This window comes from Komagataeibacter sp. FXV3 (genome assembly GCF_015155755.1).
Taxonomy (GTDB): Bacteria; Pseudomonadota; Alphaproteobacteria; order Acetobacterales; family Acetobacteraceae; genus Komagataeibacter.
Genome location: NZ_VWPI01000049.1, coordinates 1 through 42,539, shown reverse-complemented (window position 1 = coordinate 42,539; position 42,539 = coordinate 1). Strand labels below are relative to the sequence as shown.

Sequence of the window (42,539 nt, the reverse complement as noted above, 5' to 3'; positions counted from 1 at the left end):
GTGCAGTTCCGCGCGTAGCATGAATACGCCCATGATGATGGTGCCCAGCACGGTAATGCCGATCCAGACCAGCTTGCTGATCTGCTCGCGCTTTTCTTCGTCATCCACCACTGTTCTGTCAGGCTTTTTTGCCATAGAGCGCCTCCGCCGCTATTTCCGGTTGGGTTATTTCCACGATCCCTTCGGGGCGCAGTGCATTGTAGAAACAGCTGCGCCGTCCGGTGTGGCAGGCAACACCCTTCTGGTCCACCAGCAGCAGAACGGCGTCACGGTCACAGTCCAGGCGGGCGTCAAGCAGCGTCTGCACCTGTCCCGATGTTTCGCCCTTGCGCCACAGGTCACGGCGGCTGCGTGAATAATAGCATACACGACCGGTGCGCAGCGTTTCATCCAGTGCTTCGGCATTCATCCATGCCAGCATCAGCACCTCGCCACTGTCATGCTGCTGGGCGATGGCCGCGATCAGGCCGTCTTCATTGAACTTGACCCGGTCGATCATGGCCGCACGAACGGCCTGGTCCGGGGGAGTATAGGGCATGTCTCTCTAACCTTGAAAAAAGCAGGGTGGACGTATTGCTATTCCGCCCTGGCGGGCAGGGCAAACCACTGGGGCATATGCACGTGCAGCGCGTGCCCTTCCGTGGTCAGGTCCGTATCGTTGATGTGTTCGTTGCGGATCATCGCCATGCCGACCTTGTCGCGGGAGGAACGCATTTCCCCCACCGTGGCCGTGCCGGACAGGATGGGCGTGCCGGGGGCGGGCAGTTCATGGTGGGACGTTACCGGCAGCAGGTGACGGCGCACCAGCCCACGATACCGGGTGCGCGCGGTCAGTTCCTGACCCATGTAACAACCCTTGGTCCATGAAATGCCATTCAGCTGGTCGAAATTGGCTTCCAGCAGCAGGGTCTTGCCACTTTCGCAGTCCCGCACGCCATCAGGCAGGCCAAGCGACAGGCGCAGGTGGTCATAATCGACATCATCCGCCGAGGGGCTGGCAACGGGGTGACCCAGCAGGAACCGCCACCCTGCCTGTGGCAGGCGCGGGTCAGGGGCTGCGGGATAGCCCCCGGGTGCGGTAAAGTCTTCTCCCCATGCGGCGTGGACGGCGTATCCCGTCTCGCTGATCTCCACATCCGCGCGCAGGCGGTAGCGCGACAGGCGCTGGCGCAGCATGGCGGCCTGTGTCGCGTCACAATCGACCAGCAGGCGCACGCCCTCGGGGTCGGCAAAGACAAAGAAATCGGCCAGCCATTTGCCCTGTGCCGACAGGAAGGCGGTCCACACGGCACGGCCGGGTGCGACCGTTGTCATGTCGTTGGACACCAGCCCCTGCAGGAAGGAGACGCGATCCGCGCCCGAAATGCTGAGCACGGCGCGATCAGGAAGATGAGCAATTCTGGCCATATGCGCAATCTGGCCATGCCCGTGCCCGCAGGCAAGGGGTAAAGAGAGGTTGGCACATAAGCAAAACCTGACTAGCACCACGAAAATGCATATCCTGTTCATCACATCCACCCGACTGGGGGATGCCATCCTGTCCACCGGGCTGCTGGACACGCTGCTGCGGCGTTATCCGCAGGCGGATTTCACCATTGCCTGCGGGCCGGTGGCGGCCGGGCTGTTCGCGCATATGCCACGCCGCGTGCGCACCATCGAAATGGTCAAGCAGCCATGGGACCGCCACTGGCTGGAACTGTGGCTGCAGTGCCGGGGGATGAAATGGGACCTGTGCGTGGACCTGCGCGGGTCGATTGTCAGCTATTTCTTGCGCGTCGGCACGCGCCATGTCATGCGCGGCGGGCGCAGGCCGGGGCGGCGCATTACCCATATCGGCAACCTGCTGGGTCTTGACCCGGCACCCCTGCCGGTTGTGTGGACCAGTGTGGCGGAACGTGCGCAGGCTGCCGAAATGCTGCCCGACGGGCCGCGCTGGATCGCCCTGGGCCCCACTGCCAACTGGGATGGCAAGATCTGGCCTGCCGAACGGTTTGTCGCGGTGTTCAGGGCGCTTCATGAAGATGATCCATCCCTGCGGCCGGTGATCCTGTACGGACCGGGGCAGGGCGAACGCGCGCGCGCGCAGGCCGTACTGGATCAGTTGCCGGATGCGCTGGATACGGGGGGCAACCTGTCGGTGACACAGGTGGCGGCGCTGCTGGGACGCTGCACGCTGTTCATCGGCAATGATTCGGGATTGATGCACCTGGCGGCGGCGTGCGGGATTCCCACGCTGGGCCTGTTCGGGCGCAGCCGGGCGTCGGAATATGCGCCATCCGGCCCGTGGGCACGCGTGGCCATGGCCCCCGGCCCGGTGGGCAATGCCCCGATGGAAGGCCTGGCTGTTGCGCAGGTCGTGACCACCGCCCGGGCGCTGCTGCGTGACAGATGGGGACGGAAACGGTGAAAAACCCGAACTTTTTGCATTTCCACCATCCTTACGGCTGGCGGTGGAAAACGGGTCGGTCTATGTGATCGGACAGGCAGGGTGGCCCATGATGGCGCATCCATCCTGACATGGTGGTTTGCCGTGCCGTTTCAGGCCGGATATGGTGGGGCCGACAATTACGACGCGCCGTGCGCATGGCGCCGCGCAAGCGAGCAGGGAACGACAGGAACGTGGCTGACGACATCTTCACGGAAGTCGATGAGGAAATCCGTGCCGAACGCATCCGGGCGCTGGCGCGCCGCTATCTGGTTGTCGCGGGCGCCGTGGTCGCGGTGGTATGCATCGGGGCCGGGGGGTGGCAGTATTCCGTCTCCCGCGCACACAAGGCGGATGCGGCGGTCTCGGCAGCCTATTTCACCGCAATGCAGGATACCGCCCGCGCGCCCGACAACGGGGGGATCGATGGCCCGCTGACCGCACGCCAGAAAACCGGGCTGCAGGAACTTGAGGCGCTGGATGGCAGGGCGCGGCCACCGCTGCGCATCCTTGCGCGGATGGAACGCGCGGCCCTGCTGGCCAACAGCGGCAGCCTGCCTGCCGCCCTGTCCCTGTGGGATGGCGTGGCGCAGGAACATGCCACCGACCCGGTCATCGCCTCGCTCGCCAGCCTGCTGTGGGTCCAGCACCAGATCGACAGCGGCGATCCCGCCACCCTGCGTTCACGCCTTGCGGTGCTTGATGGCGCGGGCCAGCCATGGCGCGCCCAGGCCATCGAGGCCGAGGCCATGCTTGACCTGCGCACCGGAAAGGAAGCGGATGCCCGCGCCAGGCTGGAACGCCTGACCATGGACATGTCCGTAACCGATGGCGTGCGCAACCGTGCCGAAGCCATGCTGCAGACCATGGGGGCGGACGCAGGTGGCTAGCCCGACCCATGACACCCCCATGCCCACAGACAGGAAGACCATGAAACCAGCCCTGAGCCGCCGCCACGCGTTACTTGGTGCCGGGGCTGCGCTGCTGCCCGCCCTGGCGGCCTGTTCCAGTGCACAGAAAAAGAAGCCGTTGCTGATCGGCCACCGTTCCGACGTGCTGCAGACCAAGGCCGGCCTGACGGTTGACCCCGATGAAACGCAGGCCGTGACCGTGCCCGCCCCCACGGCGCTGAACGCGTGGCCGCAATCGGGCGTCAATCCCGACCATGTGGGCATGGACATCGCCTGGCGCGGGACCATGCAGCATGAATGGACGCATGACATCGGTGCCGGCATTTCCGAACCGGAGCCCCTGTATTACGTCGCCCTGGGTACGAGCGGGCGCGGCATCATCCAGGCGCCGCCGGTGGTCCAGAACGGCCGTATTTTCGTCATGGATGCACAGGGCGTGATCCGGGCCTACCGCTGGCCCGCCATGCACAAGCTGTGGGAATACAACCCCAAGCCGCGCAAGATGCGTTCGGACAACCTGGGCGGCGGGATCAGTGTCGATGGCGATACGCTGTATGTCGTTGACGGCATAGGTCAGGCGCTGGCGCTGGATGCCGCGACGGGCAAGCTGAAATGGCGGGTCAACATCCAGACCCCCGGCCGGTCGGCGCCCACCGTCGTCAATGGCCGCCTGTTCCTTGGCACCATTGACGAACACCTGTACTGCCTTGATGCCGAAAACGGCAACGTGCTGTGGACATACGCGGCAACCGCCGCCGATACCATCATATATGGCCAGCCCGCCCCGGCCGTGGCGGATGGTGTCGTGCTGGCCGGTTTCGGCTCGGGCGACCTGGTGGCGCTGCGTGCCGAAGGTGGCGAAGTGGTGTGGGCCGACACGCTGGGCAGCACCAACGGGCAGCAGGCGCTGATCGATTTTTCGTGCGTGCATGGCATGCCGGTCATTGCCGATGGCACGGCCTATGCCATAAGCACCGGCGCGGTGCTGGTGGCCATTGACATGCGTTCGGGCCGCAGGCTGTGGGAACGCGGCATTTCGGGGCAGAACACGCCGCTGGTGATCGGGGACTGGATCTTCCTTATCTCCATGGACCAGCAGGTGGCCTGCCTTGACCGGCTTTCGGGCCATGTCCGCTGGATCACGCAGTTGCGCCAGTACGAAAATTCCGACAAGCAGAAGCGTGGTATCGTGTGGAATGGCCCGCTGCTGGCGGGGGGCAAGCTGGTGTTCATTTCCAGCTTCCCCGAAAACGGGGTCGCCATCATTGATCCGGCGCAGGGGCATATCGAATCCCTGCACAAATTGCCCGGTCAGGTGACGACCGCGCCCATCGTGGTGGATAATCTGCTGTTACTGCTGGACAATAACGGCTACCTTATCGCCTATAGTTAAAAAGAAAGTTGCCGCAGTGAGTTCATCTTTTCCATCCGCGCCAGTGGATGCGCTGCCGGTTGTCGTGATCGCGGGCAGGCCAAATGTCGGTAAGTCGACCATTTTCAACCGACTGGTCGGTCGCAGGCAGGCGCTTGTGGCCGATACCCCCGGCGTAACCCGCGACCGCAAGGAAGGGCAGGCCGTCGTGCGTGGCCGCGCCATTCGCATCATCGATACGGCGGGGCTGGAAGAAGCGGCCCCCGATACGCTGTATGGCCGTATGCGGGCATCTTCCGAATCCGCGGTGGCGGATGCGGACCTTGTGCTGTTCTGCATTGATGCGCGCAGTGGCCTGACACCGGCGGATGAGCATTTCGCCAACTGGCTGCGCCGGCAGGGCCGGCCCGTGCTGCTGATCGCCAACAAGGCGGAGGGCCGGCAGGGCGCCGCCGCGGCCATGGAGGCATTTTCGCTGGGCCTTGGCGCGCCGCTGGCCATTTCGGCCGAGCATGGGGAAGGTGTTGCCGACCTCATGTCCGAAATCGCCGACCGCCTGCCGCCTACCGATCTGCCGCCGGTGCAGAAAGCCAACCGCCGCACCCGCCGCGAACAGGCGGAAGGTGAGGAAGATGAGGATATCCGTCCCCCCGGTCCGCTGCGTCTTGCCATTGTCGGCCGCCCCAATGCGGGCAAGTCCACGCTGCTGAACCGCCTGCTGGGTGAGGAACGGATGATTACCGGTCCGGAGCCGGGACTTACGCGCGATTCCATTGCCGTCATGCTGCATGATGACCAGGGGCCGATCCAGCTGGTTGACACCGCCGGCCTGCGCCGCAAGGCACGGATTGACGAGACGCTGGAGAAGATGTCCGTCTCCGCCTCGATCGAGGCGCTGAAAATGGCGGAGGTCGTCATCCTTGTGCTTGATGCGACGTTGGGGGTGCATGAACAGGACCTGCAGATCGCCCGCCTGATCGAACGTGAAGGCCGGTGCTGCGTGCTGGCGCTGAACAAATGGGACGCGGTGGAGGACCGCGCCGCGACCCGGCAGGCCATCAAGGACCGTATCGAGACGTCGCTGGCGCAGATGCGCGGCATACCCGTCGTCGCGTTTTCCGCCATGACGGGGGCGGGGATCAACAAACTGCTGCCGACCGTGCGTCGCGCCTATGACATCTGGAACCGCCGTGTCGCGACCGGTGCGCTGAACCGGTGGTTCGAGATGATGATTGAACGCCATCCGCCGCCGCTGGTCGATGGCCGCAGGCTCAAGCTGCGCTACATCACGCAGGCCAAGGCCCGCCCGCCCACGTTTATCGTGTTCGGCACCCGTACGGACCAGTTGCCCGAGGATTACCAGCGTTATCTGGTCAACGGCCTGCGTGAGACCTTCGACCTGCCCGGCACGCCAATCCGGCTGCTGCTGCGCGCGTCAAGCAATCCCTACGCCAGAAGCTAGGCTCAGGCCCTGTTAATTTATTGAATGGGAGGCGATTGGTGATTTACAGGTTTGCATGGTGGCAAGCCTGTGAGTGATCTGTTTTGATGACCTGAAAATCAGATAACACGGATTTTTACAGCCCTGATGGAAAAGGCTGGCCCGTTGAAGAATCTGATGATTGATGTGACACACCTGCAAACGCACCGGACAGCGGCCTCGCCGCTTAAAAAAGGGCTTTTCCCGCCCTGTCGGGCTGACAAAAGGCGGTCTCTTGTTTTAAGAGACTGTTTGAAAACAACGCATTGGTAAAAGACAATAAAAGTTCTTTCGGGGTGCCTTTTCCCAAAAAGCTTTACTAAAAATGTCTTTTAGTTTTCAGGTGCCTGTCATGAACTGAGTTTCCAAACGGTCTCTAACGAAATATCACCTGCTGCATTCCACCAAAGAAGAACCGGAAATCAAAATCACCTTGCAACCGGTATCTCTATAAAAGCGCCATCTGATGCGAAAGCATGTTCGCAAAGCTGAAAAACTGGCAGCTTATCGCAACCGGCTACGACCGGTGCATGCATACATTCATGTCCGCAATCCACATTGCTGCAAGTTTCATCTCTATCTCAAAAAATGACTTCTGAGCCAGGTTCAATGGGTCAAGAAGCATTGATCCGGGCATGGTTGGTCAATGCCAGCCTCTTGCCCGCCAATAGGCTGGCAAGAGTTTTATTGTGTTATTTTGATAACTTAATTTACTTATTTGTAAATTAGTTTAATTATTTAAATCTATACTATAAAAAGGCAATATTATTTCTCTTTACATATAAATGTAATATTTGTAAGGTCATTAAAGTTAATCAGGCCGTCTATTGATCTATCTGGTGGAAGCATAATGGAAAGTTCGTTACTGACAGGAAAGAAAATAGATATATTTACGTATGTCATATTATCTATCTTGATTGTCGCTACTGTATTTTCAGTGATCTTCCCATTTTCCGAGATTTTCAATCACATCCCTCTTGCGCAGAATGAAGGATGGAACGCCTATCAGATTGATCGGGTTATTAACCCGGCATTGGGACCCCTTTATCCAGACCCTGAAAACGGCCTGATTTTCAATAATTATCCACCGCTGTCATTCTACCTGGTTGGCTATTTCAGTAAATACGTAACGCACGATGTTATGGTCGCTGGAAGGATAGTCAGTGTCACCTTTCAGCTTTTGTCATGTATTGTATGTAGCTTATGCGTCAGATCGTTGGGAGCAAAACCCATTGGGATGATACTGGCATTTTTCATACCATTTCTTTATACAGTAGCATATTTCGGCTGGTGGTTTGCCACGAATGATCCGCAATGGGTCAGCATATTTTTTGTTTTATTGTCACTGCTCCTGGCGATAGACTGTCTTTGGAATGACAGGAAAAGTAATTATTTTATAATATGCCTGGCGGCGTTCCTCTCCGTACTGGCCGGCACTGCAAAACATAATGAAATTTCCATCCCGCTTGTCATAACCATTGTATTGTTTTTCAATAACAAAAAATTATTTTATACGTGGTGTGTGTCTGGTATATTATTTTCAGTCATGGCCTTCGTTTACCTGAAGCTAATGTTTGGTAGCGATATAATATCCGATGTATTTTTTCATCCGCGCGTCATTTCTACATCATTACTATTCAATACGGATTTTTCCATTAAGCATACCCTGACGCTTTATATCGCTGCCATTCCTTGCCTTATTGGAATAAAAGATAAAAAACTAAGGCAATTCCTGATAATTATTTTTTTGGTATGTTTTACGTTGGGCGTCTCCCAGAAAGTAGGAGATGGCGTGTCTGAAAATGCCCATATCGATACCGTCCTTGCCCTGGGCATTGTCATTGCCATGGGTGCATCTGTCTTCCCACAGAAATGGCAGGGATACAGAAAGCCGAGCATGATATTATTGACGATACTGGCCATCACGCCTCCCGTCATTAAAAGCATTACACACTTGCCCGGAAGCATTAATGACATACGCCGCATACCGGAGGAACAGGAGAAATGGAACGCTGTTTATAGTTTATTAAGATCAAACAGTCGGCCTGCTGCGTGCCGTATGCTGTCAATCTGTTATTGGGCAGGTGAACCTTATACGGTAGATATGTTTAATCTTGGTCAATATCTACAAATGAATGGAAACAAAAAAATATTCAATGATATGGTTAGGAATAAAGAATTTGGTATTATTGAATATCCTTTTCAGGTAGGAGATTTATATAAAAGGGAGGAAGGGAAACTTCTTCCTGATTTTATGAAAAACTATCATCTATATAAAATAATTTATATAGATGATTCATTTTATAGATTTGATGAATCCATGGCATTTTATGCCCCCAACAGTTAGGGGCCGTCAGGTCCTGTTATTTGGTTGCGGCGATGTCGGGAATGGAGAAAAAATAGGTGGCTGTTTTCCATGCGTGTCGCGATAACCGCCATACTCCGACCCCTGTTCATAGATTTTCGATCAGGTTCTGGTGACAAAGGATCTGGTCCAAAAATCTTGCGGCGGCGAAATTGAGGAGACTCAGGAAGGGCAGGGCGCTCCTGTCGTAACGGGTTGCAATGCGCCGCATCTGTTTGGGGTGGTTGAGCAAGGCTGGCATCCAAATTATCAAAAGCTTCGGCAAACGTCGCCTTTTAAAAAAACTATACTCCCAAACTTTTATTTTGAAATAGTTTTCAAGCGGATGCCATGTTGTCCCGACGGGCGATAAGGAAAGACAGATCATGTCCCTGCGCATAAATGCCACCGATGCCCTGCTGATTATCGACATGCAGGCCGATTTCATGCCCGGTGGTCCCCTAGGCGTGCCGGGGGCGGACAGGCTGCCCACCCTTATCAATCCACTATGCGACCTGCCGTTTGGCGTGATTGTCGCAACGCAGGACTGGCACCCGGCGGGGCATATCTCCTTTGTCGGGCAGGGTGGTCCGTGGCCCGTGCATTGCGTGGCGGGCACGCCGGGTGCCGGTCTTTCGCCCGCGCTGGCGCAGACGCATGTCGGGGTGGTGCTGCGCAAGGGACTGCATCCCGATATCGACAGCTATTCTGCATTTGAAGACAACGATCATGTCAGCCGGACAGGGCTGGATGGCCTGCTGAAGGGCAGGGGAATTATCCGCGTATTCGTGGTGGGTGTCGCATTGGATTACTGCGTGGCAGCGACCGCACGCGATGCGGTCCGGGCAGGGTTTGCAACCTTCGTCCTGCCCGATGCCTGCCGTGGCGTGCGGCAGACCCCTGCGTCAGTACTGGACGCGCTGGGCATGGAAGGGGTCAGTCAGGCGGATGCCGTGGATGTGCTGTCATATAACCGCAAGTGAATGATATTTTGAAAATCAAAAGTTTTTGGTGAAGCATTTTTCAAAAAGCTTCGAAGAACGCTGCCTTTGAAAAAAGGTAGTTCCGGAAATGCCCACGGTTTTTTCAACTGGTTATGTCGCAATAATTCCTCATTTATCCGACCACCAGCGAGATCATCATCGCGAATGCCAGACCAAGCACGGCAATCAGCGTTTCAATCGCCGACCATGTCTTTATGGTCTGCCCAACCGACAGGCCAAGGTATTCCTTGATCTGCCAGAAACCCGCGTCATTCAGTGGCCCCAGCGCCACGGACCCGGCCCCGGTCACGATCACCATCAGTTCGGGTGATGCCGCATGGGTGCGCAGCAGGATCGGCCCGACAATACCGGCCGCCGTGCTCATGGCCACGGTGGCGGACCCGGTGGCCACACGCACCACCACCGCCAGCAGCCACGCCAGCACCAGCAGCGGCACATGCGCCCCCACCGCCAGGTCGGTAATGGCCGATGACACGCCGCTATCAACCAGTTCCTGCCCGAAACCACCGCCCGCGCCAACCAGCAGCATGATCAGCGCGGTAGGAGCCAGGCAGTCATTGGTGAATTTCAGGATGGTTTCACGGCTGAACCCGCGTGCGGTGCCAAAGACCTGAAACGACAGCAGCGTCGCCAGCGCCAGGGCGATGTCGGTATTGCCGATAAAGTGCAGCGCATTGTTCAGCGGCGTATGCGCCCTCGCCACCAGATCCGCCATCGATCCCACCAGCATCAGGATGACAGGGGAAAGAATCGTCATGACCGTAATGCCGAAGCCGGGCATGTTTTCGGGCACGTCATGGTTGACGAACTGTGCCTCCAGCGCGGACGGCAGCACCGGCCCGATCCGACTGGCGATGAAGCGTGCGTAAACCGGCCCGGCAAGGGCCGCCACCGGCGTGCCGATCACGATCCCCCACAGGATCGTCCGCCCGATATCCGCATGATAGGCCGACAGCGCCAGCAATGTTGCCGGATGGGGCGGGATCATGGCGTGGGTGACCGACAGCGCCGCCCCCATGGGCAGCGCCAGCAGCAGCAGCGGCGTGTTGGTCCGCCGCGCCAGCGTGAAGGCCAGCGGGATCAGCAGGACGAATCCAACCTCAAAAAACACCGGCAGCCCCACCAGCAGGCCGATCACCATCATGGCCCAGCTGACACGCTTCGTACCCGCAAGGCTGGTGATCGTGACCGCGATCCGGTCGGCGCCGCCCGATTCCGCCAGCATCTTGCCCAGCATGGTACCCAGCGCGATAACGGTCGCGACATGTCCCAGCACGCGCCCCGCGCCAGCTTCGAACGATGCAATGGCCTTCTGCGGCGGCATGCCCGCCCCCAGCGCCAGCGCCAGCGAAACCGCGAACAGCACGATGAAGGGATTGATCTTGAAACGCGCGATCAGAACCACGACGGCCAAGATCGCCAGTGATGCGAGGGAGAGTGCGAACAGGGATGACATTATGTTTTCTGTAACGAATTCATGCCCCATACAGGCCGGGGATGAGATTGAATGTCAACGCTGGAAGCCTTTTTTGCGCAATATTTGAACAAAAACACCTAATTTTCCTGCTACGATATTACACAGATGACAGGATGCCCTACCCCTCGGTGGGGGATGCGTATGCTGCTATCATGGCCCATTGTCCTATGGAGCGCGCGTATTGCCATGATTATCCTTTCAGACGAAACGGCTGACATTCCAACGCCATCAGGCATGATGCGGATGCATGTTTTCCGTCCGGCCATTGCGGGACGCTTCCCCGGAATTGTCCTTTTTTCGGAGATCTATCAGGTGACGGCCCCCATCCGCCGGCTTGCGGCCATGATGGCGGGCCTGGGGCATGTGGTCTGCGTGCCTGAAGTCTATCATGAATACGAACCGGCCGGGACCGTCCTGGCCTATGACAGACCGGGCACCGACCGAGGTAATTTCCTGAAACACGAAAAACCGCTTGCGGCCTATGACCATGATGCGCGCGCGGCGCTGGACTGGCTGGAATCCTGCCCGCACTGCACTGGCGCGCTGGCGACGATGGGCGTGTGCCTTGGTGGCCATCTGGCCTTTCGCGCGGCCCTTGACCCGCGCGTGCGGGCGACGGTGTGTTTCTATGCTACCGATATCCATGCCCACAGCCTTGGCCATGGCAGATGCGACGATACGCTGGCCCGGGTTGGTGAAATGAAGGGGGAGGCGTTCCTTGTCTGGGGGCGGCAGGACCCGCATGTGCCCTTTGCCGGTCGGCAGATGATCCGCGACGCGCTGGAACAGGCGGGTACCCGGTACGAATGGCATGAATTCAATGCCCAGCACGCCTTCCTGCGTGACGAGGGCCATCGCTACGATTCCGCCCTGTTCCTGCAGTGCATGGACATGGCCCGGGCCTTTCTGGGCCGTATCATGCATCTCAGCGCGTAAGCATGCCCGCCAGTATGGCCAGGGCGATGACAAGGCCGGTTTCGCGGTTGAAGCGGAACAGGCGCAGGCACCCGGCTGGATCCCGCGCGTCCAGTCGGCTGACCTGCCATGCCAGCAGCACGGCGGGCAGGGGCAGCGCCAGCCAGAACCCGTAACCTGTATGGGCAAGCCACCCCGCCGCCCCCAGTCCCGCAACCGTCAGCGCATAGCATATGCCCACGAACAGCCGCGCATGCCCGGCCATGAGGCGCGACGTGGACCGCACGCCAATGCGGGCGTCATCCTCCATGTCCTGAAAGCCATAGATCGTATCGAAGCCAAGCTGCCACACGATGGTTGCGGCATACAGCGCGAACAGGGCGGGGGCGATCCGGTCCGCTGCCGCCGTATAGCCCAGCGGCGCGCCAAAGCCGAACGTGAAACCCATGACCAGCTGTGGCCACCACGTTACCCGCTTGGCCAGCGGGTAAAGCCCGACAAGGATGAGCGAGGACGCGCCCAGCACCTGCGACAGGGTATTGAGGTTCATGAGGATGTTGAACCCGATCAGCAGCAGCGCCGCGAGGAACAGCGCCGCCTCGCGCATTGACAGCGCGCCCGATGCAAGCGGTCGGCCCGCCGTGCGCGCCACCTGCCGGTCAATGTCGCGGTCCCACATGTCATTGACCACGCAGCCTGCGCCACGCATCACGACACTGCCGATACCGAACAGCACGATCAGGAAAATACGCTGCGACACCGGCACATCCGCAGGCAGCAGGATGCCCCATATACCCGGCAGGAACAGCAGCCACGTGCCAATCGGCCGGTCCAGTCGCGCCAGCAGCGCATAGGGGCGCAGGCGCACGGGCAGGCGGCCGATCCAGCCATCCACCCTGATATCCGTATGGGGTACAGGCTGGTCCACGGTGCAACTCCTTCGGGCTTGATGGCGGCAGGGAACAGGGTTTGCCGATGACGGATCGCCCCATGGCTGCTAATGGCGAAACAGATGGGCCGGAAGACCCCGCCGGGTCAAGACCGGCCCCGGTGCCATGCAAGTAAGAAAGGTGACCACCCGGCATGAGGGACTGCCCCCGACTGTTCATTTCCCCCGAAACGATTGCCCCGATGGGGGCCGGCGCCATGCTGGATCTGGAACCGGGACAGGCCCATTACCTTGGCACCGTCCTGCGCCAGCAGGCGGGGGCGGCGATCGCCCTGTTCAATGCGCGCGATGGGGAATGGCAGGGCGTCATCGACCACCTGCGCCGGGACCGCTGCCGCATCCGGCTGGTGGAACAGACTCGCGCGCCCGTGACGACACGGGGTGTGTGCCTGCTGTTTGCGCCGCTCAAGCGTGATGCGACCGAAACGGTCATCCGCATGGGCACTGAACTGGGGGTGACGCGTTTCCGCCCGGTGGTAAGTGAACGCACCAATACCCATCGAATCAATGCGGCCCGCCTGCAAAGTATAGCGGTTGAAGCCGCCGAACAGTGCGAGCGGCTGGATGTACCCACCATCGACCCGCTGGCGGACCTGCCGGTCGTACTGTCCCAATGGCCTGAAGACATAAGTCTTTTTGCCGCCCTTGAACGGAGCAATGCCCCGGCCGTTCCCGTCATGGCGCGGCCGGGGGACTGTGTGCTGATTGGTCCAGAAGGCGGTTTTTCCCCGCGTGAACACGACATGCTGCGCGCGCGTCCGTTCGTGCGCCCGTTGTCACTGGGGGATCTTGTGCTGCGGGCGGATACGGCGGCGGCGGCGGCGCTGGCTCTTGTCGGGGCTGGCCTCAAGGCCTTATGAGGGATGGGTCAATAAACACCTGCCCCCTCCGGCATGCGCGTTCAGCCTGTCGCCGGCGTTAATCTGACTGTCATTTGAGGATATTGCCCCCGCCATGTCGAATCCCGGCGCGCATAATTCAACCGTAATCGAATCATTTGACCAGATGGTCGCAATTCTGGCGGCAGGTGCCCGGCCCCGGTCCGAATGGCGGATCGGCACGGAACATGAAAAATTCGGCTTTGTGCGGCCCGACGCCGCAACACCCCAGCGCAGGGCCTGGTCCTCGCCCCCCTATGCCCCGCAGGGGATCGAGGCGCTGCTGCGCGGACTGGCGGCGGAAGATGGCGGCAGGCGGTGGGAAGAAATCATCGATCGTGGAGCGCTGATCGGCCTGAAGGGGCAGGCGGATGCAAAAGGCGGTTCGATTTCGCTGGAACCGGGGGGGCAGTTTGAACTGTCCGGCGCGCCGCTGGTCTCCCTGCATGATACCGAATCCGAAATGGATCGCCATTTTGCCGCCATCCGCCCGATCTGCGACCGGCTGGGCATCGGTTTCGCCCCGCTGGGCTTCCACCCCACCGCACGGCGGTCGGATATTCCGTGGATGCCCAAAAGCCGTTACGCCATCATGCGCGACTACATGCCCAAGGTGGGTACGCTTGGGCTGGACATGATGCTGCGGACCTGCACGGTGCAGGTCAATCTTGATTTCGGGTCCGAAGCGGACATGGCGCGCAAGATGCGGGTCTCGCTGGCGTTACAGCCGGTGGCGACGGCGCTGTTCGCCAGTTCCCCGTTCTATGAAGGCCACCCTAACGGCTATCTGTCCAATCGCGGGCGTGTGTGGACCGATACCGATAATGCACGCGCGGGCATGCCGCGTCGTTTCATGGAAGATGGTTTCAGTTTTGCGACTTATGTGGACTGGCTGCTGGATGTGCCGATGTATTTCGTCACCCGCGATGACCGGCTGATTGATGTCGCGGGCTGTTCGTTCCGGGACTGGCTGGCGGGACGCTGCCCGCCGGGGCTGGAGGGCACGCGCCCGACCATAGGCGATTTCGAGGACCATATGACCACCGCGTTCCCTGATGTGCGCCTGAAGCAGTTTCTGGAAATGCGGGGCGCGGATGCCGGGTCGCCCGCCATGATGCTGGCGCAGTCAGCGCTATGGACCGGCCTGCTGTATGATGACGCCACCGTGCATGCCGCTGAAAAGCTGGTGCTGGAACATGGGTGGGACGACTATATCGCCATTCGTGGCGCGGTGCCGCGCACTGGTCTGGACACGCCATGGGGGCAGGGCACGCTGCGCCCGCTTGCCGCGCGCATGATCGAACTGGCGACCGACGGATTGCGCGCGCGCGGTCTGCGCGATGCGCAGGGACGTGACGAGACCCGGCACCTTGCCCCCCTGCATGAAATCGCGGCCGGTGGCCCCACGCAGGCGGAAGCGTGGCTTGCGGCCTATCATGGCCGGTGGAAGGGCGACGTGACCCATATCTTTGCCGAGGCCGCTGTCTGAGACGGCAGGGGTGGCCGGATGTGTTTTCAGTAAATGTAATCGAGAAGCATAATCACTTTCGGCCATTACTTTAAAAATACAAATGATAATGATTTTTAAATTGACAATATTCTTGAGGTGACGCAAAAATTTATGCATAGACTGGATAATGCGTAAATTTTCGTCCCTGACCGATCAGGAAATCCTCGCGCTGGCCATCTCCAATGAGGAGGAAGACGGGCGCATCTATTCTGATTTTGCTTACGCATTGCGCGAAAAATATCCCGATACGTCCAAGATATTTACCGACATGTCGGTAGAAGAGGACAGCCATCGCCGCGACCTGATCGACCTGTACGCCAGCCGGTTTGGCCCCCACATCCCGCTGATCCGTCGGCAGGATATTGCGGATTTCATCGTGCGCAAGCCCGCATGGCAGGTCCAGACACAGGGGATCGAGGCCGTGCGCCAGCATGCCCGGCAGATGGAAATGGATGCCGCGCGCTTCTACCGTCAGGCCGCGCTGCGCACCACAGATGCCGCCACGCGCAGGCTGCTGGGCGATCTGGCCCATGCCGAGGACCAGCACGAACAGGCCGCCAACGCCATAGAACTGGACCGCCTGCCAACCAGCAAACGCGAAAGCGAGGACGAGGACGCGCGCCGCCGCTTCGTGCTGCAGGTCATCCAGCCCGGCCTTGTGGGGCTTATGGATGGATCGGTGTCCACGCTGGCCCCGGTCTTTGCGGCGGCTTTCGCCACACACCAGCCATGGAACGCGTTTCTTGTCGGTATGGCGGCGTCAGTGGGGGCGGGGATTTCCATGGGCTTTGCCGAAGCCCTGTCCGATGATGGCAAGCTGTCGGGCCGTGGCGCGCCACTGCTGCGCGGGCTGATATGCGGGCTTATGACCACCGCGGGGGGGATTGGTCATACGCTGCCGTTTTTGATCGATAATTTTTCCACCGCCATGATTGCCGCCGTGATCGTTGTGGTGATCGAACTGTTCGTGATTTCGTGGATACGCTGGCGGTATCAGGAAACGCCGTTCGGTTCGGCCATCGTGCAGATTGTCATTGGCGGGCTGCTGGTATTCGTGGCCGGCGTGCTGATCGGCAGTTCCTGATCCGGCCGCCTTGATCTTACCCCGATGATGGGGCACCAGTGGGCGGGTACTTCCCGTATGGATCGTCCCGTATCATGAGATTTTCCCCTACCATCGCCGCCTGTGGACTGGTCTGCCTGCTTGCCGGTGGTGGCCTTGTGCCCACCGCCCATGCGCAGGAACAGATGGCCGTTGGCGCATCGGATCAGGACCACGCCCTGCTGGAACGTGTTGAGCGGCATCTGGATGCGATCAGCCTGCTCAAGGCCCGGTTCCGCCAGACAGCCCCCGATGGCAAGCAGAGCACCGGGACCGCGTGGATCGACCGGACGAATCGCCGCATGCGGTTCCAGTATGATCCCCCCAGCCCGCTGCTGCTGGTGGCCAATCATGATCAGGTCGTATTCAACGACAGCCAGCTGGACCAGACCACCACCATGCCCATGGACAAGACGCCGCTTGGCCTGCTGCTGCGTCCTCACCTGCAACTGTCGGGGGATGTGACGGTCACCGGCCTGTCGCGTGAGGGCAATGTGCTGGAAATTACGGTCGTGCGCACCGATTCCCCCGGTGATGGCAGCATGACGCTGATCTTCCATGACAGCCCGCTGCTGCTGCGTGGCTGGATCATCCAGGACGCCCAGCAGGAAACCACCCGTGTCGATCTACTTGATGCCTCGACAGGTGGTCCCATGCCGCCGGATTCCCTGTTCAGCACCGACCTGCCGGAACAGCACTGAGCCTGATCGTACCCGTCAGGGCTGTATAATAAGAAAGTTTTTGGTGAAGCTTTTTTCAAAAAGCTTCGAAGAATGCTGCCTTTTTAAAAAAAGGCAGCACCCAGAAACTTTTTCTTATGTTTCGCGCGCCAGTTCCAGCGCACGGGCATAGACGGTGCGCCGGGGCAGGCTGGTAATGCCCGCTACCAGGGCGGCCGCGTCCTTGACCGACAGGGTGCGCAGGGCCTCGCGCAATTGCGTGTCCAGATCCTTGGCCGTGCTGTCGCCCTGCAGGGGCGGACCAAGCACTACGGTAATTTCGCCACGGGCCGGGTTGTCCGCGTAGTGGGCGGCCAGTTCGGCCACCGTGCCACGGCGCACTTCCTCAAACCGCTTGGTCAGTTCGCGCGCAACGGCGGCAGGGCGGTCGCCCCCCATGATATCAGCCAGGGTCGCCAGCATTTCCGCCAGCCGGTGCGGGGCTTCATGCCAGAGCAATGTGGCGGACAGGCCCGCGCATTCCGCCGCGTGCAACTGCGCCAGCACCTCGCGACGCGCGGCCTCACGCGGGGGCAGGAAGCCTGAAAACATGAACGGGTGCGGGGGCAGGCCAGACAGGGTCAGCGCCATGACCGCCGCATTGGGGCCGGGTACGGCCGTGACATGCCCGCCCGCCGCCACGACCGCACGCACCAGGCGGTATCCGGGATCGGACATGAGCGGCGTGCCCGCGTCCGAAATCACCGCAATGCGCTGCCCCGCGCCCAGTGCGTCCAGCAGGGCGGGGATCTGCCGGTCCTCGTTATGGTCATGCAGCGGACGGGTACGGGTATGAATACCGTATTCCCGCAATAGCCGCGCGCTGGTACGGGTGTCCTCGCACAAAATCAGGTCAACGGATTCCAGCGTCGCCACCGCGCGGTGGCTCATGTCCCCCAGATTGCCAATGGGGGTGGAAACAAGGACAAGTTCTCCCGGCCGATGCACAACCGGAATGGATTCATCCGCGTTCCCTGCATGACGGGGGGGCGTTTCTCCGCTATGAACCGTTTCTGGGGGAATGTCCGTCGGATGTTCCGCGGCATGTTGAGATTTTGAAGGCGAGGAAGATGAGGCGTCAGACATTCGGAACCCAGATGCAAGGACAGGATGTTGATTCTGCCTCTTCGCGCTTTGCATGCAAGCGCTTATTGTTTGCCGGGCTAGCGCTGTCGGCCCTTACGGCATGCGCCAGCGGCGGTGGCCACCATCATGCCCCGAAGGCTGGGCGCGGCGTCGGTGTCCTGCTGCCCCTGACTGGCGCCAATGCCCGTCTGGGTCAGGAAATGCTGACCGCCACCCGCATGGCCATGAACACCCCGACCGCCCCGCCGCTGGATGTGCATGACACGGCAGCCCCCGGCAGCACCGCCGCGACGGCGGCACAGGCTGCGGTCTCGGCAGGGGATGGGCTGATCCTCGGGCCGCTGACCACGGATGATACGGCTGCCGCCGCCCCCGTTGCCACGGCGGCGCATGTGCCCATGCTGGCCTTTACCAGTGACATGTCCGTGGCCCAGCCCGGTGTGTGGACGCTGGGCATCGCCCCCGAACAGCAGGTGCGCCGTATGGTGCTGGCCGCGCGCCAGCAGGGACGGCAGCATTTTGCCGCCTTCCTGCCTGAAAACCGTCTGGGCCATGCGCTGGGGCAGGCGCTTCAGCAGGTATGCGCGGAAAACGGGCTGCAATCCCCGCAGATCATGTATCATGAAAGCCTGCAGGCATCCGTTTTAACGGGTCTGAAAACCCTGTCCGCCTATGAAACCCGCGCCGCCGCCGTGGTCCAGCCCCAGCCGGATGCGCAGCCCGAAGCCCCGAAGGTCGATGCGGCGGTCGATCCCGCCAATCCCGATGGCGCGCCCCCGGCCTCATCCGATCAGCCCGCGGCTCCTGCCACCACACCGGATTTCCCGGCGCCACCGTTTGACGCCCTGCTGCTGGGGGATACGGGGCTGCAACTGGGCATGGTCATCAACGCCCTGACCGAGGTGCATGTGGACCCCACGCATGTGCAGATCATGGGACCGGGACTGTGGGGCGCTTTCGCCACCAAGCTGTCGGCATTGCAGGGCGCGTGGTACGCAGCCCCCGATCCGACCAGCCGTCAGGCTTTCGTGCAGCAGTTCATGGCGCGCTACCATCACATGCCCACGCCGCTGGCTGACCTGACCTATGATTCGGCTGCCCTGGTCAAGGCCCTGGACCAGACGCGCCCCGCAGGCAGCGCCAATGGCTATTCCGTGCAGGCGCTGACCCGGCCGGAAGGTTTTGGCGGGGTGGATGGCGCTTTTGGTTTTCTTGAAAATGGCAAGACGCGGCGTGATCTTGCAGTGTTCCAGATCCTGCCATCCGGTGGCAGCAGGATCGTCATCCCCCCCGCAGGCAAGCTGCGCCGCAGCGCCAATTAAGGCGCGAAGGGGAATGCTGTCGCGGCCGTTCAGGCCGCGGCAGTCGCCCCGCAGGACAGCACCGGACGGATCGCATGCAGTGCGGCTTCGAAGCTGCGATAGGTTGCCAGCGGGCGTTCGTGAATCTGGTCGATCAGTATCCAGCCCATTCCCTTGCCTTCGGGGCGAACCATGTAGGCGGGGTTTGCGTTCTCACGTACCCAGACCAGGACATGTTCCAGATCGATTTCATCATTTTCGTCGCGGTCGGTGATGTCCGCATCACACAGGCCCATGCAGGCACCGGCCTGCAGCCAGCGCATCAGGTATTCGCGGTGACGGGGCAGCAAGCCCTGCCGCAGGGAAACAACATTGGTGGCATATGCCTGCTGATCCATCATGTGCATTCCGTTGGCCCTCTGACTGTCGTGGTGTGACAATGTGGAAACAACGCTATTCCTGCATGGCAGCTTTGCCAAATTGAATTTGGGACTGAAAGCCGAAGAAACAGGCAGAAACCTTAACCTGTGATAAAAAAGCAATAATATGTTGCAAATATGATTATTTTTTAGGCTTTTTTTTAGGCAAATGCACATTCCAGCGGCGGTGAAGCCATAGCCAACTGCCGGGATGATGGCGAATAATGCTTTCAATCCAGTCATTGACCATCTGGGTCAGGTCCATCTGGTCCTGCGCCCGGTTGCCGCTGTCGGGTAGGTCAAGCGGGGGATGGACATGAATCCGCAACCGTGCCGGACCCAGGCGCTCGACATAGCCGGGAATGACGGGACAGCGCAGCTTGATCGCCATGGCCGCCATGGCCCCCGCCGTCATGGCGGGCTGTCCGAAAAACCGGGCGGCGACACCATCATTCATTTTCTGGTCCACCAGCATGCCCAGATGGCCCCCCTTCAGGATATGGCCCAGCGCGCTGCGTGCGCCCTTCGCCCCCTTGGCGAACAGGGGAACAGGTTGCCCCATGGCCGCATCCCGGAGGTCGCACAGGATCCGGTCAACCAGCGGGTTGTTCGGCGCGCGGTAGAAGGATGAAAATGGCATGCCATACCGCGCCACGGCGGGCGGCAGCATTTCCCAGTTGCCGATATGGCCAGATACGAAAATGGTCGGGCCGCCGCGACGTGCCTGCGCGGTCAGGTATTCTTCCCCCACCACGTCCCAGCCCGGACCCCTGCCCGGATTGCGGGGCAGGGTGGCAAGATGGGGGAATTCGCCAGCATTGCGACCGATATTATCCCACATGTCCCGTATCACGCGGCGGCGCATGGTGGCGTCCAGTTCGGGCATCGCCATGCGCAGGTTGGCATCGGCAATGCGGGACACCGGCAGGCATGGCCCCACCATCCGGCACAGGAAGCCACCCAGGTTGGAGGCCCGCACCGGGCCAATCCGGCGGAATATCGCCAGCAACCCGCGCACGAAGGCGGCTTCCAGATGCATCTGCCGCGTGGCGGAGCGTGTGGGGGTGGCAACTGTCATGCGTCTGTCCTGCCCAGCCATAGGTCAAGTATGCGTTCGGGCATGGCGGGCGTGTCCCATGCCAGATGCACGCTGGCGGTCGTAACCTGCGCCCGCATGTCGGGGGGCAGGCGTACGGTATCCTTTTCCGTTGTTACCAGGCACGCATTCGATTGCGCGGCCAGTGCCAGCAGGTCGCGGCATTCCGTCCGGGTATAGGGATGATGGTCGGCAAACGCCATGCAGCGCAGGGGGGAAAGCCCCATGCTGGCAAGCCCGTCAAAGAACTTCGCGGGCCGTCCGATGCCGGCAAAGGCGATAAGGGGCCTGTCACGCGGCACGTTGCCAACATCCTGCTGTAACATGGCGGTAAAGCAGGGGGGCCCGTTTTCCATGCCGGCCAGAACACCCTGCCGATCGGTACCAATCATGACAATGCCCCCCGCACGCGCCAGACCACTGTGGACCGGTTCGCGCAGCGGCCCCGCAGGCAGGACCTGTCCATTGCCGAATCCGACCGCACCATCCACAACCACCAGCGCGAGATCCTGATGCAGCGTGGAATTCTGGAATCCGTCATCCATCAGCAGGCAGTCCGCCCCGTCCCGTAGGGCCTGCCGGGCTGAAACCGCGCGGTCCGCGCCGATATAACATGGTGCGACCCGGGCCAGCAGTAACGGTTCATCCCCTGTGTCACGTGCTGTATGGCGATCAGGGTCAACCCGCGTGCCCATGGGCCGGTGGCCACCATAGCCACGGGACAGAAAGGCCGGGCGACGCCCACGGGCAATGGCGCGTTGGGCAAGGTCAAGGCCAAGCGGGGTCTTGCCCGTACCACCCACCCCGATATTCCCGCAGCACAGCACGGGCACCGGTGCCCGCCATCCGGTGTGCCTGACCCGCCGGGCGGTTGCGGATGCATACAGCCATGACAACGGGAACAGTAGGCGGGCGGCCCATCCCGGATGGGCAGGCGCATTCCACCAGAAGGCCGGGGCTTGCATCACCGTTGTCCCAGAGTCAGAATCGCAAGGGCGACCTGCCGGGCAATATCAGGGTCGGGCGGGGAAGGATCAGGTGCCAAAACGCCGTCCCGGCCGGGATGCCGCAGTTGCGTGATGACCCATTGCGCAATGTCCCGCGCAGTGTGCACGTAGTAGATGCGTTGCTCCATCCGGGCATAGGCCTGACGGAAATTGCCGGTTTTCGGGCCGGTGGCAATCGGGCATCCCGCCCGTGCCGGCTCAACGGGATTATGGCCGCCACCCGCGCAGCCGGGCAGGCTGTTTCCCATAAGGACCGGTGCGCCGAGGGCATAGAACAGCCCCGTTTCCCCCAATGTATCGCATATCCATACGGCATCACGCGCTGTGGGAAACTGTCCCGCCGCGCGACGGGGCAGCGGTTGGTCCGCCAGTGCTCCGATATCCGCCCCACGTTCGGGATGGCGGGGAATGATGATGGTCAGCGCATCTGGCACGGCCTGACGGATAATGATGCTGGCGGCAAGGATTTCGGTTTCCTCCCCCTGATGGGTGGAAGCCGCCACCCAGACCGGACGACCGGCCAGCATGCGCCCAATGGCGGCAAGGTCCGCCGGGTTGCACGGCAGGGGCGCTGCCGCATCTTTCAGGTCTGCGATCATGTCGATCCGTCCCGCGCCACCGTGTTGCAGGCGGCGGGCATCTTCCGGCGTCCGGGCCATGACCCATGTGAAAGTGGACAGCATGCGCGCCAGCAGGCATCGCGCCTTGCCCCACCGGGCCAGTGACCGGTCCGACAGGCGTCCGTTAAGCAGCGCCAGCGGGATGCGCCGCCGCCTGCATGTTGCGATCAGGTTGGGCCAGAGTTCACTTTCCACCAGTGCCGCCGCATCGGGACGCCAGAAATCGGCAAATCGCGCAACCCAGCGTGGCACATCCAGCGGCGTGAACTGATGCAGGACCCGTTCATGCCGATCCATGCCTGGCAGGCGTGCATGCAGGATCTCGGCCCCCGTAATGGTGCCAGTCGTGACCAGGATATGATGGGACGGGCTGATGTCCAGAAGCTGGCTGATAACCGGCAGCACCGAAATGCTTTCGCCAACGCTTGCGGCATGCAGCCAGACAAGCGGGCCGTGGGGGCGCCCCATGCTGGCAATGCCACGGCGCTGGGGCAGGCTGGCCGGTGTTTCCTTGCCCCGTTTCAGGCGACGCGACAGGTTATGGCGCAGGACGGGGGCCAGCAGGCTGGCGACACCCCACCATCCCGCACCAAGGACAGCACCACACAGGCGCGCGCCCGTCATGTCCGGGCGCGTCATGTCCGTATCAGTCCGAAAGCACGGTGGTTGCGCATGTCCCTGCGGTAACACGCCCTGTCAGATGGGAAAAGGATGCAGGGCCTTCCTTTCCCATCATGTCATCAGGACAGGAAGCGGCGCAGCCCCAGCCCCTGCCTGCGTTCATGCAGGACGGAGGGCTGATAGGCGACGGAAATGATTTCGTGCGCCTGCTGCCATACGCTTATGTCTTCCGCGCGCTCGGTCTGAACGGTGGTGACGCCACAGCGCAGCATGAATTCGTACTGGTCCGGAAGTGGCTTGCCGGTCGCCCGGATTTCCCCCGTAAATGACAGGTGTTCACGCAGTGCGCGGGCCTGCGTGAAGGCACGCCCGTCACGGAAGGTCGTGAACGTGACCGCCACCAGGCCAAGGCGCGGCAGGGCAGGGCGCAGCAGGGACACATCCACATCCGGCCCGATGGTGACGCCCAGCGGCGCATCCGCCCCGCGTGCCAGGCCTTCTTCCAGCCGTGCGAAGGGCACGATCACCGCGCCAGTCGCCGGAAGGGGCGCGTCTTCGGTTACCGTGACCCAGGTGTCATCCTTGATGTGGCCATTCTCAAGCAGGGGCATAGACAGCGTCCTTGAAGCTGGCGGCGCCAAGACGCCGGTAGGTATCGATAAACTGCTCGTCACCCTGACGCAGCACCAGATAGGTATCAATCAGGCGGGCAATGGCATCGACCGTCTCGTCTTCCGGCAGCGCCGGGCCGATGATCTGGCCAATGGCCACGTCATTGGCCGCCGAACCACCAAGGGTCAACTGGAAGAATTCCTCGCCGCGCTTGTCCACCCCAAGGATGCCGATATGACCCGCATGGTGGTGCCCGCAGGCATTGATGCAGCCCGATATGTTGATATGCAGCCGGCCGATGCGTTCCTGCAGTTCCGGATCGGCAAAGCGGGCGCTGAGCTTCTGCGCGATCGGAATGGAACGCGCATTGGCCAGTGAGCAGTAATCCAGCCCGGGGCAGGCGATGATATCGCCCACCAGCCCGATATTGGGCGTGCCCAGACCGGCCGCGACCAGCTTGCCCCACAGTTCGTGCAGACGGTCCTTGCGCACATGGCCCAGCACCACGTTCTGCATGTGTGTGACGCGGATTTCACCAAACGACCAGCCATCGGCCAGTTCGGCGATCAGGTCCATCTGGTCCGCCGTGACATCACCAGGGATGCCGCCATCGGGCTTGATGGAAATGACGGCGCTTATGAAACCGTCATTGCGATGCGGATGGGTATTGGTGCGCACCCAGCGGTCAAAGGCAGGGTCGGCCTTGCGGTCGGCGGCAAGTTTCTGCGCCGCATCCGCCGGGGCCACCAGTTCGGGAATGCCGAAACGCGCGCGGATGCCATCAACAATGGCGGGATCCAGACGGTAATCCGCCCGGTCCATCAGCGCGAATTCCGCATCGACCTTTTCACGGAACGCCTCGACACCCAGCGCCTGGACAAGGATCTTGATCCGGGCCTTGTACATGTTGTCGCGGCGGCCATAGGCGTTATACACGCGCACGATGGCCTCAAGGTAGGCAACAAGGTCCTCTTCAGGCAGGTTGTCACGCAGCTGCACGCCAATGATCGGCGTGCGGCCAAGCCCGCCACCCACGAACACGTCAAACACCGGCCGACCCTGCGCACCGGGGCGGGCGACCAGCCCGATGTCGTGGAAGCGGGCCGCGACGCGGTCATGCGGGCTGCCGCTGATCGCGATCTTGAACTTGCGCGGCAGGAACGAGAATTCCGGGTGCAGCGTGGACCACTGGCGCAGGATCTCGGCATGGATGCGCGGGTCCAGCAGTTCATCGGCGGCAGCGCCCGCGAACTCGTCACACGTCACGTTGCGGATGCAGTTGCCGCTGGTCTGGATGGCGTGCATGTCCACGTCCGCCAGATGCTGGAGAATATCGGGTGTATCCTCCAGCCGGATCCAGTTGAACTGGATGTTCTGGCGCGTGGTGAAATGCCCGTAATCGCGGTCATATGTGCGCGCGATATGGGCCAGCATGCGCATCTGGTCCGACCCCATCATGCCATAGGGTACCGCAACGCGCAGCATGTAGGCATGAAGCTGCAGGTACAGGCCGTTCATCAGGCGAAGCGGCTTGAATTCATCCTCGCTCAGGTCGCCCTTGACACGGCGGTTCACCTGTTCGCGGAACTGCGCCACGCGCTGGGACAGGAAAGTACGGTCCACCTGGTCATAGGCATACCGGCCAACCGGCAGGGGTGCGGTGTCAGTGGACATTGGATGTCTCCACAGGGGCAAAATCAGGATGGACACTCGGCCCGAACGCACGGATGCGCTCACGTACCGTAAGCGGGGACAGGCCCGCAGCCGACGGGTCAAGCTGCACGCCATAGATACCCACCAGCCTGCGTGCATCCGGCGTGGCCTTGGCCTGCGCTATCGCGCCTTCGATATCCGCATTGTCAAAAACACGGGCATGCCCGATATGTTCCGACCATCCCTGCTGTGTCAGCCAGACGATGCGGCCATCAAGCAGGCGGTTGGCGGTAATGACGCTGGCACCGGTCGTATCCCGGCGGTTGTTCCTGACATCCACTTGTGAACCGATCCTTTCCAGGCAACAGGCGATCTATCTGTCGTGACTGGTACAAAAAGGCGCCAGACATGTAAACTGGCGCCTGTAATCTAAAACCCGGTCCTGCATGGGGCCGGACAGGTCCTGCCCGACCCCGCTGGCATCAGGACTTCTGGCGCTGGACCGCCCCGTCAAGGCGGGTTTCCTCACCAATGAAGGCGGCGAGGCGTGCTGCCGTCTCATCGCTTGACGCATTGGCCGTTTCCAGCCGCAGGGCGGGCTTCACGGGTGCTTCATACGGCGCATCGATGCCGGTGAAGCCTTCGATCTTGCCCGCGCGGGCGGCTGCATACAGCCCCTTGGGGTCGCGCTCTTCACACGTGGCCTGCGGCGTGTCGATGAAGATTTCATGAAAACCCTCACCCACGATCTGGCGTGCCAGTTCGCGGTCCGCAATGGTGGGGGAGATCAGGGCAACGATCACCACCTGACCGCTTTCCGCAAGGATGCGGGCCACGGCGGCGGCGCGGCGCACGTTTTCACGACGGTCCGCTTCGGAAAAGCCAAGGTCCGAACACAGGCCCGCGCGCAGCGTGTCACCATCCAGAACCGAAACATCGACCCCGCGTGCGAACAGGCGCGTTTCCGCCCCGCGCGCCAGCGTGCTCTTGCCCGCGCCCGGCAGGCCGGTCATCCAGAACACGCCACCACGGTGGCCCTTTGCCTGTGCGCGGTCCCACAGCGACACGGCGCTGTCGGTCGGGTGGATGGCATTGCGCCCCGCGACACTTTCGGCAATACCGATCAGCGGCGCGCCGCCGACGATCTGCTGGTTGCGGTCCACCAGCACGCCACGTCCGTCCGATGTGCCCGGCACGAATGCGTCGAACAGCATGGTTTCGGAAACCGCCAGCGTGATTTCGGCAAAGCCTTCGGGCGGCACTTCCTCGGCCGGGTGTTCGGTCAGGTCTTCCAGGCGCACCACGGAATCAATCGCCGCCACCGTGACCTGGTGTTCCGCCGTGGCAAGACGCAGCTTGAAGCTTTCGCCCACGCGCAGCGGTTCCTGACGCAGCCAGAACAAGCGCGTGCGGATGCGCGCCGCACGCAGGGGGGCGGCGGATGCGGGATACAGGAAGTCGCCCCGGTCGGGAATGACATCGGGTTCCAGCGTCACGGCCACGGACTGGCCCGCAATGGCGGCCACCTGCGGGGCTGTGTGCCAGCTTTCGATGGTGGCGATGCGCGCGCGCGCGCCATGCACGCCAATCACCACCTCATCGCCCACGCGGATGCGGCCGCGTTCGATACGGCCCACGACAATACGCTTGGTGTCGAAACGGTAGACATCCTGCACCGGCAGGCGCAGCGGCAGGTCGGCGCGCGATGACGGGGCGGGAACGGCGGCCAGCGCCTCGGTCAGGGTCGGGCCCTTGTACCACGGCATCTTGTCGGAACGCGACGCCATGTTGTCGCCTTCACGCGCGGAGGCGGGGACAAACACCGTCGGTTCGATTTCAAGCTGGTGCAGGAGTGCGGTGATGTCGCGCTCGGCGGCTTCGATCTTCTTCTGGTCGTAGTTGAAGATATCAACCTTGTTCATCAGCACGATGACATGGCGGATGCCGATCAGGCGCAGCAGCATGGCGTGGCGGCGGGTCTGTTCCTGAGCGCCTTCATTCGCGTCAACCACCAGGACTGCGGCTTCGGCATCAGCCGCACCGGTGATCATGTTGCGCAGGAACTGACGGTGGCCCGGCGCATCCACGATCACGAACTGGCGCGTGCCCAGCCGGAAGGGAATGCGGGTGGAATCAACGGTCACGCCCTGGTCACGTTCGATCTGCAGGCTGTCGAGCAGGAAGCTCCATTCAACCGTAAGCCCGCGCTTCTTGCTGGATTCAATGATCTGCGCGACACGCCCGTCGGGCAGGCTGTCGGTATCATACAGCAGGCGACCGATCAGCGTGGACTTGCCATGGTCGACATGGCCCACGATCACGATGGGGGTGGCGGCTTCCTGCGGGGCAGGGGTCGGGATTGTACTCATTGTAATATAACTCCGTCCTGTCCGATCAGAGGTAGCCGGCCACGCGCAGGCGTTCGAACGCGTCCTCGGACTCATGGTCCATGGCACGTCCCGCGCGTTCGGATGTGCGCGACGTTTCCAGTTCCGCAATCACTTCGGCCACGGTGGTCGCGTTGCTTTCCACCGGGCTGGTGATGTCCTGGTCCCCCAGCGAGCGGTAGCGCTTGCCGTCCTTTGCGAAATACAGGTCAACCAGCGGGATGTCCTCGCGCTCGATATAACGCCAGATGTCAATTTCACGCCATGACAGCAGGGGGTGGACGCGCACATGCATGCCGGGTTCGTGCGGGGTGGCGTACTGGTCCCAGAATTCGGGCGGCTGGTTGCGCACGTCCCACTTGTGGCCTGCGCCACGGGGGCTGAACACGCGTTCCTTGGCACGGGTGGCCTGTTCATCACGGCGGATGCCCGCGATCACGCCCGCCAGCTTGTACTTGTCGATCATCGCGGCAAGGCCCGCGGTCTTGCGCGCGGCAGAACGTGCGGCGGGCGGCAGGGTTGGGTCGATGTCTTCCACCGGCGGGCAGTCGCCCAGCAGCAGTTCCAGGTTCCACTTCTTGGTATATTCATCGCGGAACTTGTACATTTCCGGGAATTTCTTGCCGGTATCGACATGCATGACCGGGAACGGCACGTTGCCAAGGAATGCCTTGCGCGCCAGCCACAGCATGACGTTGGAATCCTTGCCCAGCGACCACAGCATCGCCAGCGGCTTCAGCTTCCGGTAGGCTTCGCGCAGGATGAAGATGCTCTGGGCCTCTAGTTGGTCGAGATCGTCCATGGAATTACAGACCTTCCGTAACAGGAAAGAAAACAGGGAAAACTGGCGGCCTCAGCCCGGCCGGTGCGGTGGCGTCCGTTTCAGGATGCCTTGCGGACATGGATACCACATTCCGTCTTGTTCTGCCCGGCCCAGCGGCCCTGACGCGGGTCCTCGCCTTCGGCCACGGGCCGTGTGCATGGCGCGCACCCGATCGAGGGATAGCCCCGCAGCGTCAGCGGATGGCGCGGCAGGTTGCGGCGCGTCATTTCGGCATCAAGTTCGCGCGGGGTCCAACTGATCAGCGGGTTGATCTTGATCTTGCCGCCGGGCGCGTCCTCCACCACCGGCAGGCCCTGCCGGGTCGCGGCCTGGGTGCGCTTGCGGCCCGTGATCCATGCATCAAAGGGGATCATGGCTTCATCCAGCGGTTCGACCTTGCGCAATGCACAGCAGGCATCCGGGTCGAAGGCCCATAGCTGGCCTTCGGGGTCGCGGCGTTCGATCTGTCGGGGGGCGGGGTGCAGGTCACGCACGTCGCGCAGGCCCAGCACGCGGGCCAGTTCCTGCCGGTAAGCCAGCGTTTCGGGGAAATGCTGGCCCGTTTCAAGGAACAGGACCGGCACGGCGGGATCGATTTCGGCCGCCAGCGCCAGCATGACGGCTGATTCGGCCCCGAAGGATGAAACAAGCGCAATACGTCCGCGCAGCCGCGTCAGGGCAACACGAAGCACGTCGGAGGCATTTTCCCCCGCCTGCTTCAGTTCTGCCATAATGTCCGCATTAATGCGCATAATCTCCCCCCAGACCGGATTTTACACTAGGCTATGGCGTTCTTTTCCCCGCCACACCTAATCCCCGCGGTTTGTAAAATCAAGGCATGGTCCGGCATTTACACATAATAATACGCATATTTCACGACGGGGATACGAATGTTGCGGGATATGGTGGCCGATCCGTTCCTCAGCGGCTCATGATAACGATAATATCGCTGTTTTCCAGCATATGGCGGGTGACGCCACCCAGAATCATCTGACGCAGGCGGGAATGGGAATACGCCCCCATGACCATCATGTCCGCACCCAGCGTATGGGCCATGTCCAGCATGTCTTCACCCACCGGGCGGGAATCACTACCGAATTCGTGAATATTGGCCATGATGCCATGCAATGACAGAAATGACCGTACATGCCGTGCTTCGGGACCGGGGCGCTGATAGGCGGGGCTGTGCAGGATATGCACCGCTTCCGCCCGCTTGAGCAGCGGCAGGGCGTGATGGATGGCGGATGCGGCTTCCGACGTGCCATTCCAGCCGATGCAGATGCGCCTGCCGATGGTCGGCGGCGCCACGGGCGGCACGATGATCACCCCGCGCCCGCTTTCGAACAGGATGGCGTGCAGCGTGTCGGATGAGGAGACATCCCCCTCCGGATTGGGCTGGCGCAGGACCACGATATCGGACAGGCGCGCCTGAAAGGACACGACACTGCGGGTATGGCCGCTATGGGCGATGAAACTTGCGGACAGGCCGGACATGCCCACTGGCGAAAGGGGGGAGTCCACCGCCACGACCGGGATCTGTTCGCGGGTGACGAATGCGTCAAACAGGCCACGCACGCCGTTGAGGCGCGCGGCACTCTCCTTCAGCGCGGACGCGATCATGTCCTGCACCATCGCGCCCGACAGGCCTTCGCCCACCAATGGGCCGACTTCCTGCATGTCGGTGCCCACATGCAGTACGGCCAGATGGGCATCGAACATGCGGGCAATCGCGCCACCCACGTCCAGCGCGCTTTCCGCGTGGCTCATCCCCGCCAGTGGCAACAGTATCCTGCGTATGCACATGCGCCGCCTCCTGATCCGTTCATGGGGCGTGCGGTCCGTCTGGCGGGTGCGACACGCCCCTTGATGGATGAAAACGGATCAGGGGGCGTTAAGTTCAGGGATAAAGGCGTTCCATCGTCCAGCCATCGGCTGTCCGGTCCCACACGGCGCGGTCATGCAGGCGATAGGGACGGTCCTGCCAGAATTCGAAATGCTGCGGCACGACGCGAAAGCCGCTCCAGTTGGCGGGGCGGGGAATGACGGCGTCGGGATCAGGGTAGCGGGCTTCAAGGTCTGCCACCGCATTCTCGAACACGGCGCGGTCGGGCAGGGGGTGGGACTGGTTGGACGCAATCGCGCCCAGACGCGACACCCGGCTGCGGCTGGCGAAATAGGCGTCGGCCTCGGCCGCGGTCACGGGTTCCACCGCGCCCTCGATACGGATCTGGCGGCGGATGCTTTTCCAGTGGAACAGCAGGGCAGCGTACGGGTTGGCCTTCAGTTCGGCCGCCTTGCGGCTGTTGAGGTTGGTGTAGAAAACAAATCCCCGCCGGTCCGCGCCCTTGAGCAGGATCATCCGCACCGAAGGCCGTCCGTCAGCCGTGGCCGTAGCCAGCGCCATGGCGTTCGGGTCGTTGGGTTCGTGCGCTGTCGCGTCACGCATCCACGCGTCAAACAGGTCGAACGGGTCAGCGGCAAGGTCGATCAGGGGAAGGGTCATGGGGTCGGGGTTCCGTAACGCTGAATGCCTTGTACCCGCCTGTGCCGGATGTGGGCGGCGCAGGGATACGAAACATATGGAAACATAAGGTAAGTTACCATGTGACAATTATTGGCTACAATTAGCGCAATCGGCATCTTGTCCAAAACGGCAGCTTGTGCAACCACGAGGCCGAAATTTCATCCGTCATTTACCATTAAGGATACCAGCATGTCAGACGGCGCGCCCAAAATCGCCATCAAGGGTTCATTGATGAAAGGCAAGCGGGGCCTTGTCATGGGTGTTGCGAATGACCGCTCCATCGCATGGGGCATCGCGCGCGCCGTGGCCGAGCAGGGGGGCGAACTTGCCTTTACCTATCAGGGCGAGGCGCTGGGCAAGCGCGTGCGTCCGCTGGCTGAAAGCGTTGGATCGACGCTGGTGCTGCCGTGCGACGTGACCGATGACGCCGCCATGGACGAGACATTTGCCGCGATCGAGAAGGAATGGGGCAAGATCGACTTTCTTGTCCATGCCATCGGCTGGGCGGACAAGCAGTTCCTGCGCGGGCGGTATGTCGACACCCCCCGTGACGCCTTCCTCAAGGCGATGGACATTTCGTGTTATTCCTTCACTGCTGTCGCCCGGCGCGCGGCCGCAATCATGAACCCCGGCGGGTCGCTGCTGACGCTGACCTATCTGGGGGCCGAGCGCGTCATGCCGCATTACAATGTGATGGGTGTGGCCAAGGCGGCGCTGGAGGCATCGGTACGCTACATGGCGGTTGACCTTGGTGGTGATGGCATCCGCGTCAATGGCATTTCCGCGGGGCCGGTCATGACGCTGGCTGCCAATGGCATTGGCGATTTCCGCTATATCCTCAAGTGGAACCAGTACAACTCCCCGCTGGAACGCAATGTGTCGCTGGAAGAAGTTGGGGGTGCGGGGCTGTACATGCTGTCCGACCTGTCGGGTGGCGTTACGGGTGAAATCCACCATGTTGATTCCGGCTACCATATTGTCGGCATGAAAAACCCCACCGCGCCGGACATCACGGTCGCGGGCAACTGATCGCACCCCATGTCGTACAATACCTTCGGCCACCTGTTCCGTGTCACCACATGGGGTGAAAGCCATGGCCCGGCCATCGGCTGCGTGATTGACGGCTGCCCGCCGCGTGTCCCGCTGGATGTGGCGGATATCCAGCCCTGGCTGGACCGCCGCAGGCCCGGTCAGTCGAAATTCACCACCCAGCGGCAGGAAGCCGATCAGGTCGAGATCCTGTCCGGCGTGTTCGAGGGCAGGACAACCGGCACCCCGATCTCGCTGGTCATCCGCAATACCGACCAGCGTTCACGTGATTATGGCGATATCGCAACCCGTTACCGTCCCGGTCATGCCGATGTCGCCTATGACATGAAATACGGCATCCGTGACTATCGGGGTGGCGGCCGTTCCTCGGCCCGGGAAACGGCCATGCGGGTCGCGGCGGGGGCCGTGGCGCGCAAGGTGCTGGGGGATATGGTCAGCATCCGTGGCGCGCTGGTGCAGGTCGGGCCACATGCGGTCGACCGTGCGCGGATGGACTGGGAAATTGTGAATGACAATCCGCTGTTCTGCCCGGATGCGACGATCCTGCCGGTGTGGGAAGAATACCTGTCTGATATCCGCAAGAAGGGATCGTCCATCGGTGCGGTGATCGAGGTCGTGGCCCAAGGCATACCGCCCGGACTGGGCGCGCCGATCTATGGCAAGCTGGATTCCGATCTCGCCATGGCATTGATGAGCATCAACGCCGTCAAGGGTGTCGAGATCGGGGAAGGGTTTGCCTCCGCCTGCCTGACGGGGGAAGAAAACGCGGACCCGATGCGCATGGAAAATGGCCAAATCCGGTTCGCGTCCAACCATGCCGGTGGCGTGCTGGGGGGCATTTCCACTGGCCAGCCGGTCGTGGCGCGCTTCGCGGTCAAGCCGACCAGTTCGATCCTGACGCCCGTGCCCTCCGTCACGCGTGAGGGCGAGAACGTGGATGTCATGACCAAGGGGCGGCATGACCCCTGTGTCGGCATTCGTGCCGTGCCGGTGGGTGAAGCGATGATGGCCTGCGTTCTGGCCGATCACCTGCTGCGCCATCGGGGGCAGGTGGGCAATCAGGATCCGGTTGTCCTGTAAAAAATCTGGCGCGGAACCCCGGTTCGTTCCGCGCCGCCTGCTGGATCAGCCTTTCAGCTTCGCGTCCAGCGTGATTGTCGCGTCAAACAGTTTCGAGACGGGACAGCCTGCTTTCGCCTTTTCCGCCAGTTCCTTGAACTGTGCTTCGGTGGCGCCGGGAATTTCGGCTTCCAGCGTCAGTTTCGCATGGGTGATGGCAAATCCTTCCCCCTGCTTGTCCAGTACGATTTCGGATTTCGCGTCCAGTGATTTTGGCGTAAGTCCCGCGCCGCCAAGGATACCCGACAGCGCCATGGCGAAGCATGCGGCGTGGGCTGCGCCCAGCAGTTCCTCGGGGTTGGTGCCGGGCTTGTCCTCGAAACGGGTATTGAAACCATAGGGCTGGTTCTTGAGCGAACCGCTCTGGGTCGAGATTTCGCCCTTGCCGTCCTTCAGTCCGCCTGACCAGTGTGCCGTCGCAAATTTCGTGATCGCCATTACGCTTTGATCCCCTGTTTCATGTTGCAATACGGGCGTGACGCCCGTCCGGATGACAGGCATCCCTTGCACGGGGCAACCACCCCGCTTGCGAAAAGTTGCATCACGATGCGGCCGGGGCCAACAGCGCCCTTGCAATATGCGCCAAAAACAGCCATATCCCGCCACGGTCCCACGTCGGGGCCAATTCGCACGTGAAGCCAAGACCTCTGGTGTCCTTGAAAAACAGGGCGTGCTTCACGGAGGATAAACCAGACACAAGGATTTAGCCGACATGGCGATGCCTGAATTCACCATGCGCCAGCTGCTTGAAGCCGGCGTGCACTTCGGTCACCACACCCGCCGCTGGAACCCGCGCATGGCGCCATACCTGTTCGGTGTGCGCAACCAGGTCCACATCATCGACCTGCAGCAGACCGTTCCCATGCTGGACCGTGCGCTCAAGGCGATCCGTGACACCGTGGCCGGTGGCGGCCGCGTGCTGTTCGTCGGCACCAAGCGCGCAGCAGCCGACCAGGTGGCCGAAGCGGCCAAGCGTTGCGGCCAGTATTACGTCAACCACCGCTGGCTGGGCGGCATGCTGACGAACTGGAAGACCATCACCGGTTCGATCAAGCGCCTGCGCGGCATTGACGACATGCTGGAAAACGGCACCCAGGGCCTGACCAAGAAAGAAGTCCTGGACATCACCCGCGACCGTGAGAAGCTGGAGCGTTCGCTCGGCGGTATCAAGGAAATGGGCGGCCTGCCGGACATCCTGTTCGTGATCGACACGAACAAGGAAAAGCTGGCGGTTGAAGAAGCCAACAAGCTGGGTATCCCGGTTGTAGCCGTGCTGGACAGCAACTCCGACCCGCGTGGCGTGACCTATCCGATCCCGGGCAACGATGACGCCATCCGCGCCATTGCCCTGTATTGCGAACTGGTGTCGTCCGCTGTCCTCGACGGTATCTCCGCCGAGCTGGGTGCATCGGGTGAAGACTTCGGTGCGTCCGAGGAACTGCCGGTTGACCCCGCCGTGGAAACGGCCGTGACGGAAGCCGCCGCAAGCGCGGAATGAAAATGGACGCCGGGGCAGGCTGAAACAGGCCGCCCGGCGTAACTGACACAGCAAGGACACGCCCTGCAGCGATGCGGGGCGTGCGCCTGTCGTGAGGAGTATCAGGATAATGGCGCAGATTACCGCAGCCCTCGTCAAGGAACTTCGTGAGAAGACCGGCGCGGGCATGATGGATTGCAAGAAGGCCCTTAACGAAGCCGAAGGCGATATCGAAGGCGCAATCGACTGGCTGCGCAAGAAGGGCCTGTCGGCCGCCGCCAAGAAGTCCGGCCGCGTTACGGCCGAAGGCTTGGTTGGCGTGGCGCAGACCGATCTCAAGGCTGCCATGGTCGAGATCAATGCCGAAACCGACTTCGTCGCCCGCAACGAGCATTTCCAGAACTTCGTCTCCGAAGTGGCCCATGCCGCGCTGAGCGTTGGCGACGATCTGGAAAAGCTGAAGACCGCCGTGCTGAAAAGCGGCCGCAGCGTTGCCGATGAACTGACGCACCTGATCGCCACCATTGGTGAAAACATGTCCATCCGCCGCGCGCGCGTGCTAAGCGTGCCGTCGGGCGTGGTCGCGACCTACGTGCATTCCGCCGTAAGCCCCGGCCTGGGCAAGATTGGCGTGCTGGCTGCCGTTGAGGCACCGACCGCCAGCGAAGCGATGGAAGACCTTGGCCGTCGCATCGGCATGCATGTTGCCGCGACCCGTCCGGCAGCACTGGATGTGGACAGCGTTGACCCGCAGGCGCTTGAGCGTGAGCGCGCGGTGCTGGTGGAACAGGCCAAGGCTTCGGGCAAACCCGACGCGATCATTGAAAAGATGGTCGATGGCCGTATCCGCAAGTTCTATGAAGAAGTTGTGCTGCTGGAACAGGTCTGGGTGCATGATGGCGAAAGCCGCGTGCGCAAGATCGTGGAAAAGGCAGGCGCCAAGCTGACCGGTTTCGACCGCTTCCAGCTGGGTGAAGGCATCGAGAAGGAAGAAAACGACTTTGCCGCCGAAGTGGCAAAGGCTGCTGGCAACTGATCACGTTGCCGGTTTCCGGTTTTCTTTGCGCAAGGGCGGGTGCTTCCTGATGGAATGGGAGGCACCCGCCCTTGTGCTTTCCGCCACCCCGTATGGGGAAGGCAGCGCAATTGCGCATGTCCTGACGGGCGAATACGGGCTGTATCATGGACTGGCCCGTGGGGGTTCATCCAGCCGGGGCCGGGCGGTCTGGCAGACTGGTAACCTTGTCCGCGCGCGCTGGACCGCCCGGCTGCCCGAACAGCTGGGCAATATCACGGCGGAAACGGTCCATGCCTCCGCGGCCCGCATACTGGACGCGCCGCTGCCACTGGCCATGCTGGCGTCGTTATGCGCGCTGGCTGATGGCTGCCTGCCGGAACGCGAACCCCATCCCGCCATATTTCACGGACTGGCCAGCCTGCTGGCGCGGATCAGCCTTGACCCGCAATGGGCGGTAGCGGAAGCCATGCCTGAAATCGTGCGGTGGGAACTGCTTTTGCTGTCCGAACTAGGTTTCGGGCTGGACCTGACGCACTGCGCCCTTGGTGGCAGTTCAGGCGACCTGCGGTGGGTATCGCCGCGCACAGGGCGGGCGGTATCGGATGAACGCGCGGGCGAATGGCGCAGCCGCCTGCTGCCACTGCCCGGTTTCGTGCTGCACCCCGATCAGGTCGGCACCCCGGTGGACTGGTATGACGGGCTGCGCCTGACCGGGCATTTCCTGCAACGCGACGCTTTTGGCCAGCGGCACCGTCCGGTGCCCGAAGCCCGGTGCAGGCTGCTGGACATGATGGCGCGCGAAGCGGACATTCCCCCGCCGGATGCACCGCCCGACGGGGCGGCGGCCGCTGCTGACTGATTACTACCATTGGACAAAGCGTAAAGTTTCGCTATCTGTTCACCTGCGGGAGGAAGATTGCATGCCTGTGGATACAACAGCCGGTCATATTGAAGATACCAAGCTGGCCGATGCGCTGAGCGAACGGTACCTGGCCTATGCCATGTCAACGATCATGTCGCGCTCGCTGCCTGATGTGCGCGACGGGCTGAAGCCGGTACATCGTCGCATGATCTATGCGATGCAGCAGCTCAAGCTGGACCCGTCGGCCGGGTTCAAGAAATGTGCCCGCGTGGTGGGCGACGTGATCGGTAAATACCATCCGCATGGCGATGCCTCGGTCTATGAGGCGCTGGTGCGGCTGGCACAGGATTTTGCCGTCCGCTACCCGCTGGTGGAAGGGCAGGGCAATTTCGGCTCGATCGACGGTGATAACGCCGCCGCCATGCGATACACGGAATCCCGCCTGACCGAAGTGGCCAAGGCCCTGCTGGAGGGCATTGGCGAGGACTGCGTTGACTTCCGCCCGACCTATGATGGTGAGGAACAGGAACCCGTTGTCCTGCCCGCAGCCTTCCCCAACCTGCTGGCCAACGGGGCGGCAGGGATCGCGGTGGGCATGGCGACCTCCATCCCGCCGCATAACGTGGGTGAGATCTGTGCCGCGGCCCTTGCCCTGATCCGCAAACCCGCCATGACCACGGCGGAACTGCTGAAACATATGCCCGGTCCGGATTTCCCCACCGGCGGTAGCATTGTGGAGGACAGCGACGCCATTGCCCGTGCGTATGAAACCGGACGTGGTTCCTTCCGCATCCGTTCGAAATGGGATGTGGAGCAGGGGCGTTTCGGCACATGGCAGATCGTGGTGACTGAAATCCCGTATCAGGTGCAGAAATCGCGCCTGATCGAACAGGTCGCGGACCTTATGGAACAGAAGAAGCTGCCCCTTCTGGCCGATATCCGCGATGAAAGCACGACCGACATCCGGCTGGTGCTGGAACCCAAGTCGCGCGGGATCGAACCTGCGGTGCTGATGGAAACCCTGTTCCGCGCAACGCAGCTGGAAAGTCGCTTTGGCCTGAACATGAACGTGCTGGGCGCCGATCAGGTGCCCGGCGTGCGCAGCCTGAAGGATGTGCTGCAGGCATGGCTGGACCACCGTCATGACGTATTGCAGCGTCGCAGCGCCAACCGGCTGGCAGCGGTTGACCGGCGTCTGGAAATCCTTGATGGGTTCCTTGCGGTCTATCTCAACCTTGATGAAGTGATCCGCATTGTCCGTGAGGAGGACGACGCGAAGGCCGCCCTGATCGCGACCTTCGATCTTACGGAACTGCAGGCGGAATCGGTCCTGAACATGCGCCTGCGCAGCCTGCGGCGGCTGGAGGAAATGGAAATCCGCGACGAGCATGCGAAGCTGAGCGCGGAAAAGCAGTCCCTGCACGACCTGCTGGATCAGGAAGGATTGCGGTGGAAGCGCATCGCATCCGAAATCAGGGACATCCAGAAAACCTTTGGCGGCGGTGCGCTGGGCAAGCGGCGCAGCCTGCTGGCTGATGCACCGGTTGAAATTGATGTCGAAGCCGCCCTGCCGGTCGAGCGCGACCCGCTGACGGTCATCCTGTCACAGAAGGGGTGGATCCGTACCGTTCGGGGCCATGGGCAGGACCCCGAAGCCCTGAAATTCAAGGAAGGCGACGGCCTGGGCATGGCGGTCGAATGTTACAGCAATGACCGGCTGTGCGTTTTCGCGACCGACGGGCGTGCCTTTACGCTGCGTGTGGCTGACCTGCCGCGCGGACGTGGCGATGGCCAGCCATTGCGGCTGATTATCGACCTGTCCAATGATGAGGACATCATCACGATGTTCCCGGTCGAGGATACGCGCAAGCGCCTGCTGGCTTCCAGCACCGGGCGTGGCATGATCGTGGCGGAATCGGCCATGACGGCGGAAAAGCGCACCGGCAAGCAGGTGCTGAACCTGAAGGACAGGGAAAGTGCGCTGGTCTGCGCGCCCGCCATTGGCGACCATGTTCTGGTACTCGGGCAGAACCGGCGCATGCTGGTCTTCCCGCTGGACCAGTTGCCGGAAATGACGCGCGGCCTTGGCGTAATCCTGCAGAAATACAAGGATGGTGGCCTGCGTGACGCTGTCGTGTTCGCGGCGGATGCCGGTGTGACATGGCCCGATCCCGCCCGCACCCGTTCCTTTGCGGACCTGAAGGATTATCTGGGCAAGCGGGCTGATGTAGGCAGGACGGCCCCCGCCTGGGCCACGCGCAAGCCACGCGCCTGATCGGGCATCAGTCCACCGGGCGGAACAGTCCGTCCGGCAGGAAGGCGCTTTCATTTGCCTGGTACTGCGTCAGGTCCAGATCATGCCATACGCCACGCGTCATGATCTGGGCCGGGCGGAAACGGGCCTTGTAGGCCATTTTCCGGCTCTCGCTGATCCAGTAGCCCAGATACAGGTGGGGCAGGCCAAGCGTGCGGGTGTATTCGATCAGGTGCATGACCGCGAACGTGCCCAGTGAACGCTGCTGCAGCGCGGGATCATAGAAATCATAGACGGCGGAAAGCCCGTCATCCAGTTGGTCCACCAGCGCGACACAGGCCAGCCTGCCGTCGGTATCGCGGAATTCGATCATGAAGGTCTCGATCGGCGTATCCTCGACCATGGCCCGGTAATCGGGAAAGGTCATGGATGCCATGTCACCGCCTTCATGGCGGGTGGACTGGTATGCGCTGAACAGGCTGAACTGTTCGGGTGTTGCGGCGGTGGGAATGCGTTGCGCGCGCAGTCCGGCATTGCGGCGCAGGGCGCGCTGCTGCGTGCGGCTGGGGGCAAAGCGCGCCACGGGCACGCGTATGGGCGTGCACGCCGTGCAGCCCGCGCAGACGGGGGCATAGGCAATGGTGTGGCTGCGGCGGAAACCGGCGCGTGACAGGCGGTTATGGAACGGCACGGCGTCCGGACCGCCAATTTCGGTCACGACCTTGCGTTCCATGCGTCCCGCCAGATAGGGGCAGGGCATGGGCGCCGTGGTATAGAACAGCTGTGGATGCCGTGGCGATGTATAGGTCATGCGCTCTCACCAGCCGGGAAACAGGAAACGGCAGCCCCGCAAACAGGAAAAACAGACTGCCCGTGATCCTAACGGTTATCATATCCTTCCTGTTGCAGGCATCAACTATCCGGCTGCGTACGCGTGGTTTTGTCGTGTTCAGGCGCGCAGCAGGCGGGCGGCGTCCAGCGCGAAATAGGTCAGCACCCCATTGGCGCCCGCACGGCGGAAGGCCATCAGGCTTTCCATGATCACGCGGTCACGGTCCAGCCAGCCATTCTGGATCGCGGCCATCAGCATCGCATATTCGCCCGATACCTGATAGGCGAAGGTCGGTACCGCGAATTCCTGCCGCACGCGCTGGATGACATCCAGATACGGCATCCCCGGCTTGACCATGACCATGTCTGCGCCTTCGCTCAGGTCCAGGGCGACTTCACGCAGGGCCTCATCCGTGTTGGCGGGGTCCATCTGGTATGTCTTCTTGTCACCCTTCAGCAGGCCGCCCGAACCCAGCGCATCACGGAACGGGCCATAGAAAGCACTGGCGTATTTGGCGGCGTAGGACATGATGCGGGTGTTGACCAGCCCGGCTACATCCAGCGCCGTGCGGATGGACCCGATGCGCCCGTCCATCATGTCGGACGGCGCGATGATGTCGATCCCGGCGGCGGCCTGGTTGACGGCCTGTTTCACCAGGATTTCGACCGACGGGTCGTTGACCACGTAGCCATCTTCGATCAGCCCGTCATGGCCATGGCTGGTGTAGGGATCCAGCGCCACGTCGCCGATCAGGCCGATTTCAGGGAATTCCTTCTTCAGCAGGCGCGCGGCCCGGCACATGAGGTTGTCAGGGTTGCCCGCTTCCGTGCCCGCTTCGTCACGCAGGCTGGCGGGCGTGATGGGAAACAGCGCCAGGGCGGGGATGTCCAGCTTCGCCGCCGGTTCCACATGGGCCGCCAGCCGGTCAAGGCTGACGCGCTGCACGCCGGGCATGGAGGAGACATCGGTAACCGAACCCGTGCCCTCGGTCACGAAGATCGGCCAGATCAGGTTATCGGTCGATAGCGTGTTTTCAGACACCAGCCGCCGTGTGAACCGGTCGTGCCGGTTACGGCGCAGCCTTGTTTGGGGAAACTGACCGATATTCATCCAATCCAACTCCATCAGGGAAGGGGCGACTATGATCCTGTCACCGCCCCATGCCAAATTATGATCCGGTAATCCGCCCGTGCATTCAGGATTTCCCGCGCATGGCAGGTATGACCGCGCCCAGCCGGCTGTGGCGTATGCCATACAGTGCATACACAACCAGCCCGATCGCCAGCCAGACAACCAGCCGCAGCCATGTCAGCCTGTCCAGCGAGAGCATCATGATCCCGCAGCTTATGATGCCCGCTACCGGGATTATGTTGCCACCGGGCACGCGGAATACGCGCGGGCGGTCGGGTTCACGCACGCGCAGCACGATAACACCCACGCAGACGATGACAAAGGCCAGCAGCGTGCCGATGGATGTCATGTGCGCCAGCTGTTCGATCGGCAGGAAGGCGGCCAGCGTCCCCGTTACCCCCATGAAGAACAGGTGACACGCGACCGGCGTGCCCAGGCGCGCATGCGTGCGCCCGAACATGGGGGGCAGCAGCCCGTCACGCGCCATGGCGAAAAATACCCGGCTCTGCCCCAGCAGCAGGACAAGGATGACCGACAGGAAGCCGCATATGACGCCGATCTTGACCGCCGCCTGCAGCCAGCCAAAGGGCGTGTGGTCAATGGCGGTGGCCACGGGGGCGGCATCCCCGATCATGTCGCGGTAATTCACCAGTCCAGTCAGCACGAAGGAAAAGGCGATATAGACGAACGTGCAGATCGCAAGGCTGCCCAGCAGGCCAATGGGCATGTCTCGCCCGGGATTGCGCGTCTCCTGCGCCACGGTGGAGACGGCGTCAAACCCCAGATAGGCAAAGAAGATCGTGCCCGCCGCCCGCAGGATGCCCGACAGGCCGTAATGCCCGAACTCCCCCGTATTGGGCGGGATGAAGGGGATATAGTTCGCAGTCTTGATGTAAGGCAGCCCGAAGCCGATCACGGCGGCGATGACCGTAAGCTTGATCGCCACGACAATGGCGTTCAGTCGCGCGGATTCCGAAATCCCGCGCATGAGCAGCACGGACAGGACCATGATGATGAAAACGGCAGGCACGTTGGCAATGCCTTGGACGGGCTGGCCACCGGCCATGCCCACGACCTCGAACGGGGAGGCCGTGAACCGTGGCGAAAGATGGATGCCCCAGCCATCCAGCAGCGAGCGCATGTACCGCGCCCAGCTGACCGATACGGCGGATGCCCCCACCGTATATTCCAGCACAAGGTCCCAGCCGATGATCCAGCCCGCCAGTTCGCCCAGGGCGGCATAGGCATAGACATACGCGCTGCCTGCCGCCGGGATCATGCCCGCCAGTTCCCCGTAACACAGCCCGGCAAAGGCACACGCCACCGCCGCGAGAACGAAGGATATCAGGACCGCAGGCCCGGCATTGCTGCCCGCGGCAACACCGGTCAGTGAAAACAGGCCCGCCCCGATCGTGACCCCGACACCCAGCGCCACCAGGCTTCCGGCGCCCAGAACGCGTTTCAGTCCCGCGTCATCCGCTGGTGCGCCAACGGGCAGGCGGCGCAGCAGGGCGCGTGCGATGCCTGTGTTCATATTGCCACGCATGGGGCGGGGCGGAAG

Annotated in this window: 39 protein-coding genes; 18 read left to right on the top strand and 21 right to left on the bottom strand. The window is 61.9% G+C overall.

Annotated features, from left to right (window positions below; translation table 11 throughout):
- Positions 1 to 118: 118 nt before the first annotated feature.
- On the bottom strand, positions 119 to 538 hold the full coding sequence (gene hisI, locus F1542_RS05270; protein ID WP_193732121.1) for a phosphoribosyl-AMP cyclohydrolase: 420 nt from the start codon (positions 536 to 538) through the stop codon (positions 119 to 121).
- Between the two features lie 38 nt (positions 539 to 576).
- Entirely contained in the window at positions 577 to 1,407 is an 831-nt protein-coding gene (locus F1542_RS05265) for a folate-binding protein YgfZ (protein ID WP_193732120.1), read from the bottom strand.
- 85 nt (positions 1,408 to 1,492) lie between these two features.
- Here F1542_RS05265 and F1542_RS05260 point away from each other — a divergent pair, with 85 nt between their 5' ends.
- The 6 genes from F1542_RS05260 (at position 1,493) to F1542_RS05235 (ending at position 9,515) form a co-directional block, all read left to right on the top strand.
- Positions 1,493 to 2,407: a glycosyltransferase family 9 protein gene (locus F1542_RS05260; protein WP_193732124.1), complete on the top strand. Its 915-nt coding sequence runs from the start codon at positions 1,493 to 1,495 to the stop codon at positions 2,405 to 2,407.
- Between the two features lie 212 nt (positions 2,408 to 2,619).
- Positions 2,620 to 3,315: a hypothetical protein gene (locus F1542_RS05255; RefSeq protein WP_019086415.1), complete on the top strand. Its 696-nt coding sequence runs from the start codon at positions 2,620 to 2,622 to the stop codon at positions 3,313 to 3,315.
- 40 nt (positions 3,316 to 3,355) lie between these two features.
- On the top strand, positions 3,356 to 4,729 hold the full coding sequence (locus tag F1542_RS05250) for a PQQ-like beta-propeller repeat protein (protein ID WP_193732119.1): 1,374 nt from the start codon (positions 3,356 to 3,358) through the stop codon (positions 4,727 to 4,729).
- Between the two features lie 16 nt (positions 4,730 to 4,745).
- The gene (gene der, locus F1542_RS05245; RefSeq protein WP_193732118.1) at positions 4,746 to 6,170 is read left to right on the top strand and encodes a ribosome biogenesis GTPase Der; all 1,425 of its coding nucleotides are present in this window, start codon (positions 4,746 to 4,748) and stop codon (positions 6,168 to 6,170) included.
- Positions 6,171 to 7,038: 868 nt separating this feature from the next.
- Complete coding sequence (locus tag F1542_RS05240) at positions 7,039 to 8,535, top strand: hypothetical protein (RefSeq protein WP_193732117.1); 1,497 nt, start codon at positions 7,039 to 7,041, stop codon at positions 8,533 to 8,535.
- Between the two features lie 383 nt (positions 8,536 to 8,918).
- Positions 8,919 to 9,515, top strand: coding sequence for a nicotinamidase (locus tag F1542_RS05235; RefSeq protein ID WP_193732116.1), 597 nt, complete (start codon positions 8,919 to 8,921; stop codon positions 9,513 to 9,515).
- 133 nt (positions 9,516 to 9,648) lie between these two features.
- On the opposite strand, the gene F1542_RS05230 is transcribed toward F1542_RS05235, so the two are convergent.
- Positions 9,649 to 10,992, bottom strand: coding sequence for a gluconate:H+ symporter (locus F1542_RS05230; RefSeq protein ID WP_193732115.1), 1,344 nt, complete (start codon positions 10,990 to 10,992; stop codon positions 9,649 to 9,651).
- Between the two features lie 207 nt (positions 10,993 to 11,199).
- Here F1542_RS05230 and F1542_RS05225 point away from each other — a divergent pair, with 207 nt between their 5' ends.
- Positions 11,200 to 11,949, top strand: a complete 750-nt coding sequence (locus F1542_RS05225) for a dienelactone hydrolase family protein (RefSeq protein WP_193732114.1) — start codon at positions 11,200 to 11,202, stop codon at positions 11,947 to 11,949.
- On the opposite strand, the gene ubiA is transcribed toward F1542_RS05225, so the two are convergent.
- Positions 11,939 to 12,856 carry a 4-hydroxybenzoate octaprenyltransferase gene (gene ubiA / locus F1542_RS05220; protein ID WP_193732113.1) on the bottom strand — a complete coding sequence of 306 codons (918 nt, stop codon included), beginning with the start codon at positions 12,854 to 12,856 and terminating at the stop codon, positions 11,939 to 11,941. The genes F1542_RS05225 and ubiA overlap by 11 nt on opposite strands.
- 155 nt (positions 12,857 to 13,011) lie before the next feature.
- On the opposite strand from ubiA, the gene F1542_RS05215 reads away from it, so the two are divergent.
- The 4 genes from F1542_RS05215 (at position 13,012) to F1542_RS05200 (ending at position 17,068) form a co-directional block, all read left to right on the top strand.
- A complete protein-coding gene (locus tag F1542_RS05215) occupies positions 13,012 to 13,737 on the top strand; it encodes a 16S rRNA (uracil(1498)-N(3))-methyltransferase (RefSeq protein ID WP_193732112.1) in 726 nt (241 codons plus the stop codon).
- A gap of 94 nt (positions 13,738 to 13,831) precedes the next feature.
- Positions 13,832 to 15,244, top strand: a complete 1,413-nt coding sequence (locus tag F1542_RS05210; RefSeq protein WP_193732111.1) for a glutamate--cysteine ligase — start codon at positions 13,832 to 13,834, stop codon at positions 15,242 to 15,244.
- Between the two features lie 148 nt (positions 15,245 to 15,392).
- Entirely contained in the window at positions 15,393 to 16,349 is a 957-nt protein-coding gene (gene mbfA / locus F1542_RS05205) for an iron exporter MbfA (RefSeq protein WP_019087079.1), read from the top strand.
- Between the two features lie 74 nt (positions 16,350 to 16,423).
- Positions 16,424 to 17,068 (top strand): outer membrane lipoprotein carrier protein LolA, encoded by a 645-nt coding sequence (locus tag F1542_RS05200; RefSeq protein ID WP_193732110.1) that lies wholly within the window; start codon positions 16,424 to 16,426, stop codon positions 17,066 to 17,068.
- A gap of 114 nt (positions 17,069 to 17,182) precedes the next feature.
- On the opposite strand, the gene rsmI is transcribed toward F1542_RS05200, so the two are convergent.
- On the bottom strand, positions 17,183 to 18,172 hold the full coding sequence (rsmI, locus tag F1542_RS05195) for a 16S rRNA (cytidine(1402)-2'-O)-methyltransferase (RefSeq protein ID WP_227672497.1): 990 nt from the start codon (positions 18,170 to 18,172) through the stop codon (positions 17,183 to 17,185).
- On the opposite strand from rsmI, the gene F1542_RS05190 reads away from it, so the two are divergent.
- A complete protein-coding gene (locus tag F1542_RS05190) occupies positions 18,157 to 19,494 on the top strand; it encodes a penicillin-binding protein activator (RefSeq protein ID WP_227672496.1) in 1,338 nt (445 codons plus the stop codon). The genes rsmI and F1542_RS05190 overlap by 16 nt on opposite strands.
- A gap of 29 nt (positions 19,495 to 19,523) precedes the next feature.
- On the opposite strand, the gene F1542_RS05185 is transcribed toward F1542_RS05190, so the two are convergent.
- The 12 genes from F1542_RS05185 to pdxH all read right to left on the bottom strand — a co-directional run bounded on the left by F1542_RS05185 (position 19,524) and on the right by pdxH (position 31,214).
- Positions 19,524 to 19,874 (bottom strand): hypothetical protein, encoded by a 351-nt coding sequence (locus tag F1542_RS05185; RefSeq protein ID WP_193732108.1) that lies wholly within the window; start codon positions 19,872 to 19,874, stop codon positions 19,524 to 19,526.
- 160 nt (positions 19,875 to 20,034) lie between these two features.
- Positions 20,035 to 20,970 (bottom strand): lauroyl acyltransferase, encoded by a 936-nt coding sequence (locus F1542_RS05180; protein WP_193732107.1) that lies wholly within the window; start codon positions 20,968 to 20,970, stop codon positions 20,035 to 20,037.
- Positions 20,967 to 21,953 carry a tetraacyldisaccharide 4'-kinase gene (gene lpxK, locus F1542_RS05175; protein WP_193732122.1) on the bottom strand — a complete coding sequence of 329 codons (987 nt, stop codon included), beginning with the start codon at positions 21,951 to 21,953 and terminating at the stop codon, positions 20,967 to 20,969. Before lpxK ends, F1542_RS05180 begins: the two co-directional genes overlap by 4 nt.
- The gene (locus tag F1542_RS05170) at positions 21,953 to 23,254 is read right to left on the bottom strand and encodes a 3-deoxy-D-manno-octulosonic acid transferase (RefSeq protein ID WP_193732106.1); all 1,302 of its coding nucleotides are present in this window, start codon (positions 23,252 to 23,254) and stop codon (positions 21,953 to 21,955) included. The genes lpxK and F1542_RS05170 overlap by 1 nt, the downstream gene beginning before the upstream one ends.
- Before the next feature lie 101 nt (positions 23,255 to 23,355).
- Positions 23,356 to 23,847, bottom strand: coding sequence for a DUF934 domain-containing protein (locus F1542_RS05165; protein WP_019084829.1), 492 nt, complete (start codon positions 23,845 to 23,847; stop codon positions 23,356 to 23,358).
- Positions 23,834 to 25,522: a nitrite/sulfite reductase gene (locus F1542_RS05160; RefSeq protein ID WP_193732105.1), complete on the bottom strand. Its 1,689-nt coding sequence runs from the start codon at positions 25,520 to 25,522 to the stop codon at positions 23,834 to 23,836. The genes F1542_RS05165 and F1542_RS05160 overlap by 14 nt, the downstream gene beginning before the upstream one ends.
- On the bottom strand, positions 25,512 to 25,841 hold the full coding sequence (locus F1542_RS05155) for a DUF2849 domain-containing protein (RefSeq protein ID WP_193732104.1): 330 nt from the start codon (positions 25,839 to 25,841) through the stop codon (positions 25,512 to 25,514). Before F1542_RS05155 ends, F1542_RS05160 begins: the two co-directional genes overlap by 11 nt.
- A 142-nt stretch (positions 25,842 to 25,983) precedes the next feature.
- Positions 25,984 to 27,870, bottom strand: coding sequence for an adenylyl-sulfate kinase (cysC, locus tag F1542_RS05150; RefSeq protein WP_193732103.1), 1,887 nt, complete (start codon positions 27,868 to 27,870; stop codon positions 25,984 to 25,986).
- 25 nt (positions 27,871 to 27,895) lie between these two features.
- Positions 27,896 to 28,690 (bottom strand): sulfate adenylyltransferase subunit CysD, encoded by a 795-nt coding sequence (gene cysD, locus F1542_RS05145; RefSeq protein ID WP_019084833.1) that lies wholly within the window; start codon positions 28,688 to 28,690, stop codon positions 27,896 to 27,898.
- An 80-nt stretch (positions 28,691 to 28,770) separates the two neighbouring features.
- Entirely contained in the window at positions 28,771 to 29,463 is a 693-nt protein-coding gene (locus tag F1542_RS05140; RefSeq protein ID WP_193732102.1) for a phosphoadenylyl-sulfate reductase, read from the bottom strand.
- Positions 29,464 to 29,632: 169 nt separating this feature from the next.
- Positions 29,633 to 30,478 (bottom strand): universal stress protein, encoded by an 846-nt coding sequence (locus F1542_RS05135; protein ID WP_019084835.1) that lies wholly within the window; start codon positions 30,476 to 30,478, stop codon positions 29,633 to 29,635.
- A gap of 130 nt (positions 30,479 to 30,608) precedes the next feature.
- Positions 30,609 to 31,214: a pyridoxamine 5'-phosphate oxidase gene (pdxH, locus tag F1542_RS05130; RefSeq protein WP_193732101.1), complete on the bottom strand. Its 606-nt coding sequence runs from the start codon at positions 31,212 to 31,214 to the stop codon at positions 30,609 to 30,611.
- A 210-nt stretch (positions 31,215 to 31,424) separates the two neighbouring features.
- Between pdxH and fabI the strand changes: the two genes are divergently transcribed.
- Positions 31,425 to 32,264, top strand: a complete 840-nt coding sequence (gene fabI / locus F1542_RS05125; protein ID WP_193732100.1) for an enoyl-ACP reductase FabI — start codon at positions 31,425 to 31,427, stop codon at positions 32,262 to 32,264.
- Between the two features lie 9 nt (positions 32,265 to 32,273).
- Positions 32,274 to 33,365 (top strand): chorismate synthase, encoded by a 1,092-nt coding sequence (gene aroC, locus F1542_RS05120; RefSeq protein WP_193732099.1) that lies wholly within the window; start codon positions 32,274 to 32,276, stop codon positions 33,363 to 33,365.
- A 45-nt stretch (positions 33,366 to 33,410) separates the two neighbouring features.
- Here aroC and F1542_RS05115 read toward each other — a convergent pair whose 3' ends face one another.
- Positions 33,411 to 33,842: an OsmC family protein gene (locus F1542_RS05115; protein ID WP_193732098.1), complete on the bottom strand. Its 432-nt coding sequence runs from the start codon at positions 33,840 to 33,842 to the stop codon at positions 33,411 to 33,413.
- 274 nt (positions 33,843 to 34,116) lie between these two features.
- Here F1542_RS05115 and rpsB point away from each other — a divergent pair, with 274 nt between their 5' ends.
- The 4 genes from rpsB (at position 34,117) to parC (ending at position 39,036) form a co-directional block, all read left to right on the top strand.
- On the top strand, positions 34,117 to 34,902 hold the full coding sequence (gene rpsB, locus F1542_RS05110) for a 30S ribosomal protein S2 (protein WP_039734321.1): 786 nt from the start codon (positions 34,117 to 34,119) through the stop codon (positions 34,900 to 34,902).
- Positions 34,903 to 35,011: 109 nt separating this feature from the next.
- Positions 35,012 to 35,917, top strand: a complete 906-nt coding sequence (gene tsf, locus F1542_RS05105) for a translation elongation factor Ts (RefSeq protein ID WP_193732097.1) — start codon at positions 35,012 to 35,014, stop codon at positions 35,915 to 35,917.
- 49 nt (positions 35,918 to 35,966) lie between these two features.
- Complete coding sequence (gene recO, locus F1542_RS05100; RefSeq protein ID WP_193732096.1) at positions 35,967 to 36,758, top strand: DNA repair protein RecO; 792 nt, start codon at positions 35,967 to 35,969, stop codon at positions 36,756 to 36,758.
- A 61-nt stretch (positions 36,759 to 36,819) separates the two neighbouring features.
- Positions 36,820 to 39,036, top strand: coding sequence for a DNA topoisomerase IV subunit A (parC, locus tag F1542_RS05095; RefSeq protein WP_193732095.1), 2,217 nt, complete (start codon positions 36,820 to 36,822; stop codon positions 39,034 to 39,036).
- 7 nt (positions 39,037 to 39,043) lie between these two features.
- Here parC and F1542_RS05090 read toward each other — a convergent pair whose 3' ends face one another.
- The 3 genes from F1542_RS05090 to F1542_RS05080 form a co-directional block, all read right to left on the bottom strand.
- A complete protein-coding gene (locus F1542_RS05090) occupies positions 39,044 to 39,826 on the bottom strand; it encodes an arginyltransferase (RefSeq protein ID WP_193732094.1) in 783 nt (260 codons plus the stop codon).
- A gap of 138 nt (positions 39,827 to 39,964) precedes the next feature.
- Positions 39,965 to 40,957 (bottom strand): porphobilinogen synthase, encoded by a 993-nt coding sequence (hemB, locus tag F1542_RS05085; protein ID WP_193732093.1) that lies wholly within the window; start codon positions 40,955 to 40,957, stop codon positions 39,965 to 39,967.
- 85 nt (positions 40,958 to 41,042) lie between these two features.
- On the bottom strand, positions 41,043 to 42,524 hold the full coding sequence (locus F1542_RS05080; protein WP_408886233.1) for an amino acid permease: 1,482 nt from the start codon (positions 42,522 to 42,524) through the stop codon (positions 41,043 to 41,045).
- Positions 42,525 to 42,539: the final 15 nt, after the last annotated feature.

What these genes read in the sequence shown, in the direction of transcription:
- hisI (WP_193732121.1), bottom strand. Translation starts at nt 538, where the DNA reads ATGCCCTATACTCCCCCGGACCAGGCCGTTCGTGCGGCCATGATCGAC.
- F1542_RS05265 (WP_193732120.1), bottom strand. Translation starts at nt 1,407, where the DNA reads ATGGCCAGAATTGCTCATCTTCCTGATCGCGCCGTGCTCAGCATTTCG.
- F1542_RS05260 (WP_193732124.1), top strand. Translation starts at nt 1,493, where the DNA reads ATGCATATCCTGTTCATCACATCCACCCGACTGGGGGATGCCATCCTG.
- F1542_RS05250 (WP_193732119.1), top strand. Translation starts at nt 3,356, where the DNA reads ATGAAACCAGCCCTGAGCCGCCGCCACGCGTTACTTGGTGCCGGGGCT.
- F1542_RS05240 (WP_193732117.1), top strand. Translation starts at nt 7,039, where the DNA reads ATGGAAAGTTCGTTACTGACAGGAAAGAAAATAGATATATTTACGTAT.
- F1542_RS05235 (WP_193732116.1), top strand. Translation starts at nt 8,919, where the DNA reads ATGTCCCTGCGCATAAATGCCACCGATGCCCTGCTGATTATCGACATG.
- F1542_RS05230 (WP_193732115.1), bottom strand. Translation starts at nt 10,992, where the DNA reads ATGTCATCCCTGTTCGCACTCTCCCTCGCATCACTGGCGATCTTGGCC.
- F1542_RS05225 (WP_193732114.1), top strand. Translation starts at nt 11,200, where the DNA reads ATGATTATCCTTTCAGACGAAACGGCTGACATTCCAACGCCATCAGGC.
- F1542_RS05215 (WP_193732112.1), top strand. Translation starts at nt 13,012, where the DNA reads ATGAGGGACTGCCCCCGACTGTTCATTTCCCCCGAAACGATTGCCCCG.
- F1542_RS05210 (WP_193732111.1), top strand. Translation starts at nt 13,832, where the DNA reads ATGTCGAATCCCGGCGCGCATAATTCAACCGTAATCGAATCATTTGAC.
- mbfA (WP_019087079.1), top strand. Translation starts at nt 15,393, where the DNA reads ATGCGTAAATTTTCGTCCCTGACCGATCAGGAAATCCTCGCGCTGGCC.
- F1542_RS05200 (WP_193732110.1), top strand. Translation starts at nt 16,424, where the DNA reads ATGAGATTTTCCCCTACCATCGCCGCCTGTGGACTGGTCTGCCTGCTT.
- F1542_RS05190 (WP_227672496.1), top strand. Translation starts at nt 18,157, where the DNA reads ATGAGGCGTCAGACATTCGGAACCCAGATGCAAGGACAGGATGTTGAT.
- rsmI (WP_227672497.1), bottom strand. Translation starts at nt 18,172, where the DNA reads ATGTCTGACGCCTCATCTTCCTCGCCTTCAAAATCTCAACATGCCGCG.
- F1542_RS05185 (WP_193732108.1), bottom strand. Translation starts at nt 19,874, where the DNA reads ATGATGGATCAGCAGGCATATGCCACCAATGTTGTTTCCCTGCGGCAG.
- F1542_RS05180 (WP_193732107.1), bottom strand. Translation starts at nt 20,970, where the DNA reads ATGACAGTTGCCACCCCCACACGCTCCGCCACGCGGCAGATGCATCTG.
- lpxK (WP_193732122.1), bottom strand. Translation starts at nt 21,953, where the DNA reads ATGCAAGCCCCGGCCTTCTGGTGGAATGCGCCTGCCCATCCGGGATGG.
- F1542_RS05170 (WP_193732106.1), bottom strand. Translation starts at nt 23,254, where the DNA reads ATGACGCGCCCGGACATGACGGGCGCGCGCCTGTGTGGTGCTGTCCTT.
- F1542_RS05165 (WP_019084829.1), bottom strand. Translation starts at nt 23,847, where the DNA reads ATGCCCCTGCTTGAGAATGGCCACATCAAGGATGACACCTGGGTCACG.
- F1542_RS05160 (WP_193732105.1), bottom strand. Translation starts at nt 25,522, where the DNA reads ATGTCCACTGACACCGCACCCCTGCCGGTTGGCCGGTATGCCTATGAC.
- cysC (WP_193732103.1), bottom strand. Translation starts at nt 27,870, where the DNA reads ATGAGTACAATCCCGACCCCTGCCCCGCAGGAAGCCGCCACCCCCATC.
- cysD (WP_019084833.1), bottom strand. Translation starts at nt 28,690, where the DNA reads ATGGACGATCTCGACCAACTAGAGGCCCAGAGCATCTTCATCCTGCGC.
- F1542_RS05140 (WP_193732102.1), bottom strand. Translation starts at nt 29,463, where the DNA reads ATGCGCATTAATGCGGACATTATGGCAGAACTGAAGCAGGCGGGGGAA.
- F1542_RS05135 (WP_019084835.1), bottom strand. Translation starts at nt 30,478, where the DNA reads ATGAGCCACGCGGAAAGCGCGCTGGACGTGGGTGGCGCGATTGCCCGC.
- pdxH (WP_193732101.1), bottom strand. Translation starts at nt 31,214, where the DNA reads ATGACCCTTCCCCTGATCGACCTTGCCGCTGACCCGTTCGACCTGTTT.
- fabI (WP_193732100.1), top strand. Translation starts at nt 31,425, where the DNA reads ATGTCAGACGGCGCGCCCAAAATCGCCATCAAGGGTTCATTGATGAAA.
- aroC (WP_193732099.1), top strand. Translation starts at nt 32,274, where the DNA reads ATGTCGTACAATACCTTCGGCCACCTGTTCCGTGTCACCACATGGGGT.
- F1542_RS05115 (WP_193732098.1), bottom strand. Translation starts at nt 33,842, where the DNA reads ATGGCGATCACGAAATTTGCGACGGCACACTGGTCAGGCGGACTGAAG.
- rpsB (WP_039734321.1), top strand. Translation starts at nt 34,117, where the DNA reads ATGGCGATGCCTGAATTCACCATGCGCCAGCTGCTTGAAGCCGGCGTG.
- tsf (WP_193732097.1), top strand. Translation starts at nt 35,012, where the DNA reads ATGGCGCAGATTACCGCAGCCCTCGTCAAGGAACTTCGTGAGAAGACC.
- recO (WP_193732096.1), top strand. Translation starts at nt 35,967, where the DNA reads ATGGAATGGGAGGCACCCGCCCTTGTGCTTTCCGCCACCCCGTATGGG.
- parC (WP_193732095.1), top strand. Translation starts at nt 36,820, where the DNA reads ATGCCTGTGGATACAACAGCCGGTCATATTGAAGATACCAAGCTGGCC.
- F1542_RS05090 (WP_193732094.1), bottom strand. Translation starts at nt 39,826, where the DNA reads ATGACCTATACATCGCCACGGCATCCACAGCTGTTCTATACCACGGCG.
- hemB (WP_193732093.1), bottom strand. Translation starts at nt 40,957, where the DNA reads ATGAATATCGGTCAGTTTCCCCAAACAAGGCTGCGCCGTAACCGGCAC.
- F1542_RS05080 (WP_408886233.1), bottom strand. Translation starts at nt 42,524, where the DNA reads ATGCGTGGCAATATGAACACAGGCATCGCACGCGCCCTGCTGCGCCGC.